The sequence below is a fragment of the Herbaspirillum sp. C7C2 genome (genome assembly GCF_022627865.1).
Taxonomy (GTDB): Bacteria; Pseudomonadota; Gammaproteobacteria; order Burkholderiales; family Burkholderiaceae_D; genus Herbaspirillum; species Herbaspirillum frisingense.
The window spans coordinates 57672-115211 of sequence record NZ_JABXGI010000013.1 but is presented as its reverse complement, the minus strand read 5'-3'; the positions used below and the strand labels follow the sequence as shown (position 1 = coordinate 115211).

The 57540-nt window shown below is 63.4% G+C and carries 52 protein-coding genes (2 of these 52 running past the window's edge); 10 read left to right on the top strand and 42 right to left on the bottom strand.

Translation table 11 applies throughout. The annotated features are described in order from the left end of the window. Nucleotides 1-1410, top strand: partial view of an L-aspartate oxidase gene (gene nadB / locus HWE04_RS16785; RefSeq protein WP_241813125.1) — the 3' portion only. 195 nt of this gene lie to the left of the window's left edge; 1410 of the gene's 1605 nt are visible here — the last part of the coding sequence; the start codon falls outside the window, past its left edge; its stop codon occupies nucleotides 1408-1410. Nucleotides 1411-1527: 117 nt separating this feature from the next. Here the strand turns inward: nadB and nadC are convergent, their stop codons facing one another. Genes nadC through HWE04_RS16770 form a run of 3 tightly spaced genes read right to left on the bottom strand, consistent with a single transcriptional unit; the run spans nucleotide 1528 to nucleotide 5206 of the window. Continuing rightward, nucleotides 1528-2442 carry a carboxylating nicotinate-nucleotide diphosphorylase gene (gene nadC, locus HWE04_RS16780; RefSeq protein ID WP_241813123.1) on the bottom strand — a complete coding sequence of 305 codons (915 nt, stop codon included), beginning with the start codon at nucleotides 2440-2442 and terminating at the stop codon, nucleotides 1528-1530. Next, nucleotides 2439-3578 (bottom strand): quinolinate synthase NadA, encoded by a 1140-nt coding sequence (nadA, locus tag HWE04_RS16775; RefSeq protein WP_241813121.1) that lies wholly within the window; start codon nucleotides 3576-3578, stop codon nucleotides 2439-2441. Before nadA ends, nadC begins: the two co-directional genes overlap by 4 nt. Nucleotides 3579-3607: 29 nt before the next feature. After that, entirely contained in the window at nucleotides 3608-5206 is a 1599-nt protein-coding gene (locus HWE04_RS16770; protein WP_006712651.1) for an ABC-F family ATPase, read from the bottom strand. A gap of 243 nt (nucleotides 5207-5449) precedes the next feature. On the opposite strand from HWE04_RS16770, the gene HWE04_RS16765 reads away from it, so the two are divergent. Continuing rightward, nucleotides 5450-6022: a DUF1439 domain-containing protein gene (locus HWE04_RS16765; RefSeq protein WP_241813119.1), complete on the top strand. Its 573-nt coding sequence runs from the start codon at nucleotides 5450-5452 to the stop codon at nucleotides 6020-6022. Between the two features lie 39 nt (nucleotides 6023-6061). Here the strand turns inward: HWE04_RS16765 and ldcA are convergent, their stop codons facing one another. The 10 genes from ldcA to HWE04_RS16715 form a co-directional block, all read right to left on the bottom strand. Further along, nucleotides 6062-7069 carry a muramoyltetrapeptide carboxypeptidase gene (gene ldcA / locus HWE04_RS16760; RefSeq protein WP_241813118.1) on the bottom strand — a complete coding sequence of 336 codons (1008 nt, stop codon included), beginning with the start codon at nucleotides 7067-7069 and terminating at the stop codon, nucleotides 6062-6064. Further along, nucleotides 7066-7644 (bottom strand): tRNA adenosine(34) deaminase TadA, encoded by a 579-nt coding sequence (tadA, locus tag HWE04_RS16755; protein WP_342222439.1) that lies wholly within the window; start codon nucleotides 7642-7644, stop codon nucleotides 7066-7068. Before tadA ends, ldcA begins: the two co-directional genes overlap by 4 nt. Next, nucleotides 7644-8090 carry a 6-carboxytetrahydropterin synthase QueD gene (gene queD, locus HWE04_RS16750; RefSeq protein ID WP_006712655.1) on the bottom strand — a complete coding sequence of 149 codons (447 nt, stop codon included), beginning with the start codon at nucleotides 8088-8090 and terminating at the stop codon, nucleotides 7644-7646. Before queD ends, tadA begins: the two co-directional genes overlap by 1 nt. Nucleotides 8091-8196: 106 nt before the next feature. Continuing rightward, nucleotides 8197-8832, bottom strand: a complete 636-nt coding sequence (queE, locus tag HWE04_RS16745; protein WP_182994932.1) for a 7-carboxy-7-deazaguanine synthase — start codon at nucleotides 8830-8832, stop codon at nucleotides 8197-8199. 149 nt (nucleotides 8833-8981) lie between these two features. Beyond that, nucleotides 8982-10943, bottom strand: a complete 1962-nt coding sequence (locus HWE04_RS16740; RefSeq protein WP_241813116.1) for a MacB family efflux pump subunit — start codon at nucleotides 10941-10943, stop codon at nucleotides 8982-8984. Beyond that, on the bottom strand, nucleotides 10943-12079 hold the full coding sequence (locus HWE04_RS16735) for an efflux RND transporter periplasmic adaptor subunit (protein WP_241813115.1): 1137 nt from the start codon (nucleotides 12077-12079) through the stop codon (nucleotides 10943-10945). The genes HWE04_RS16740 and HWE04_RS16735 overlap by 1 nt, the downstream gene beginning before the upstream one ends. A gap of 104 nt (nucleotides 12080-12183) precedes the next feature. Next, nucleotides 12184-14631, bottom strand: coding sequence for a TonB-dependent siderophore receptor (locus tag HWE04_RS16730; RefSeq protein WP_241813114.1), 2448 nt, complete (start codon nucleotides 14629-14631; stop codon nucleotides 12184-12186). 69 nt (nucleotides 14632-14700) lie between these two features. Beyond that, nucleotides 14701-15738, bottom strand: coding sequence for a FecR domain-containing protein (locus tag HWE04_RS16725; RefSeq protein WP_241813113.1), 1038 nt, complete (start codon nucleotides 15736-15738; stop codon nucleotides 14701-14703). Further along, on the bottom strand, nucleotides 15732-16232 hold the full coding sequence (locus tag HWE04_RS16720; RefSeq protein WP_411910001.1) for a sigma-70 family RNA polymerase sigma factor: 501 nt from the start codon (nucleotides 16230-16232) through the stop codon (nucleotides 15732-15734). The genes HWE04_RS16725 and HWE04_RS16720 overlap by 7 nt, the downstream gene beginning before the upstream one ends. Nucleotides 16233-16349: 117 nt before the next feature. After that, the gene (locus tag HWE04_RS16715; protein WP_241813112.1) at nucleotides 16350-17264 is read right to left on the bottom strand and encodes a DUF72 domain-containing protein; all 915 of its coding nucleotides are present in this window, start codon (nucleotides 17262-17264) and stop codon (nucleotides 16350-16352) included. Nucleotides 17265-17435: 171 nt separating this feature from the next. On the opposite strand from HWE04_RS16715, the gene HWE04_RS16710 reads away from it, so the two are divergent. Then, complete coding sequence (locus tag HWE04_RS16710) at nucleotides 17436-17801, top strand: cupin domain-containing protein (RefSeq protein ID WP_006465555.1); 366 nt, start codon at nucleotides 17436-17438, stop codon at nucleotides 17799-17801. Nucleotides 17802-17957: 156 nt separating this feature from the next. On the opposite strand, the gene guaA is transcribed toward HWE04_RS16710, so the two are convergent. The 4 genes from guaA to HWE04_RS16690 form a co-directional block, all read right to left on the bottom strand. Next, nucleotides 17958-19550 carry a glutamine-hydrolyzing GMP synthase gene (gene guaA, locus HWE04_RS16705; RefSeq protein ID WP_006465558.1) on the bottom strand — a complete coding sequence of 531 codons (1593 nt, stop codon included), beginning with the start codon at nucleotides 19548-19550 and terminating at the stop codon, nucleotides 17958-17960. 113 nt (nucleotides 19551-19663) lie between these two features. Further along, entirely contained in the window at nucleotides 19664-21133 is a 1470-nt protein-coding gene (guaB, locus tag HWE04_RS16700; RefSeq protein WP_006465559.1) for an IMP dehydrogenase, read from the bottom strand. Between the two features lie 138 nt (nucleotides 21134-21271). Further along, entirely contained in the window at nucleotides 21272-21577 is a 306-nt protein-coding gene (locus HWE04_RS16695; protein ID WP_241813111.1) for an RnfH family protein, read from the bottom strand. After that, entirely contained in the window at nucleotides 21570-22001 is a 432-nt protein-coding gene (locus tag HWE04_RS16690; protein ID WP_006465561.1) for a type II toxin-antitoxin system RatA family toxin, read from the bottom strand. The genes HWE04_RS16695 and HWE04_RS16690 overlap by 8 nt, the downstream gene beginning before the upstream one ends. Before the next feature lie 67 nt (nucleotides 22002-22068). On the opposite strand from HWE04_RS16690, the gene smpB reads away from it, so the two are divergent. Beyond that, nucleotides 22069-22518, top strand: a complete 450-nt coding sequence (smpB, locus tag HWE04_RS16685; protein WP_006465562.1) for an SsrA-binding protein SmpB — start codon at nucleotides 22069-22071, stop codon at nucleotides 22516-22518. Between the two features lie 63 nt (nucleotides 22519-22581). Here the strand turns inward: smpB and HWE04_RS16680 are convergent, their stop codons facing one another. Next, the gene (locus HWE04_RS16680) at nucleotides 22582-24165 is read right to left on the bottom strand and encodes a tetratricopeptide repeat protein (RefSeq protein WP_241813109.1); all 1584 of its coding nucleotides are present in this window, start codon (nucleotides 24163-24165) and stop codon (nucleotides 22582-22584) included. 45 nt (nucleotides 24166-24210) lie between these two features. After that, the gene (locus tag HWE04_RS16675; protein ID WP_241813107.1) at nucleotides 24211-24960 is read right to left on the bottom strand and encodes a hypothetical protein; all 750 of its coding nucleotides are present in this window, start codon (nucleotides 24958-24960) and stop codon (nucleotides 24211-24213) included. Between the two features lie 371 nt (nucleotides 24961-25331). Between HWE04_RS16675 and HWE04_RS16670 the strand changes: the two genes are divergently transcribed. Further along, complete coding sequence (locus tag HWE04_RS16670) at nucleotides 25332-26021, top strand: response regulator transcription factor (RefSeq protein WP_039877189.1); 690 nt, start codon at nucleotides 25332-25334, stop codon at nucleotides 26019-26021. Between the two features lies 1 nt (nucleotide 26022). Beyond that, the gene (locus tag HWE04_RS16665; RefSeq protein ID WP_241813105.1) at nucleotides 26023-27456 is read left to right on the top strand and encodes an ATP-binding protein; all 1434 of its coding nucleotides are present in this window, start codon (nucleotides 26023-26025) and stop codon (nucleotides 27454-27456) included. 38 nt (nucleotides 27457-27494) lie between these two features. Here the strand turns inward: HWE04_RS16665 and HWE04_RS16660 are convergent, their stop codons facing one another. The 4 genes from HWE04_RS16660 to ppsA form a co-directional block, all read right to left on the bottom strand. Further along, nucleotides 27495-28772 (bottom strand): serine hydrolase domain-containing protein, encoded by a 1278-nt coding sequence (locus HWE04_RS16660; protein WP_241813104.1) that lies wholly within the window; start codon nucleotides 28770-28772, stop codon nucleotides 27495-27497. 9 nt (nucleotides 28773-28781) lie between these two features. Continuing rightward, complete coding sequence (locus tag HWE04_RS16655; RefSeq protein WP_241813102.1) at nucleotides 28782-29693, bottom strand: SPFH domain-containing protein; 912 nt, start codon at nucleotides 29691-29693, stop codon at nucleotides 28782-28784. Nucleotides 29694-29724: 31 nt separating this feature from the next. Next, a complete protein-coding gene (locus HWE04_RS16650) occupies nucleotides 29725-30159 on the bottom strand; it encodes an NfeD family protein (RefSeq protein WP_241813101.1) in 435 nt (144 codons plus the stop codon). A gap of 146 nt (nucleotides 30160-30305) precedes the next feature. Continuing rightward, nucleotides 30306-32660 (bottom strand): phosphoenolpyruvate synthase, encoded by a 2355-nt coding sequence (gene ppsA, locus HWE04_RS16645; RefSeq protein ID WP_241813100.1) that lies wholly within the window; start codon nucleotides 32658-32660, stop codon nucleotides 30306-30308. 372 nt (nucleotides 32661-33032) lie between these two features. On the opposite strand from ppsA, the gene ppsR reads away from it, so the two are divergent. Beyond that, nucleotides 33033-33887 (top strand): posphoenolpyruvate synthetase regulatory kinase/phosphorylase PpsR, encoded by an 855-nt coding sequence (gene ppsR / locus HWE04_RS16640; protein WP_006462525.1) that lies wholly within the window; start codon nucleotides 33033-33035, stop codon nucleotides 33885-33887. Here the strand turns inward: ppsR and HWE04_RS16635 are convergent. The 17 genes from HWE04_RS16635 to rpsB form a co-directional block, all read right to left on the bottom strand. Next, on the bottom strand, nucleotides 33868-34398 hold the full coding sequence (locus HWE04_RS16635) for a DUF6314 family protein (protein WP_241813099.1): 531 nt from the start codon (nucleotides 34396-34398) through the stop codon (nucleotides 33868-33870). The genes ppsR and HWE04_RS16635 overlap by 20 nt on opposite strands. Nucleotides 34399-34407: 9 nt before the next feature. Further along, on the bottom strand, nucleotides 34408-35199 hold the full coding sequence (locus tag HWE04_RS16630; protein WP_006462527.1) for a TrmH family RNA methyltransferase: 792 nt from the start codon (nucleotides 35197-35199) through the stop codon (nucleotides 34408-34410). A 9-nt stretch (nucleotides 35200-35208) separates the two neighbouring features. Next, complete coding sequence (gene rnhB, locus HWE04_RS16625) at nucleotides 35209-35856, bottom strand: ribonuclease HII (RefSeq protein WP_241813098.1); 648 nt, start codon at nucleotides 35854-35856, stop codon at nucleotides 35209-35211. Nucleotides 35857-35902: 46 nt separating this feature from the next. Continuing rightward, on the bottom strand, nucleotides 35903-37078 hold the full coding sequence (gene lpxB, locus HWE04_RS16620) for a lipid-A-disaccharide synthase (protein WP_241813097.1): 1176 nt from the start codon (nucleotides 37076-37078) through the stop codon (nucleotides 35903-35905). Then, on the bottom strand, nucleotides 37062-37850 hold the full coding sequence (lpxA, locus tag HWE04_RS16615; protein ID WP_241813096.1) for an acyl-ACP--UDP-N-acetylglucosamine O-acyltransferase: 789 nt from the start codon (nucleotides 37848-37850) through the stop codon (nucleotides 37062-37064). The genes lpxB and lpxA overlap by 17 nt, the downstream gene beginning before the upstream one ends. Before the next feature lie 131 nt (nucleotides 37851-37981). After that, nucleotides 37982-38446, bottom strand: a complete 465-nt coding sequence (fabZ, locus tag HWE04_RS16610; RefSeq protein ID WP_006462531.1) for a 3-hydroxyacyl-ACP dehydratase FabZ — start codon at nucleotides 38444-38446, stop codon at nucleotides 37982-37984. Beyond that, nucleotides 38439-39527 (bottom strand): UDP-3-O-(3-hydroxymyristoyl)glucosamine N-acyltransferase, encoded by a 1089-nt coding sequence (lpxD, locus tag HWE04_RS16605; protein WP_234296545.1) that lies wholly within the window; start codon nucleotides 39525-39527, stop codon nucleotides 38439-38441. The genes fabZ and lpxD overlap by 8 nt, the downstream gene beginning before the upstream one ends. Nucleotides 39528-39655: 128 nt before the next feature. After that, a complete protein-coding gene (locus HWE04_RS16600; RefSeq protein ID WP_233207591.1) occupies nucleotides 39656-40165 on the bottom strand; it encodes an OmpH family outer membrane protein in 510 nt (169 codons plus the stop codon). A 45-nt stretch (nucleotides 40166-40210) separates the two neighbouring features. Beyond that, on the bottom strand, nucleotides 40211-42592 hold the full coding sequence (gene bamA, locus HWE04_RS16595; protein ID WP_006462534.1) for an outer membrane protein assembly factor BamA: 2382 nt from the start codon (nucleotides 42590-42592) through the stop codon (nucleotides 40211-40213). A 188-nt stretch (nucleotides 42593-42780) separates the two neighbouring features. Continuing rightward, complete coding sequence (gene rseP / locus HWE04_RS16590; protein WP_241813094.1) at nucleotides 42781-44154, bottom strand: RIP metalloprotease RseP; 1374 nt, start codon at nucleotides 44152-44154, stop codon at nucleotides 42781-42783. After that, complete coding sequence (ispC, locus tag HWE04_RS16585) at nucleotides 44151-45323, bottom strand: 1-deoxy-D-xylulose-5-phosphate reductoisomerase (protein WP_241813093.1); 1173 nt, start codon at nucleotides 45321-45323, stop codon at nucleotides 44151-44153. Before ispC ends, rseP begins: the two co-directional genes overlap by 4 nt. A 26-nt stretch (nucleotides 45324-45349) precedes the next feature. After that, nucleotides 45350-46177, bottom strand: coding sequence for a phosphatidate cytidylyltransferase (locus tag HWE04_RS16580; RefSeq protein WP_241813092.1), 828 nt, complete (start codon nucleotides 46175-46177; stop codon nucleotides 45350-45352). Beyond that, the gene (gene uppS, locus HWE04_RS16575; RefSeq protein ID WP_077237119.1) at nucleotides 46177-46935 is read right to left on the bottom strand and encodes a polyprenyl diphosphate synthase; all 759 of its coding nucleotides are present in this window, start codon (nucleotides 46933-46935) and stop codon (nucleotides 46177-46179) included. Before uppS ends, HWE04_RS16580 begins: the two co-directional genes overlap by 1 nt. A gap of 200 nt (nucleotides 46936-47135) precedes the next feature. After that, nucleotides 47136-47696, bottom strand: a complete 561-nt coding sequence (frr, locus tag HWE04_RS16570) for a ribosome recycling factor (RefSeq protein ID WP_006462539.1) — start codon at nucleotides 47694-47696, stop codon at nucleotides 47136-47138. A 116-nt stretch (nucleotides 47697-47812) separates the two neighbouring features. Continuing rightward, entirely contained in the window at nucleotides 47813-48529 is a 717-nt protein-coding gene (gene pyrH / locus HWE04_RS16565; protein ID WP_006462540.1) for a UMP kinase, read from the bottom strand. Between the two features lie 315 nt (nucleotides 48530-48844). After that, a complete protein-coding gene (gene tsf / locus HWE04_RS16560) occupies nucleotides 48845-49732 on the bottom strand; it encodes a translation elongation factor Ts (RefSeq protein WP_241813091.1) in 888 nt (295 codons plus the stop codon). A gap of 137 nt (nucleotides 49733-49869) precedes the next feature. Further along, nucleotides 49870-50610, bottom strand: coding sequence for a 30S ribosomal protein S2 (gene rpsB / locus HWE04_RS16555; protein ID WP_006462542.1), 741 nt, complete (start codon nucleotides 50608-50610; stop codon nucleotides 49870-49872). Between the two features lie 338 nt (nucleotides 50611-50948). On the opposite strand from rpsB, the gene map reads away from it, so the two are divergent. The 3 genes from map (at nucleotide 50949) to HWE04_RS16540 (ending at nucleotide 55336) form a co-directional block, all read left to right on the top strand. Then, complete coding sequence (map, locus tag HWE04_RS16550; protein WP_006462543.1) at nucleotides 50949-51773, top strand: type I methionyl aminopeptidase; 825 nt, start codon at nucleotides 50949-50951, stop codon at nucleotides 51771-51773. A gap of 154 nt (nucleotides 51774-51927) precedes the next feature. After that, complete coding sequence (locus tag HWE04_RS16545; RefSeq protein ID WP_241813089.1) at nucleotides 51928-54480, top strand: [protein-PII] uridylyltransferase; 2553 nt, start codon at nucleotides 51928-51930, stop codon at nucleotides 54478-54480. Nucleotides 54481-54589: 109 nt separating this feature from the next. Then, on the top strand, nucleotides 54590-55336 hold the full coding sequence (locus HWE04_RS16540) for a pseudouridine synthase (RefSeq protein WP_039874775.1): 747 nt from the start codon (nucleotides 54590-54592) through the stop codon (nucleotides 55334-55336). An 84-nt stretch (nucleotides 55337-55420) separates the two neighbouring features. On the opposite strand, the gene HWE04_RS16535 is transcribed toward HWE04_RS16540, so the two are convergent. Further along, nucleotides 55421-55906 (bottom strand): cyanophycin metabolism-associated DUF1854 family protein, encoded by a 486-nt coding sequence (locus HWE04_RS16535; RefSeq protein ID WP_006462546.1) that lies wholly within the window; start codon nucleotides 55904-55906, stop codon nucleotides 55421-55423. Between the two features lie 4 nt (nucleotides 55907-55910). Next, nucleotides 55911-57540, bottom strand: partial view of a cyanophycin metabolism-associated ABC transporter gene (locus HWE04_RS16530; RefSeq protein WP_241813088.1) — the 3' portion only. 647 nt of this gene lie beyond the right edge of the window; only the last 1630 of its 2277 coding nucleotides appear in the window; its start codon lies beyond the right edge, outside the window; its stop codon occupies nucleotides 55911-55913.

Here is a 57540-nt window from a genome sequence, read left to right as displayed (position 1 = left end):
GTGGCCGGCGCCGGCCTGTGTGACGAAGGCGCCACCCGCGCCATCGTCGAACAGGGGCGCCAGGCCATCGAATGGCTGATCGCCCAGGGCGTACCCTTCACCCGCGACGACAGCGCCGAGCTGGGCTACCACCTGACCCGCGAGGGCGGCCACAGCCAGCGCCGCATCATCCACGCCGCCGATGCCACCGGGCATGCGGTGCAGGTGACGCTGGAACAGCGCGTGCGCGCCCACCCCAACATCACCCTGCTGGAACACCACTGCGCCATCGACCTGATCCACGCCGGCAAGCGCGATCGCGAGGCCGAGCCGCGTTGCCTGGGCGTGCATGTGCAGGACAGCCAGAGCGGCCGGGTGCTTGCCATCGCCGCCGGCCGCACCGTGCTGGCCACCGGCGGTGCGGGCAAGGTCTATCTGTACACCTCCAACCCGGATTCAGCCACCGGCGACGGCATTGCCATGGCCTGGCGCGCCGGCTGCCGGGTGGCCAACATGGAATTCATCCAGTTCCATCCGACCTGCCTGTATCACCCCTATGCCAAGTCCTTCCTCATCAGCGAGGCGCTGCGCGGCGAAGGCGCCCTGCTCAAGCTGCCGGCCTCGGCCGGTGCGGCCGCCGGCCAGCGTTTCATGCCCGAGCACGATGCCCGGGCCGAGCTGGCGCCACGCGACATCGTGGCCCGCGCCATCGACTTCGAGATGAAGAAGCGCGGCCTGGACCATGTGGACCTGGACATCAGCCACCAGAGCCCGGCCTTCATCGCCGAGCACTTCCCGACCATCCAGGCGCGCTGCCTGGAGTTCGGCATCGACATCACGCGCCAGCCCATCCCGGTGGTGCCGGCCGCCCACTACACCTGCGGCGGCGTGGTGACCGACATGGCCGGTCGCACCGACCTGCCCGGGCTGTACGCCGTGGGCGAGACCGCCTATACGGGCTTGCACGGCGCCAACCGGCTGGCCAGCAATTCGCTGCTGGAGTGCGTGGTGCTGGGGCGCGCCGCCGCTGCCGACATCGAGCGCGAACTGGCCGCTGGCACCTGGCGCGTGGCCGACCTGCCGGCCTGGGATGAAAGCCGTGTCACCGATGCCGACGAAGAGGTGGTGATCGCCCACAACTGGGACGAACTGCGTCGCTTCATGTGGAACTACGTGAGCATCGTGCGCACCGACAAGCGCCTGGAGCGCGCCCAGCATCGCATCCGCCTGCTCAAGGAAGAGATCGACGAGTATTACGCCAACTTCCGCGTCTCGCGCGATCTGCTGGAACTGCGCAACCTGGTGGACGTGGCGCAGTTGATCGTCTCCAGCGCACTGATGCGCAAGGAAAGCCGGGGCCTGCACTTCAGCCAGGACTATCCGCGCACGCTGCCCCGGGCCACGCCGACCATCCTGCCCGGGCGGCAATGATGCGCCAGCTCCCTGCCCCGCACCGGCTTGCCGGCGTGACAAAGAGCTAGAGCGATAAAGCGACAAGGCCCGCCGGGTTTCCCCGGCGGGCCTTGTCGTTCCAGCGTACGGACAGCGTCAGCCGACCACGCGCAGGGAAAAGTCGGTGGCCTGGATATCCTTGGTCAGGCTGCCGATGGAAATGCGGTCCACACCGGTTTCGGCAATGGCACGTACGGTCTGCATGTTGATGCCGCCGGAAGCCTCCAGCAAGGCGCGTCCGGCATTGATGACCACGGCCTCGCGCATCAGCTCCAGCGAGAAATTGTCCAGCAGGATGGATTGCGCGCCGGCCTGCAGCGCTTCTTCCAGCTCCTGCAGGTTCTCCACCTCGACCTGGATGGTGACACCGGCATTGAGCTTGATGGCAGCGGCCACAGCGGCCGTGATACCACCGGCAGCAGCAATATGGTTTTCCTTGATCAGGATGCCGTCGTACAGCGCCAGGCGCTGGTTGGCGCCGCCACCGACGCGCACTGCGTACTTCTGCGCCAGGCGCAGGCCCGGCAGGGTCTTGCGGGTATCCAGGATGGACGCAGGCGTACCCTGCACCACCTCCACGTAACGCCGGGTAGCGCTGGCGACGCCCGAAAGCAGTTGCAGGAAGTTCAGCGCACCACGCTCGGCGGTCAGCAAGGCACGGGCCGGGCCTTCGATGGTGCAGACCTCGCTGTCGGCCGTCATCATCTCCCCTTCGGCGTAGCGCCAGCTGACCTGCAGACGCGGGTCGAGGCGGGTCATGACGGCTTCGAACCAGGGCGCACCGCACAGTACGGCGGCTTCGCGCACGATCACGCGGGCCTTGACGAACTCGCTCTCCGGCACCAGCAGGCCGGTGTAGTCGCAGTCACCGACGTCTTCGGCGATGGCCTGGTTGACGTTGGCATCGAAGGCCGCATGCAGTGCCGGATCGAAGGGTGCGAAGGGATTGCGCAGATTGCTGGCGGCGACGGTGGAGGCCGCGGACGCGGATTTGAGGGCGTGGAGAGTCATGCGGGGCCGATTCCTGCAAACAGTTGCTGTTCATCTTCAAGGCGCGCCGACGGGCGGACCTTGGCCTTGCGCTGGGCGGCGAAGTCCAGCATGCGATCGATGCAGACCACGGCCTGCTGGCCTACGGCGGGATCGACATGGATTTCGTTGGCGCCGGTTTCCAGCACGTGCAGCAGATTCTGCAAGCCGTTCATGGCCATCCACGGGCAATGGGCGCAACTCTTGCAGGTAGCGCTGTTGCCGGCCGTGGGGGCGTCGATGAAACGCTTGCCGGGGGCGGCGGCGCGCATCTTGTGCAGGATGCCGTTATCGGTGGCGACGATGAAGGCCGGGGCGTCAGACGCTTGCACGGCGGCGATCAGTTGCGAGGTCGAACCGATCACGTCGGCCTGGGCCACCACGGCCTCGGGCGATTCGGGGTGCACCAGCACCAGCGCATCGGGATGTTCGGCGCGCATCAGTTCCAGCTCCACGCCCTTGAATTCGTCATGCACCAGGCAGGAACCCTGCCACAGCAGCATGTCGGCGCCGGTCTGCTTCTGGATGTAGCTGCCCAGGTGCTTGTCGGGTGCCCACAGGATCTTCTTGCCCTGCGCGTGCAGGTGCTGGACGATTTCCAGGCCGATGCCGGAGGTCACCATCCAGTCGGCCCTGGCCTTCACAGCTGCGCTGGTGTTGGCATAGACCACCACGGTACGGTCCGGGTGCTGGTCGCAGAAAGCGGCGAATTCGTCGGCCGGGCAACCCAGGTCCAGCGAACAGGTCGCCTCCAGGTCGGGCATGAGGATGCGCTTTTCCGGGCTCAGGATCTTGGCGGTCTCGCCCATGAAGCGCACGCCGGCCACCACCAGGGTCTGGGCGGCGTGATCACGGCCGAAACGCGCCATTTCCAGCGAATCGGAGACGCAGCCGCCGGTTTCCTCGGCCAGGTCCTGCAGGTCTCCATCGACGTAGTAGTGCGCCACCAGCACCGCCTGCTTTTCCTTGAGCAGTTGGCGGATGCGCGCTTTCAGGTGCGCGCGTTCCTCGGGGCTGGGCGTGGCCGGTACCTTGGCCCACGCATTGGCGGTACAACTGCCGCCGGTCTCCATTTGCGGTCGCTCGAACTCGACGACCTTGGTTGCTGTTGCTTGCATGGCGGTCAACAATGCTTTGCGATGAGGGGTTATTCGATGCCCTGGCTGGCCAGGTAGTCTTCGTAGTTGCCACGGAAATCGATCACCTGGCCGTCCTTCACTTCGAGGATGCGGGTGGCCAGCGACGACACGAACTCGCGGTCATGCGAGACGAAGATCAGCGTGCCGGCGTACTTTTCCAGCGCGATGTTGAGCGACTCGATGGACTCCATGTCCATGTGGTTGGTCGGTTCGTCCATCAGCAGCACGTTGTGGCGGCCCAGCATCAGCTTGCCGTACATCATGCGGCCCTTTTCACCACCGGAGAGCACCTTCACGGACTTCTTGACGTCGTCGCCGGAGAACAGCAGACGACCCAGGATGCCGCGCACGGCCTGGTCGTCGTCGCCTTCCTGAGTCCACTTGCCCATCCAGTCGGTAAGGGTCTCGCCGGCAGCGAATTCCTCGGTCGGATCCTGCGGCATGTAGCCCACGTTGGCGTTCTCGGCCCACTTCACCTGGCCGGAATCGGGGTGCAGGCCGGTGACGTCACCACCGATGCTGCGCAACAGCGTGGTCTTACCGGCACCGTTGGCGCCGATGATGGCGATCTTCTCGCCGGCTTCGACCATGATGCTGAAGTTCTTGAAGATGTCGCGGTCGTAGGTCTTGGTGATGCCCTGGGTTTCCACGGCCAGGCGGTGCAGCTTCTTCTCGCCTTCGAAACGCACGAAGGGGTTCACGCGGGAAGACGGCTTGATGTCCTCGACCTTGATCTTGTCGATCTGCTTGGCACGCGAAGTCGCCTGGCGGGCCTTGGACTTGTTGGCCGAGAAGCGGCGCACGAAGTCCTGCAGTTCGGCGACCTTTTCCTTGGCCTTGGCGTTCACAGCCAGTTGCTGGGCACGTGCCTGGGAGGATGCCAGCATGTACTCGTCATAGTTGCCGGGGTAGATCTTCAGGGTGCCATAGTCCATGTCGGCCATGTGGGTGCAGACCTGGTTCAGGAAGTGGCGATCGTGGGAAATGATGATCATGGTGGAATTGCGCTCGTTGAGCACGTCTTCCAGCCAGCGGATGGTGTTGATGTCCAGGTTGTTGGTCGGTTCGTCCAGCAGCAGGATATCGGGGTTGGAGAACAGGGCCTGCGCCAGCAGCACGCGCAGCTTCCAGCCGGGGGCGACGTTGCTCATGGGACCGTTGTGCTGTTCGATGGGCACGCCCACGCCCAGCAGCAGTTCGCCGGCACGCGCTTCGGCGGTATAGCCGTCGAATTCGGCAAAGCGGGCTTCCAGGTCGGCCGCCTTCATGTAGTCGTCGTCGGTGGCATCCGGGTTGGCATAGATGGCGTCGCGCTCGGACATGGCATCCCACATCTCGACGTGGCCCATCATGACCACGTCCAGCACGCGCATCTCTTCGTAGGCGAACTGGTCCTGGCGCAATTTACCCAGGCGTTCGTTGACGTCCAGGCTGACGTTGCCGCCCGAGGGTTCCAGATCGCCACCCAGGATCTTCATGAAGGTGGACTTGCCGCAGCCATTGGCGCCGATCAGGCCATAGCGATTGCCATCGCCGAACTTGACGGAAATATTCTCGAACAACGGCTTGGCGCCGAACTGCATGGTGATGTTTGCGGTGGATAGCACTGCGAAAACCTTTTCAAAAATGTAACTTGCGTGCGCCAGTCCAGGCTACAGCCGCGGCACGCGAAACGGCGGATTTTACCACTGCGCGCCCGCCAAGGCTTGCCTGCGGCCGCTGGCGAGTGCGCGAAACTTGTCAAACAGCCATTCTCAAACCCGCTTTGACTGTCTGCGACTTACAATTGCGCGGGATTTTTAGCCACTGGATGAGGCTCTACCCACTTTGTCACTCTGGAAACTGCAAGCATGAAGCAAGCCACCCAGGCCCTTGCGGCCACCCTGATGCTCTCCACCCTGGCCATGGGCCACGCCTTGGCCGCCGAGACCGGCTATAACATCTGGACCAACGAATACACCGTGTCCCGCCAGCAACTGCAAAGTGCCATCGCGCCGCAATTCCCGCGCAAGCTGCGCTACATGGACATCTTCGACGTCACCCTGAGCAATCCGCGCCTGGGCATGTTGCCGGGCGAAAACCGCATGAACACCGTGGTCGATGCGCAGATTGCCAACCCGCTGCTGCTGCAGCGCCCGGTCAATGCGGTACTGACGCTGAGCAGCGCCTTCAAGTACGACCCGGCCACCCGCTCGCTGCGCCTGGACGCCCCCAAGGTGGACAAGGTCGACAGCACCGACCTGCCGCCGCAGTACGCGCAGCAGCTGACCGCGCTGGGTAACGCCGCTGCCGACCAGTTCCTGCGCGACTACGCGCTCTATACCTTCACGCCAGAACAGTTGCAGATGAATGGCAAACGCTTCGAACCCGGCAAGATCACCGTCGAAAAGGATGCGGTGAAGGTCGAGGTCAAGGAGCAATAAGCACCCTGCCCCGCCTGCGCGGGATGCCCGCCTCGGGCCTCAGGCCCGGCGCAGAGGCAAGAACGGGTAATCCGACAGGGTCAGCGTGAAGCCTTGCGCGCCCTGTGCATCCAGCACCGCGTGGGCACCCAACGGCAGCGTGACCAGGTCGCGCACATGACCGAAGGGCAGCCCGGTGACGATGGGGGTGGCAATGCGCTGGCGCAGGAAGGCCAGCATCGCCGTGAAATCGTAACCGTTGTCGATCTCCGCCAGCCGGTAACCGGAAAAGTCGCCCAGCACGATGGCCTGCTGTCGCGCCAGCACACCAGCCTGCTCCAGTTGCAGGATCATGCGTTCGACGCGGAAGGGATGTTCATTCACATCTTCTAGAAACAGAATGCCGCCGTCCATCCTGGGGAAGCGCGGATGGCCCACCATGTGCGCCACCATGGCCAGGTTGCCACCCCATAGCCTGCCCTCGCAGCGCACTTCCGGGCTGAGCGGATCAGTACGACGGTCGCCAATGGCGGGACGCTCGGCATCGCTCTCCCCCTGGTAGTCGCGCACCACCACCTGCGGCGAAGTCAGGGTGCGCCAGAAGGTCGCCAACGCCTGCCAGTTGGGGGCCTGGGCGCCGAAGTCGCCATTGAGCATCGGTCCCTGGAAGCCGGCGTGGTCGCACTGGTCCAGCAGGACACACTGCAGCGCCGTGAAATCGCTGTAACCCACCAGCAGCTTGCCGCTGGCGGCCAGGGCGGGAATATCCAGCGCCGGCAGGATGCGGCTCATGCCGTAGGAACCGCGCAGCCCCAGGATCACGTCAATCTCCGGATCGGCGGCGGCCTCCATCAACTGCGCGGCGCGCTGTTCGTCGCTGGCACCAAAGCGCTGGAAGCGCTGCGCATGGTCGTAGAAGTTGCGCACCCGGCAGCCCAGCGACTCCAGCAGGGCCACGCCACGCTGCACGCCCTCCGGGTCCAGCCCGGCATGGCCGCAGGGGGCGACGATGGCCACGCCGGTGCCAGCCGGCACCAGTCCGTCGAGAAGTTCGCGCCCTGCTGTCATGCTGCTCCACCTTGTTGTTCACCCTCAGCGGGCGTCGACTGCAGGCGTTGTTGCTTCACCTGTTCGCGCCGCATGGCGAAGAATTCTTTCAATAACTGCCCGCATTCCTCAGCCATCACGCCACCCAGCAGTTCGGTGTGATGGTTCAGTTTTTCCTGCTCGAACAGGTTCACCACCGAACCGCAGGCCCCGGTCTTGGGATCGGCCGCGCCATACACCACCCGCGCCAGGCGCGCATGCATCATGGCGCCAGAGCACATGACACAGGGCTCCAGCGTCACGTACAGCTCGCAGCCGGGCAGCCGGTAGTTGCCCAGCTTTTCGGCGGCGCGGCGCAGGGCCATGATCTCGGCATGCGCCGTCGGATCATGCTTGCCGATGGGCTGGTTGAAGCCGGTCGCGATGACCACCCCATCCTTGACCACCACCGCGCCCACCGGCACCTCGCCCAGCGCCCAGGCGTTGTTGGCCTGGTCGAGCGCGGCGCGCATGTGGCGCAGGTCGGCTTCGGTTGCCGCCAATGGCGTCGGTGCTGTCGATGGCGTAGTCGCCTCGAACGGAAGCGAAGCGTCCATCAGTCGGCCGTGATCTCGGCCCAGCAATTGGGCGTTTCATGCAGCACCAGCTTTTGCAGATGCAGGCCGGTGCCATAACGGTCCTTGTAGGCCGCCTTGAGGATGGCGAAGGCTTCACGGGCCAGGTTTTCCACGGTGGGAATGCTGCCGATGACCACCGTCTTGTGGCCCGGCAGGCTGGCCAGGAAGTCGCGCACCGGCGCGTCCTTGTCATAGACCAGGAAGGCATGGTCCCAGACGTCCACCAGATGCTCCTTGGCCAGGGACTTGATGTCGGAAAAGTCCATGATCATGCCATTGTCGGAATTGCCCTCGATATCGATGACCGCGCCCGTCAGGGTGATTTCCAGCGTATAGCGGTGGCCGTGCAGGTTGCGGCACTGGCTCTTGTGGTCCGGAATACGGTGGCCGGCGTCGAATTCGAGTTTGCGGGTAATGGTCAGCATGAATGTTTCTTCAAGGAAGCCCGCTGCAGCTTGGGCGCGGCGGGCCGGGATGAGGTCATTGTAATCACGCGGCGCAGGGCCGCATGAAGAAAAAAGCAAAAATCGCTCAGGGAATGTTGAGCAGCTTGTGGGTCTGGATGCTCAGCTTCCACTTGGGATTGTGCTTGACCATGTCGATGGCCATGCGGGTATTGGCGGCCGCCTGCGGGCCATCCATGGGCTGCAGCAGGAAGTGCTGGAAATCCAGCTTTTCATACTCCGCCAGCGGCTGGCCGGCCTGCGGCACCACCACCTTCAGCTCGCTGCCGCGCAGCACCTTCAGCTCGGCCCCCATCTTGGGGCTGACGCAGATCCAGTCCACCCCGTCCGGCACGGCAATGGTGCCGTTGGTCTCGATGGCGATTTCGAAGCCCACCGCATGCATCGCCCCGATCAGGGCGGCATCCAGCTGCAGCAGGGGTTCACCACCGGTAAAGACCACGTACTTGCTGGGCGCATAGCTGGCCGGCCAGAGGCTGTCGATCATCGCCGCCAGTTCGCCAGCGCTCTTGAACTTGCCGCCGTTCTCGCCATCGGTGCCGACGAAGTCGGTGTCGCAGAACTGGCAGATGGCGCGGCTGCGGTCTTCCTCGCGCCCGGTCCACAGGTTGCAGCCGGAAAAACGGCAAAAGACAGCCGGACGACCGGCGTGCGCGCCCTCGCCTTGCAAGGTATAGAAGATTTCTTTGATGCTGTAGGTCACGATATCGGAGCGGGCGGGCCGCAGAAACTGGGCAGGCTGGCCGGGGCCGGCTGCCATGCTGACGCCTGGTTGGAGCGACATTTTTAACGGAGGCCCTCATTATAGCCGCTCCCCACCGGCCCGCATGCGTTTGCCGCCCCGCAAGCAGCTCAGGCCGTGCTCAGCGCCACCACCGGGTCCAGCCTCGCCGCCCGCCGCGCCGGCATGTAGCCGAACAGCAGCCCGGTCAGCACGGCGCAGCCGAAGGCCGCCAGCATGGCGGTCAGCGAAAAGATCAGCGGCACCCCGGCCGCCATCAGTGCCAGCCCCACCGCCACGCCCAGACCCACCCCGGCGGCACCACCCACCAGCGTCACCAGTACCGCCTCGGTGAGGAACTGGCGCAGGATGTCGCGCTGCCGGGCACCGGTGGCCAGGCGGATGCCGATTTCACGGGTGCGCTCGCGCACCGTCATCAGCATCACGTTCATCACGCCGATGCCGCCCACCAGCAGCGACACCGCCGCCACCAGCGACAGCATCATGGTCATGGTGTCGCGCGTGCTGGCTTCGGCGGCGATGGAGGCGGCGGCATTGCCGATGCTGAAGTCGCGGATGCCATGCCGCTCCAGCAGCAGGGCTTCCAGTTGCTGCTGGGTGTCCTGGATGCGACCGACGTCGGCCACTGCCATGACCGTATAGGTCGGCTCACGCTGGCCGAAGACCTTGGCCCCGGCCGTGGAAAAGGGCATGAGCAGCAGGTTGTCTTCGTCGCGGTCCCCGCTGAGGGCGCCCTTCTCGCTCATCACGCCGATCACCTGGAACGGCGAATTGCCGATCAACACCATCTGCCCCACCGGGTCCGGTACCTCCGGCATCAGCTCGCGCGCCAGCCGGTGGCCCAGCACCGCCACCGAGGCCAGTTCGCGTTCGTCCTCGGCGGTGAAGAAGGCGCCCCGTGCCAGCGGCCAGGTCTGGACCTCGGGCAGGCCGGCGCCGGTGCCGCGGACATAGGTCTGGATATCCTGATTGCCATGGCGCACCACCTTGTTGCCCGTCACGTTAGGCAGGACATGGGTGATGTTGGGCAGGTCGGCCACCGCCTCCAGGTCTTGCAGGGTGATGCTGCGCCCCGGGATGCGCGAACTCTCGCCGATGGCGGCCATGTACATCAGGTTGGAGCCGAAGCGTCCCAGTTGCGCCACCACCTGCTGGCGCGTGCCCAGGCCGATGGCCATCATCACGATCACCGAGGCCACGCCGATGACGATGCCCAGCAAGGTCAGCGCGGTGCGAAAGCGGTTGACCCACATCACCCGCCAGGCAGCCCGCGCCGCCTCGCGCAATTCGTCCCGCCAGCGGCGCACCGGTGGCTGGCTGGCGGCAGCCTCGCGGAGATCGGGCATGGCCTGTGCAGGTGCATCCGGGGCCGCGCCGCTGTCGCCGATGATGCTGCCATCACGGACCTCGATGACGCGTCTGGCCTGGGCGGCCACCTCACGATCATGGGTGATGAGGATGATGGTATGGCCGGCATCGGCCAGTTCATGGAACAACTGCATCACCTCGGCGCCGCTCTGGCTGTCCAGCGCCCCGGTGGGTTCATCGGCCAGGATGATGCGGCCGCCATTCATCAGGGCGCGGGCGATCGACACCCGCTGCTGCTGGCCGCCGGAGAGCTGATGCGGCCGGTTGTCCAGGCGCTGCGCCAGCCCCAGCCGCGCCAGCAGTGCCGCCGCCCGTTGCCGTCGCTGCGGTTCGGGCAGGCCGGCGTAGATGGCTGGCAGCTCCACGTTTTCGCAGGCGGATTCGGTGGGAATGAGGTGATAGCCCTGGAAGACGAAGCCGAAGGCCTCGCGCCGCAGCCAGGCCAGACGGTCGGCATCGAAGGCGGCGACATCGCTGCCATTGAACAGATACTGGCCAGCGCTGGGACGGTCCAGGCAACCGAGGATGTTCATCAGCGTCGATTTGCCCGAGCCGGATGCACCCACGATGGCGACGAATTCACCCTGGCGTATCTGCAGGTCCACCCCGCGCAGCACCTGTACCGCAGGGCTGCCATCCTGGCCGCCATAGTCCTTGCGCAGGCCGCGCAGTTCAATCAGGGCAGCGGCGGTCGCGGCCGCCATCACAGCTGGAACCTCGGCAGACCGCGCCGGCCCGGTTTCTCTGCAATGACGATCTGTTCACCTTCCTGCACACCCTGCTGCACTTCCATGCTGATCCGGTTGCGCACGCCCGCGCGCAGTTCGCGCTCCTCGATACGCCCATCGGGCAGTTGTATCCGTGCCAGCAGGCGTTCCCCGTCCTTGCGCACGGCGGCCAACGGTACCACCAGCACGTCGCGTGCCGCCGCCACGACGAAGTGGACCTGTGCCGTCATCTGCGGCATCAGGGCGCCATCGCGATTGTCGACGTCGAACAGGGCCATGTAGACCACCACCTTGTTGCTGGAGGGCGCCAGTGCGCTGTCCAGGCTCTTGCCCTCGCCGCTGGGCGCTGGCAGCACCTGGCGCACCTGCGCCTGCCAGCGTCGCTGGTCGCCGCCGAGGGTCGAGAAATAGACCGGCATGCCGGCCCGTACCTTGCGCACTTCGGCTTCGGACACCTCGGTCCACACCGTCATCACGGACAAGTCCGCAATGCGCAGGATGGCCGGGGTCTGGTAGGTGGCGTTGAGGGTCTGGCCTTCGCGGGCCTCGACGTTGACCACCGTGCCATCCATGGGCGCATAGATGCGGGTATAGCCCAGCCGCACTTCGTCGGCCTGCACCGTGGCGGCGTTCTGCGTGATCTGGGCCTGGATGTGGGCCACGCGGGCGGCGGCCTGGGCCAGCGCGGCTTCGGCGATATCGACGTCCTCGGTACGGGTGGCGCCACCGGCGTCCAGCGCCCGCTGCCGCTGCGCCTGGCGCAGTGTCAAGGCATGCTGGGCCTGCTGCTCGGCCAGTTGCGCACGCAGCCCGCTGAGGGCAGCCCGCCCGGCATCGACCGTCGCCTTTTGCACGCTGGGATCGATCTCGACCAGCAACTGGCCCTTCTTCACCGTATCGCCGGGCTGCACATGCAGGTGCTGGATCTGCCCGGATACCTGCGCGCCGACATCGACGAACCGCCGTGGCTGCAGCTTGCCGACCGCCACCACACTGGCTTCCACATCGCCTCGCGTCACCGCGACCGTATCGTATTCCGGCCCCGCCTGCCCCCACGACCAGGCCAACACGCCCAGCACCGCTGCCAGTGATGCCAGTGCGGCCAGCGTCATGCCCGCGCCCCATCCACGTCTTGACTTGCCCCTGCTCACCCGATCTCCTTGCTTGCCGCAAAAAAGCCGGACCGGCCAATGGCGCGATCCGGCAAGCCTTGCTCTCAGAACTCCACGCGCGCGTTCAGGCTCAGGGTGCGCGGTGCACCGGCGAAGATGTAGCTGTCGCCGTTGTAGACCCAGTAGCGGCGGTCGGCCAGGTTCTGTACCTGGGCATTGAAGGTGACGTCCTTGCCGCTCAGGCGGGTGCGATAGACGGCGCCGACGTCCATGACGGTGTAGGCGCTCAACTCACGCTGGGGGGCGCCCGTGTCGAGCTTGGAGCGGCCGACATGGCGCAGGCCGCCGTTCACGCTGAGGCCAGCCACGCCCGCGATGCGGTACCGCACACCGGCGGTAGCCTGCATGCGCGGCGCACCCACGACCTGCTTGCCGGCCAGGTCGGCGGAATCGCTCTGGTACTTGGCGTCCAGCCACATGAGGCCACCCTCCAGGTTCAGCGCCGGGGTGAGCGCATAGCGGCCGGACAGGTCCAGGCCCTGGTAGCGGGTCTCGCCATCCTGGACCAGCGTATTGGCCGCGTTGACATACTCCGCCGCCCGCTGCATGCGGAACACCGCCGCCGTGGCGCTCCAGTTGGCCTGCTCGACCTTCACGCCAGCCTCGATCTGCTTGCTCTTCAGGGGCGGCATGACCTCGCCGGCATTGGCCGTGGTCTCGCCAGCCGTGCCACCGCGCTCCAGCGCTTCGACATAGCTGACATAGGTGGTCAGGCCGGCCAGGGGCTTGAACATCAGCGCCACCGTGGGCGTGACCGGGGAGCGCTGGTAGGTCGTCGTCTGCACGCCGACCCGGTTGTAACCCCGCTGGTCGAAGCGGGTGTAGCGCAGCCCGCCGATGAGCGACCACTGCTCGCCCAGGCTCAGGGTATCGCTGGCGAAGAGTGCGTTCTGCACGATCTCCGAACCCCTGTATTGGGAATGGCCGGCGTTGCTGATGCCGCCCACGCTGAGCAGCGAATCGCGGTAGATGTTGCCGCTACCCACGGCCGTGCTGGTCGAGGCGCGGTCGGAGAGCACCTCGTATTGCTGACGGCTGGCGCCGAAGACCAGTTGGTGACCGATCGCACCGGTCTTGAGCTTGCCCTCCAGCATGGCCTGCAGCTGCTGATACTGGAAGCTGTAGAGTCCGCCATAGACCTGCGTGCTGCTATTGCCGAGCGCATCATTGATGCTGATGTCGCCGTAGACGTAATCCACGTCTTCACGGGCGTAGCGATAGTTGAAGCTGGATTTCCAGTCCTGGTTGAGCTGCCATTCCAGGCCGGTGCTCACCACGATGTTTTCATTACTGAAATAGGCGCCTTCGGGTTGCTGGCGGGTGCGCGGATCGATGGCGGTCGGCAGGTCCAGGCCGCTGGCCAGGCTCATGCCCCAGAAGGCATTGCCGTTGGACTTGCGACGGGCATAGACAGTATCGAAACTGAGCTTGAGGTCCTGGGTCAGCCTGAGGTCGGTGGCCAGCGAGGCCACGGTACGATCCAGCGAGCCGCCCTTGAAGTAGGTGCCGCCCTGCTCCTGCACCAGGTTGATCCGGTAGCCCAGGCGCTGGTCGTCGCCGGCGCGACCGCCCATGTCGATGTGCTTGGAGAACAGCGAACCGGTCTTGTAGCCGACATCGACGGCAAACAGATTCTCGTCGGTGGGCCGCTTGAGCACGTAATTCATGATCCCGCCCGGCGAGCCGAAGCCATACATGAAGCCCGACAGCCCCTTGAGCAGCTCCACGCGCTCGAACACTTCCATGGGCAACAGGTCGTTGCCCCAGCCCGGCAGGGCCAGGCCATCCATCTTGAAACCGTTGGTGTCATCGATGCCCAGGCCGCGCACCAGCAGCGAGGACCCGCGCCCGTATTCGCCGCTGGCCGAGGTCACCGACGGATCGTAGCGAAAGGCCTGCTCCACGGTAGTGACCTGGCGCTCCTGCATGTCGTCCTTGTCCACCACGGTGATGGAAAACGGCGTCTCCAGCAGCGAGCGCGATCCCAGCGCGCCACTGCTGGCCGGACGCTGCAGGCCGGCCCCCGGATCGGCGGCGCTGGTGGCCACCACGGTCAGGGCCGGCAGGCTGGAGGACTGCGCCGGCAACTTGCGTACGTGGATGCTGCCATCCTCGCGTTGATCCGCCACCAGGCCACTTCCGGACAGCAACTGTTCCAGCGCGCGGCTCACCGGCAGATTGCCTTCCACGGCGGGCGCCTGCCTGCCGCGCAGCAATGCCGGATCGACCACCAGCAGGCGACGCGCACTGGCGGCCAGGCGGTTGAGGGACTGGTCCAGCGGACCGGCAGGAATGGACAACGGCAGACTCTGCTCGGCCGCCACCGGTGTGGCCGCACTGGCCGGCATGACCAGCGCGACACCGGCCAGCAGCAGACTACCGGCCATCAGGACATGGGCGGTGGTGGACAGTGCCCTGAGCGGACGGGTTGCACCGGTTGTGCCGCGGGCGCGATGGGTGGTGGCGGTAGAACGAAGCGACTGATGGCGCATTATTGTTATCCTCGTTAGCGATGAAAAGTGAAGGTCTTCATCTGCTTTACGAACGAGAATCCAAAAGTGCTATGGCTGGCCGGATTTTTTCTGCGCGGCAGCGACCACCCGGGTCCAGTAGCGCGTGTGACGCTGGATGCGGATCGGGAAGGCATGCTCCAGCGCCGCCAGCACGCGGTCGGTATCTTCCAGCGGGAAGACGCCATTGACCGGAATCTGCGCCACCGCATCATCGACCTGCAACAGGCCCGGCCGATAACGCCCCAGCTCGGCCAGCAGATCTCCCAGGGGCTGCTCGCGGGCGATCAGCATGCCCTGGGTCCAGGCCTGCGCATTCGGGTCGAGCGCAGCGACCGCGCCCACGATGACATCGTCGAAAACCGCCTGTTGCCCCTGCCCGACCAGCGCGCTCCCCACGGCGTTGCGTGCCGGGGTGATGCGGACCGCACCTGCCATCACCTCGACCCGACTGCGGCCGGCCTGGCGCCATCCGGGCGACGCTTCCTGACGCACTACGAAGCGTGTCCCCAAAGCCTGCACCCGCCCCTGGGCCGTATCCACATAAAAGGGCTGCTCCGCCCAGGCTGCCAGGTGGGCGGTCTCGACCATGATGGCACCGCGTCGCAGCACCAGCCGCCGCAGCCCATCGGCAAAGCGGATATCGACAGCGCTATCGCTGTCGAGCACCAGTCTGCTGCCATCGGGCAGTACCAACTCGCGCCGTTCGCCGACGGCGCTGCGCTGGTCGGCAGTCAGCGCCAGATAGGCGTGACGACGGTCATAGCACAGTGCGCCCGCACCGGCGACCAGCAGCAAGGCCAGCACCTGCCGCCGGCTCGTCCGGACAGGGCCTCGGGCGCCACGGCTGCGCAAGGCCTGGCTGGCCGCCTGCGACGGCATGCCCTGCAGCATGCCCTGAAAGCGGCTCACCGCTTCCCACTGCCGGGCATGGGCCGGGTTGGCCCCCAGCCAGGTGGCGAAGGCCTGTCGTTGCGCGGGGGTGACTTCACCGGAGGCCAGGATCACGAACCATTGCAAGGCCTGGTCCAGAGCGTCTCCGGTGACACCATCCGCGGCGTCCGGGCGCGGAGTCGCGGCGCTCAGCATGCGCAGACCGGTTCGCCGCACTGCTGCATGGCGAGGAAGCAGGCCCGGGTGGCCGTGAGCATATGCTTGCGAACAGTGGCAACGGCGATGCCCAAGGACGCGGCGATAGCGCTATATGTCATGCCGTCGAATTGCGACATGAAGAAGGTTTCCCGCACCTTCGGCGGCAGACCTTCCAGCGCGGCATCGATGGCGGCCAGGGTCTGCAGCACGATGAGGGTGTCTTCATGGGATGGCGCATGGGCTTCGGGCAAGGCTGCCAGGGCCTCCAGATAGGCCGCCTCCAGCTTGCGACGCCGATGCAGGTCGATCATCAGGTGCTTGGCAATCTGGACCAGATAGGGGCGCGCCTGCTCCGGGTTCGGCATGCTGCGCCCCGTGGCCACCCGGATATAGGTGTCCTGCACCAGATCGGCCGCGTCGCCACGGTTACCCAGCTTGCGCTGCAGCCATTGCAGCAGCCAGCCATGATGGCCGCTGTACATCCTTTGCAATGCATCGCTTTCCTGCCTGTCGAGTAACCGGGCTTCCATGAGCATGATTCTTAATAATGAGAATCATTATTATATGGAAGCAGCTACGATTTGTCAGTTTTCAGTCCACGAAACTGATCACTTGCGCCATTCCAGGGGTTCGCCGGGCTCGGGCAGGTCCAGCTTCAGCCCCAGGCGTTCAATCAGGCGCCGGGCGTCGAACGGCGCCTTGACCTTTATATCGTTATCGAAATAGCAATAAATATCACGACTGGCGCGCTGCCGTGGCGCACCGGAAACAATGCGCGGCCCCTGCGCCGGCTGACCGCCCCCGGCCCAGGCCCGGATGCGTTCGGCCCAGGCGTCGATGGCCTCATCGCTGTAACCGCTCTGGTAGAGGCGCTTGTCACCGTGCAGGCGCAGATACATGAAATCAGCCGTCACATCTTCCTGGTAGGGCCATTTCTTGGGCGCATCGGCCACCACCAGCGCCACCTTGTACTTGCGCAGCAGCTTGATGAAGGACTCGTCGACGAAGCTGTCATGGCGGATTTCCATGGCATGGCGCAGCTTGCGCTTCCTGTCGATCTCCAGCTGCACCCTGCCCTCCATGCGCGGCTCATGTCCACGGGCCAGTTTCTGTGCGGCTTCGGTATCGTGTGGCAGCAGGCTCAGGAAGTGCTCCAGGGCCTCCGGCTCATAACTGAAACTGGGCGGGAACTGCCACAGGAAGGGGCCCAGTTTTTCCTTCAGGTTGAATACACCGGAGGCGAAGACATTGGCCAGGGCGCCATCGATATCCTTCAGCCGACGGGTATGGGTGATGAAGCGATTGCCCTTGTGGCTGAAGACGAAGCCGGGTGGCGTGGACTCATACCAGCGCTGATAGCTTTCCGGCCGCTGCAGGGCATAGAAGGAACCGTTGAGCTCGATGCTGGGCAGCATGCGCGAGGCATAACCCAATTCGTCATCCTGGCGCAGTCCCTTGGGGTAGAAACCGCCGCGCCAGGGCGCGTAACGCCAGCCGGAGATACCGATCCAGATCTTGCCCATGCCTGCCTCCTTGATCCTGTTCATGCACGGTGTGACCGGGGTAGGCGGACTTGGTGCCGGCCAACGCGGCAGTAGCATGCTGCTGGTACACTGCTGCCCTTTGATCGACCGCCCGCCTTATCCCCTTTTTCCTCCTTTTTCGTCCTCTTCCTTAAATTGCAGGCCCTTTCCATGACCGCCATCACCCAATTCCGCCTCGGCTCCCCCGCTCCCGAACATGACCACCCCATCGAAGAGCGCCGCCTGGAAGGCAATCCCCTGCGCACCACCTGGAACCACTTCACCAGCGCCAGCGGCGAAATCAACGCCGGCATCTGGGCCTGCGAAAAAGGCAGCTGGCGCATTGCCTTTGCACCGACCAAAGATGAATATTTCTACGTGCTGGAAGGTCGCTGCCGCGTCATTGATGAGCAAGGACTGGCTGCCGAAGCCGGCCCGGGGGATGCCATGGTGATCCCGGCGGGTTTCAAGGGCGTGTTCGAGGTGGTGGAGCCGATGCGCAAGCACTATGTGATCGTCGAGCGCGGCGGCGCCTGAGGCCGGCGAAACTCCACTTTACCCAGTACTGAAGGGCAGAAAAGCCGCTACCGGCCTTTGAAACCTCGCTGGATGCAGGAACGCAAAAAGCCCGCAGTAATGCGGGCTTCATGGCGATTTGATGCTTTCAAGCGTCTGACATTGCCAGACCCCACATCACTCCCACTCAATGGTCGCTGGCGGCTTCCCCGAAATGTCATACACCACCCGGTTCAGGCCGCGGACTTCATTGATGATGCGGTTGGACACGCGTCCCAGCAGTTCATGCGGCAGGTGCGCCCAGTGGGCGGTCATGAAGTCCTGGGTCTGCACGGCGCGCAGGGCCACGACGTATTCGTAGGTACGGCCGTCACCCATCACGCCTACCGACTTCACCGGCAGGAACACGGCAAAGGCCTGGCTGGTCTTGTCGTACCAGCTCTGGCCGTCGTCATCCTTCGTATTGCGCAGTTCCTCGATGAAGATTGCATCAGCGCGGCGCAGCAGGTCGGCGTATTCCTTCTTGACTTCACCCAGGATACGCACGCCTAGGCCCGGGCCGGGGAACGGGTGGCGGTAGACCATTTCCGGCGGCAGGCCGAGGGCCACGCCCAGTTCGCGGACTTCATCCTTGAACAGTTCGCGCAGGGGTTCCAGCAGCTTCAGGTTCAGGGTTTCCGGCAGGCCGCCAACGTTGTGGTGGCTCTTGATGGTGTGGGCGGTCTTCTTGCCCTTGCCGGCGCTTTCGATCACGTCCGGGTAGATGGTGCCCTGGGCCAGCCACTTGGCGCTGGTCAGCTTGGCCGATTCGGCCTGGAACACTTCGACGAACTCGCGGCCGATGATCTTGCGCTTGGCTTCGGGATCGGTGACGCCAGCCAGATGGCCCATGAACTGGGCGGTAGCGTCCACATGGATCACCTTCACGCCCAGGTTCTTGCCGAACATCTCCATGACCATCTTGCCTTCGTCCAGGCGCAGCAGGCCGTGGTCGACGAAGACACAGGTCAGCTGGTCGCCGATGGCGCGGTGGATCAGGGCCGCAGCCACGCTGCTGTCCACGCCACCGGAGAGGCCCAGGATGACTTCATCGCTGCCGACCTGCTGGCGGATCATCTCGACGGCTTCGGAGATGTAGTCCGGCATGTTCCAGTCCGACTGGCAGCCGCAGATCTCGTGCACGAAGCGCGCCAGCATGGCCTTGCCCTGCACGGTGTGGGTGACTTCGGGGTGGAACTGCACGCCGTAGAAGCGACGTTCTTCGTCGGCCATGCCGGCGATGGGGCAGTTGCCGGTGGAGGCCATGAGCTTGAAGCCGGCCGGCATGTCGTTGACCTTGTCGCCGTGGCTCATCCAGACCTTCAACATGCCGTGGCCCTGGGCATTGGTGAAGTCGCTGATGTTCTCCAGCAGCTTGGTGTGGCCGTGGGCGCGCACTTCGGCGTAGCCGAATTCACGCAGGTGACCGTTTTCGACCTTGCCGCCCAGTTGCTCGGCCATGGCCTGCATGCCGTAGCAGATGCCCAGGACCGGCACGCCCAGTTCGAATACCGATTGCGGTACGCGCGGGGTGTCGCCTTCGGTGACGCTGTTGGGGCCACCGGAGAGAATGACGCCGGCCGCGCCGTAGTTGCGCACGAATTCGTCGGTCACATCATGCGGGAATACCTCGGAAAACACACCGGCTTCGCGCACGCGGCGAGCGATGAGCTGGGTCACCTGGGAACCGAAGTCGAGGATCAGGATTTTCGAATGCGAATGCGTGGACATGGGCAATGAGGTCTGGCTACGTTAGCTACGTTGAAAATGGACTGCTGAAAAATTCAACAGCCCGACAGCCTGGCGCAATGCCGGTGGACTGTCGGGCTGTGGCCGCATCGAAATTACTCGGCGCGGTAGTTCGGGGCTTCCTTGGTGATCTGCACGTCGTGGACGTGCGATTCGCGCATGCCGGCCGAGGTGATTTCGACGAATTCGGCGCGTTCGCGGAAGTCGTCGATGGAACCGCAACCGCAGTAACCCATGGAGGAGCGCACGCCGCCCACCAGCTGATACAGGATGGCGACCACCGAGCCCTTGTAGGCGACGCGACCTTCGATGCCTTCCGGTACGAACTTGTCGGCGGTGTTGTCGCCATCCTGGAAGTAACGGTCGGCCGAACCGTCGGCCATGGCGCCCAGCGAACCCATGCCACGGTAGGACTTGTAGCTGCGGCCCTGGTACAGGATCACTTCACCGGGGGCTTCTTCGGTGCCGGCGAACATGCTGCCCATCATCACGGCGGACGCCCCGGCGGCCAGCGCCTTGGCGACGTCGCCGGAGAAGCGGATGCCGCCGTCGGCGATCACCGGTACGCCGGTCCCCTTCAGGGCGTCGGCGACGTTGGCGATGGCGGAGATCTGAGGTACGCCCACGCCAGCGACGATACGGGTGGTGCAGATGGAGCCAGGGCCGATGCCGACCTTGACGGCGTCGGCACCATGTTCGACCAGTGCCTTGGCAGCGGCGGCGGTGGCGATGTTGCCGCCGATGACTTCCACGTGCGGGTAGCGGGTCTTGACCCACTTGACGCGGTTCAACACGCCAGCGGAGTGGCCGTGGGCGGTGTCGACCACGATCACGTCCACGCCGGCAGCGACCAGCAGTTCGATGCGCTCGTCATTGTCCGGACCCACGCCGACGGCGGCACCCACGCGCAGCTTGCCGTGTTCGTCCTTGCAGGCGAAGGGGTGTTCGGTGGATTTTTCGATGTCCTTGACGGTGATCAGGCCGCGCAGCTCGAAGGCATCGTTGACGACCATCACGCGCTCCAGGCGGTGCTTGTTCATCAGGCGCTTGGCTTCTTCGGGATCAGCGCTGGAACCGTTTTCCTTGACGTAGACCAGCTTGTCGCGCGGGGTCATCTTGGCGCGGACTTCGGCGTCCAGCTCTCGCTCGAAACGCAGGTCGCGGTTGGTGATGATGCCCACCAGTGCCTTGCCTTCAACCACCGGGAAACCGGAAATGCCGTGCTGCTTGGACAGCGCGATCACGTCGCGGATCTTCATGGTGGGGGGGATGGTGATCGGGTCGCGGACCACGCCGGACTCGAAACGCTTGACCTTGGAAACCTCGCGCGCCTGTTCCTTGGGAGTCAGGTTCTTGTGGATGATGCCGATCCCGCCTTCTTGCGCCATGGCAATGGCCAGGCGTGCTTCGGTGACGGTATCCATCGCAGCCGACACCAGCGGGATGTTCAGCGAGATGTTGCGCGTCAGGCGCGTGGTCAGGGAAGTATCTTTGGGGAGGATGTCCGAGAAGGCCGGAACGAGCAGCACATCATCGAACGTGAGTGCTTTTTGGAGAAGACGCATAGTGTTTCCTATAGGCGCAAAAGCGAATTATACAGAAAACTTGACCGCGCGTCTTGCTCTGCTTGCGTTTCTGCCTCCGGGCGTCGTAAAAATGCCGGATATCCTGCACGTTATAGGTAGCCCGGCAAGCCGCGCAGGCTATTCGCCCTGCCCGCGCTCCTGGTGCGCGGCCCGGCGCCGGCGGGATTGCTTGGGGTCGGCGATCAGGGGACGGTAGATTTCGATGCGGTCATGTTCGCGCAGCGGGGTATCCAGCGGCCTGACCTTGCCGAAGATGCCGACCTTGCAGGTGGACAGGTCGATGGCCGGCTGTTCGCGCAGCAGGCCGCTGTCGAGGATGGCCTGCTGGATGGTGCAGCCCGGGGCCACCTCAAGATCCCTGAGAATCTGCAGTCCGGGCGCGGCGTAGCAGAGCTGGACTTGCAAAGGGGCTGCTTCAGCCATATATCTGTTCGGCCCGCTTGCAGAAGGAATCGACGAAGCTGTTGGCGATCATGCTGAAGACCGGGCCGATCACGCCCTCCAGGATGCGGCTGGAAAATTCATATTCCATGTCGAACTCGATCTTGCAGGCATCCTCGCGCAGCGGCTTGAAGCTCCAGCGACCTTCGAAATGCTTGAACGGGCCTTCCACCAGGCGCATGGTCATGCTGGTGGGGCGCACATTGGTATTGTGGGTGCTGAAGGACTGTTTCAGGCCGTGGTAGTTGATCTTGAGCTTGGCCGTGAGACTATCGTCACTGCGTTCAGACACCTCGACACCGCCACACCAGGGCAGGAATTCAGGGTAATCCTCAACCTTGTCGACCAGGTTGAACATCTGCTCCGCGCTATAGTTGATCAGGACGGTTTTGTGAACGACTGCCATCGAGGGTGATCCGTTTGATAAAATCGCAAAGGCACAATTTTAACCGACGAGACGAATTTTTATTTAGATGAGCATTATTGATAACAAAAAGGCCTTTTTCGATTACTTCATCGAAGAGCGATTCGAAGCAGGTCTCGTCTTGCAAGGTTGGGAAGTCAAATCGATCCGCGCCGGCCGCGTGCAATTGAAGGAAGCCTACGTGATCGTGCGCAATGGCGAGGTCTATCTGTTCGGCTGCCACATCAGTGCGCTGACCAGCACCTCCACCCACGTGCATCCGGAAACGACCCGTACCCGCAAGCTGCTGCTCAATGCGGCGGAGATCAGCAAACTGATCGGCAAGGTGGAGCGCTCCGGCTATACGCTGGTGCCACTGAACCTGCATTACAGCAAGGGCCGGGTCAAATGCGACATCGGCCTGGCCAAGGGCAAGAAGCAGCACGACAAGCGCGAGACCGAAAAGCAGCGTGACAGCCAGCGTGAAATCCAGGCGGCCATGAAGCAGAATCGTCGCTGATCCCGCTCTACCCTCTTCCATTGCGACCACGGCTGCCCAGGGCAGCCGTTTTCATGTCCGCCGTTACGACCAGACGGCGAACTTCTCGCGGCAGGCGGCCACCATCCCGGCCACCACCGGCGCCCATTGCCCGCGCTCCTGCTGGCGGAACAGCCGGACCGAGGGATACCAGGGACTGGAGTCCCCCTCGACGCCCCAGCGCCACTCGCCTTCCAGTCGTTGCGGCAAAAAGCATGGCAGGCCCAGGGCACCGGCCAGGTGTATGACGGCAGTATCGACACTGATCACCAGGTCCAGCGCGCAGGCCAGCGCTGCGGTATCGGCCCAATCCGCCAAGGGCAAGCTGTGCAGCCGGCCCGCCACTTGCTGATGCAGGGCCTGGTCGGCCAGGGGAATTTCCACCTGCAGGCTGATGAAGTCGGCCGGCAGGTCCAAGAGCGGCAGCAAGGCGGCCAGTGGCACGTCGCGGCTGGGATGCGTGGTGGCGTACTGCCGCCCGGCCCAGGCCAGGCCAATACGCGGACGACGCGGCCCAGCGCCGTCCAGCAACGCCAGTTGCTGCTGCCACTGCGCTATGCGCCCAGGATCGGCAAAAAGATAAGGCGGCTGCGGTCCCTGGCGAGGATCAGGCAACGCAAGCAACAACGGCAGGCTCAGCAGCGAGGCGTGGCAATCATGGGGCGGCGCTTCATGTGCGTGGGACACGCAGTCCACCCCGGGCAAGGAGGGGGCGAGCACCGCCAATAACGCTGCGGGGGCGCAGAGCGTCACCTGCGCTGCACGCTGTGCGACCAGTGGGATGTAGCGGGAAAATTGCAGGCAATCGCCCTGCCCCTGTTCGGCCCACAATAGCACTCGCTTTCCCTGTACATCCTGGCCTGGCTGCCAGCGCGGGCTCGGGCTGCTGACGCCATGCCGGGCCAGTTCGGCAATCGCGAAACGGGCTTCATGGGCTGGCCATCCCCGTGCATAGTCATTCCGCGTCAGCAGCATGTGGGCGCGACCCACCTGGGCCTGCGGGAAATCGGCATGCCAGCGTAGAGCCTCTTCATAGGCGGCTTGCGCTTCATCGATGCGGCCCATGCGGCGCAAGATGTCGGCGCGATTGAAGGCAATCAGGGCGCGGGTGGCGTCGTCGCTGCCGGGGGCTTCCGAGTAGCAATGCAGCGCCTCTTCGTGGCGGTTCAACAGAAGCAGGATATCGGCGTGCAAGGCCTGGTGTTCCAGGGTGGCCAGCGGTAGCGCAGGAGCAAGGGCGGCCAATGCCTGTTGTGGCTGCGCCAGCTTGTAGTAGAGGCGCGCCAGCGTGGCGGCGCGCTCAGTGTCGGGCGTCTCTTCCGGCCCTTGGGCGCCTGCCAGCGTATCGGCCCATTGCGCCATCACTGCGCGATGGGCGACGCGCGCGTCGTGGTAGTCCGGCACCAGATCCAGGCAGGCTTCGTAGGCAGCGATCGCGCCGGCCAGCTCACCCATTTCCACCAGCAGATCGGCACGCTGCATGTGCAATGGCAGGAAGCCGGGGTCCAGCGCCAGTCCCTGCTCCAGCACGGCCACGGCAGCAGCAGGTTGCTGGGCGCCACGCAGGGCGATGGCCTCACACATCAGGCCCATGATGCTTGCCAGTTTGGCGGGGTCGGGAGAAATCATGGCCGGCAGCTTATCACGCCGCCGGCTCGTGACGCCGCCGCCGGATCACGCCGTGGTATCGATCAGGTTGCCTGTGGTCTTGCCTGCCGCCAGCTTGCTCTGCAGGTTTTGCAGGAAGCTGGAAAGCGACGTGGTGGTCGACGATGCGCCCAGGGAACTGAGCAGGTTGCTGAAGGCACTTTCCAGTGAAGAGCTCGCGCCATCACCGCTATCGCTGCTGCCAGAGGAAAGACTGGAGATCAGGCTATTGAGGTCTGCCTCCAGCCCACCGCCGGGCGGTGGCGGACGACCCGCTGGCGAGTAGGAGCGCGCCGTGGTGTCGGTGGCCGTGGTGCTGGCACTGCTAGTGCTGCTGGAGCCACTGGTGCTGTCGACCTCGCTGGTGGCCGACACGCTGCTGGAGGAACTGCCGTCAGAAGACGACGAAAGTGCCGGCGGCGCTCCCGGTGGGGGATTGTCCTGGCCTTTCAGGGCGGCCATGAGTTCCTGCAGGAAGGCATCGAGCTTGGAATCGACATTCGAAGCCGAAATGCTGCTGCTTGAAGAGGTCGTGCTGGCCGAGGTGGAAGCGCTGGTTGTCGTGGCGCTGCTGGCGGTCGCATCAAGCGCCACGCCCAGCGAGGCGAGAATATCCTTGAGCGCGCCGATCAGCCCTCCCCCCTTGTCGCCACGCGGCGGTGGTGGCGGTGGCACATCCATGCGCTGCGCGGCGCTGGTGGAAAAACCGCTGGTGCCGCTGAGCGCGGACAGATCGGACAGGCTGAAACTGCTGGAACCGACGCTGCTGATGGCCATGACACTCCCCTTTTATTGTGTGCGACGCCCCTTGCGTCGCTCCCTTGTCAGGGCCAACAGTATCGGTCATCAAGACCTGTTAAGTTGAACCGGAAAGCGTAAAGCGGAGTAAAGTTCTGTCAACACGCGCAGCGCGCGCCATTGCCGCAAGTCAAGCCTGGCGCGGCCTATCAGCGGGTGATGAAAAAATCGGTCAAGGAGGGATGGGCGCAATACCCTGTCGAGCAGGTTCACCAGCACGCGGTAAATGAATGTAAAGATGCAATTGTAAAGACGGCTGGAAACACTCCTGCAAAACCTTTTACGGCATATTACGGGCTGCCGACGCCCTGCGGCCTGGAGGCAGGGCAATTCGAGAATGGAATGCAGCGATGTCTAAAGTACTTTTGATCGACGATGACGTGGAGCTCGTCGATATGCTCAAGGAATACCTGGAGCAGGAAAAATTCGAAGTCAACGTCGCCTACGATGGCGAAGCCGGCGCCGCCGAGGCGCTCACCGGCCAGTACGCCATCGCGGTGCTGGATGTGATGATGCCTCGCCTGAACGGCGTCGATACCCTGCGCCGTATCCGCGCCAAGAGCAGCATGCCGGTGGTGATGCTGACCGCCAAGGGCGATGATACCGACCGCATCATCGGCCTGGAACTGGGCGCCGACGACTACGTGCCCAAGCCTTGCACACCACGCGAAATTGCCGCCCGCATCCGCGCCATCCTGCGCCGCGCTTCTGCCGAGAGCAGCGAACAGACGCCCTATTCGCCGCTGGCCGTGGGCGCGCTGTCGATGTGGCCGGAACAGCGTCGCGCCACCTGGAACAGCCGGCCGCTGGAATTGACCAGCAGCGAATTCAACCTGCTGGAAGTGCTGGCCCGCAATGCCGGCAAGCCCGTCAGCAAGCAGACCTTGTCGGAGCAGGGCCTGGGCCGCCCGCTGGCGCGCTTCGATCGCAACATCGACGTCCACCTCTCCAGCATCCGCCAGAAGATCGCCGCCCTGGGCAGCGACAAGAGCTGCATCCAGACCGTCTATCGCCTCGGCTACCAGTTCATCAAGGAATAAAGTGGGCCGGCTTTTCTGGAAGTTCTTCTTCTTTATCGCGATCGCCCAGATTACCGCCACCTTCGGCGTGGGCGTGCTGTTCTGGATAGAAAACCTGGAACGCAGCAACCGCAACTCGGAAATCGACCTCAGTCCGCCGGCCTCGTTCATGATCCGCTCGGCGGCGGCCACGCTGCAGTTCGGCGGGCCGGAAGCGCTGCGCAGCCTGATCAACGAAGGACGTCCGCATCGCCTGCAGCTGTATGCGGTGGATGAAGAGAACAAGGACCTGATGGGTCGAGAAGTACCGCCCAAGCTGGTGGAAGAGGCGCGTCACCTGTTGACGACCGAACGAGAGCGACGCTCGGTGGAACTGGTCAAGGCCACCAACGGCCATAGCTACCTGATGTTCATCCCGGCGCCCAACGATGAGTTTGCGCCACCGCCCGGCTCCGGACCCGGCGGCATGCCCGGTCGCGAACCCCGCTACATGAAGGAACGCGGACCCAAGCCGCTGTTCTTCCCGACCATGCCGCTGGCCGTGGCACTGATGGCCAGCCTGATATTCGCCCTGCTGCTGGCCTGGTATTTCTCGCATCCGATTCGCCACCTCAAGAACGCCTTCAACCAGGCCGCCAATGGCAACCTGGATCTGGAACTGGAGCCGGTGATGAGCGCGCGCAATGACGAACTGGCCGACCTCGGTCGCGATTTCGACGCCATGACCGCCAAGCTGCGCACCCTGATGGAAAGCCAGCGTCGCCTGCTGCATGACGTCTCGCACGAATTGCGCTCGCCGATTGCGCGCCTGCAGATGGCCATCGGTCTGGCGCGGGTGCAGGACCGTGACAAGCTGGAACTGACCCTGGAACGCATCGAACGCGAGAGCGTGCGCATGGACAAGCTGGTAGGTGAACTGTTGACGCTGTCGAGACTGGAAGCCAATGTCCCCGGTTCGATGGAAGAAGCCATCGCCATCCAGCCCATGCTGGGGGACATGATCAATGACGCCAATTTCGAGGCCGAGACCCTGGGCAAGCAGGTGGAAAGCCAGATCGCCTGCCGGGTGCAGGTGCAGGGCAATCCGGAGTTGCTCTATCGCGCCATCGAGAACGTGCTGCGCAATGCCATCAAGCACACCGCGCCAGCGACCACGGTGCAGGTCGTGGCCGAGATCGACGAGGTCGGCAAGCTGCTGCACCTGTCCATTCTCGACCGTGGGCCGGGTGTACCGGAGGAAGAGATGAACAGCATCTTCGAGCTGTTCTTCCGCAGCAGCCGCACCAAGAGCAACAGCGCCGGGCACGGCCTGGGGCTGTCGATTGCGCGACGTATCGTGGAAGCCCATCAAGGCAGCATCCGCGCCGCGAATCGGCCGGATGGCGGCTTGCGGGTGGACATCACCCTGCCCTTCATGGCCGATGAACCGGCACGGGGAGAGACTGTGGAGGCCTGATGGCTGGCTACCGGCTGGCTGCGATCCGTCCGCAGCCGTCAGTGTGCTAGGGCCTGTGGTTCGGGATCGACGATGGTCGTCATCAATCCGCGTTGCACCGCGACCTGGAAGGCCTGCAGTTCCTGCACGCCCTGTTCGGCCGGATAGGGAATCGGCAAGCGGTTCATCAGCACCGCCCACGACCAGCCATCGGCTCGCGACTGCAGATAGGCGTAGCTGCCGGTGGTCAGCGCACCGCTGTGGGAGAGGATTTCCATGCCGTTGGTACGGGTCACCACCCAGCCCAGGCCATAGTTGTTTTCTGCCAGCCTGGGATCGCGCTGCTTCATCAGGGCCAGCGTTTCGGGCTTGAGCAATGCGGGGCTGCCGCGCCCCTGGACCGCATCGACCAGGCGCACCAGGTCGGCCGCCGTGGTCACCCAGCCGGCAGTGGCGTCCATGCTCCTGAAATGATAGGCGCAATAGGATTCCGGACACGTCGCCGCGCTGCCATCGCGGTCGGCCACGGCGGGCCAGCGCGGGTCATCGTAATAGCCGGCCTCGCCTGCAGCGCGCTCGTTGCGGCGATCCCCGGCGATCACCGCATCATCGATCCCGGCCGGGCCGAACACCAATGCCTGCACCGCCTGCTCATAGGGCTGCCCGGTCTTGTGCTCGATGATGCGACCCAGCACGTTATAGGCGAAATTACTGTAGAAAAATTCAGTGCCCGGTGCAGCATCCAGCAGACGCTGCTTGAGCACATAGGCAATCACGTCGCGTGCCGAGGCCGGCGCCGGGACCTGGCGTGCGCGGGCGATATTGACCAGGTCGTATTGCGGGTCGTAGTCGCTGCCACCCCAGCCGCTGGTGTGTTGCAGCAGCTGGCGCAAGGTGATCCTGAGCACGCGCTGGTCCAGCGGCTGGGCGAAATCCGGATAGGCCGCATCGGGCAACAGACCTTGCGGGCCGAAGACCGGGTGATCCAGCACCTGCGGCAACTCGTTCTGGAACAGCCTCAGCACCGCCACCGCCGTCACCGCCTTGGAAATGCTGCCGATGCGAAAACGCGTCTGGGGCGTGACCGGCGTATTGCTTTCGGTGAGCGCCATGCCATAGCCACGTTGGTACACCAGCCGGCCCTGATAAGCGATGGCGATGCTGGCCCCGGGAACCGGATAACGGGCAAGGATCTGCTCCATGCGGGCATCCACGCGGGCGGCCAGCGCATCATCCTGTTGCTGGGCGTGGGTGACGGAGGCGGTCGACAACAAGGCGGCCGTCAGCACGAAGCGGGCTGGCCGTGGCAAGGCGATACGAAAAGACGCGAAGTTCATGGGCGATTTCTATTTCTGTTGCTTCACCACTTGCAGTGCCGATGCGATCAGGCCGCCCATATCGGACAGATTGGCCGGCACGATGATGGAATTGTTGGTCTTGGCCAGCTTGCCGAAGGCATCGACATACTGTTCCGCCACCTTCAGGTTGACGGCGTCCGAACCACCCGGTTGCTGGATTGCCGAAGCCGTCTTGCGGATCGCCTCGGCACTGGCTTCGGCGATGGCAAGGATGGCCGCAGCCTGACCTTCGGCGCGATTGATCGATGCCTGCTTCTCGCCTTCGGAACGGGCGATGGCGGCTTCACGCTCACCGGTGGCGATATTGATCTGTTCCTGCTTGCGCCCTTCGGAGGCGGCGATCAGTGCGCGCTTTTCGCGTTCGGCAGTGATCTGGGCCTGCATGGCGTGCAGGATTTCCTTGGGCGGGGTCAGGTCCTTGATTTCATAGCGCAGCACCTTCACGCCCCAGTTCTCGGCCGATTCGTCGATGGCACTGACGATGGCGGTGTTGATGTGATCGCGTTCCTCGAAGGTCTTGTCCAGTTCCATCTTGCCGATCACCGAGCGCAGCGTGGTCTGCGCCAGCTGGGTGATGGCGGCAATGTAGTTGGACGAACCATAGGAGGCCCGCATCGGATCGGTGATCTGGAAGTACAGGATGCCATCGACCTGCAGCTGCGTATTGTCACGGGTAATGCAGACCTGCGGCGGCACGTCCAGCGGGATTTCCTTGAGGATGTGCTTGTAGGCCACGCGATCGATGAAAGGCACCACGATGTTGAGGCCCGGCGCCAGCGTGGCGTGGTACTTGCCCAGGCGCTCCACCACCCAGGCGTGCTGTTGCGGGACCACCTTGACCGTCTGCACGACGAAGACGATGGCGAGGAAGAAAATGACCAGAGTGACGCTACCCAGCATAGAACTCTCCTTGGAACTTGAGGGGGATGGATCAGCGCGGTGCCACCAGCAGGCGGCTGCCGCGTATTTCGCGGATGACGTAGGGGCCGGGCAAGGCATGGTGCCCGGGCAGCAGTTCGACATCCCACTGCGCACCGCGGTAGGGGACGCGGGCGATGTATTGGCTGCCCTGTGCCTGCCAGGCTGGCACCTCGACGCTCTGGCCGATATCGAGCAGCAGGTTGGGATCGTCGTTGGCATTGCCCTGGCGCAGGCGGCCGTAGCGGCTGCGGCGCAGCGCGAGCACCGCCGCCACGCCCACGATGGCCGCTACCAGCAGTTGCCACTCCAGTGGTATGCCACCCCATGCAACGACGCCGCCGGCGGCCAGACCCAGCGCAATCATCAGCAGATAGAAGGTCCCGGTGAATAGTTCTGCGGCCAGCAGCCCACCTGCCAGCGCCCACCAGATCGCCCAGTCGCTCATCAGCCCACCTCGTCAGTTAATAGCAAACGCGCCAAGTCTACCGCAGCTTGAGAACACAAAAACAAAGGCGCGGACATTTCTGTCCGCGCCTTTCACTTCTTTCAACGATCGACGTCAGTTGTTGGTCACTGACGCTTACCGCATCATCACTTCTTGGCCAGCTGCTGCCAGGTATCGATGACGGTATCCGGGTTCAGCGAGATCGACTCGATGCCCTGGTCCATCAGCCATTCGGCGAAGTCCGGATGGTCCGAAGGGCCCTGGCCGCAGATGCCGACGTACTTGCCCTTCTCGCGGCAGGTGGCGATGACCTTGGTCAGCAGGGCCTGCACCGCCGGGTCGCGCTCGTCGAAGTCGGCTGCCAGCAGCTCCATGCCGGAATCGCGGTCCAGGCCCAGGGTCAGCTGGGTCAGGTCGTTGGAACCGATGGAGAAGCCGTCGAAGTGTTCCAGGAACTGCTCGGCCAGGATGGCGTTGGACGGCACTTCGCACATCATGATGACGCGCAGGCCGTTCTCGCCGCGCTTCAGACCGTACTTGCCCAGCAGGCCGATGACCTTTTCAGCCTGACCCAGGGTACGCACGAAGGGCACCATCACCTCGACGTTGGTCAGGCCCATGTCTTCGCGTACGCGCTTCATGGCCTGGCATTCCATCTGGAAGGCTTCGGCGAAGTCATGCGCCAGATAACGGGCCGCACCACGGAAGCCCAGCATCGGGTTTTCTTCGTCCGGCTCGTAGCGCGAACCACCGATCAGCTTCTTGTACTCATTGGACTTGAAGTCCGACAGGCGCACGATTACCGGCTTGGGCCAGAAGGCCGCGGCGATGGTGGCGATGCCTTCGGCCAGCTTGTCCACATAGAAAGCCTTGGGCGAAGCATGACCACGGGCGACGGACTCCACAGCCTTCTTCAGGTCAGCGTCGATGTTCGGGTATTCCAGGATGGCCTTGGGGTGTACGCCGATGTTGTTGTTGATGATGAATTCCAGACGCGCCAGGCCGACACCGCCATTGGGGATCGACTGGAAGTCGAAGGCCAGTTGCGGGTTACCCACGTTCATCATCACCTTCAGCGGGATCGGCGGCAGTTCGCCACGGGCCACTTCGGTCACTTCGGTTTCCAGCAGGCCGTCGTAGATCTTGCCTTCGTCGCCTTCAGCGCAGGACACGGTCACCAGGGTGCCATCCTTCAACACGTCGGTCGCGTCACCGCAACCGACCACCGCCGGCACGCCCAGTTCACGGGCGATGATGGCGGCGTGGCAGGTACGACCGCCACCGTTGGTGACGATGGCCGAGGCACGCTTCATCACCGGTTCCCAGTTGGGATCGGTCATGTCGGCCACCAGCACGTCGCCGGGCTGTACGCGTTCCATTTCCGCCGGATCGGTGATCACGCGCACCGGACCGGCGCCGATCTTCTGGCCGATGGCACGGCCGGTGGCCAGCACGGTACCGGAGCTCTTCAGCTTGAAGCGCTGCTGGGCGTCGGTGGCCTTTTGCTGCGACTTCACGGTTTCCGGGCGAGCCTGCAGGATGTAGAGCTTGCCGTCACGGCCGTCCTTGCCCCACTCGATGTCCATCGGGCGCTGGTAGTGCTTTTCGATGATGGTGGCGTACTTTGCCAGTTCCACCACTTCGGCGTCGGTCAGGGAATAGCGGTTGCGCAGTTCCACCGGCACATCCACGGTCTTGACCGAGCGGCCGGCCTTGGCTTCGCCGGTGAATTCCATCTTGATCAGCTTGGAACCCAGGTTGCGGCGGATCACGGGCTGCTTGCCCAGTTCCAGCATGGGCTTGTGGACGTAATACTCGTCCGGGTTGACGGCGCCCTGCACCACGGTTTCGCCCAGGCCATAGCTGGAGGTGATGAAGACCACATCCTTGAAGCCCGATTCGGTGTCGATGGTGAACATCACGCCGGCCGCGCCGACGTCGGAGCGCACCATGCGTTGCACGCCGGCCGACAGCGCCACTTCCGCGTGGGTGAAGCCCTTGTGGACGCGATACGAGATGGCGCGGTCGTTGTAGAGCGAGGCGAAGACGTGCTTCATCGCTTCCAGAACGTTGTCGATGCCGACCACGTTCAGGAAGGTCTCCTGCTGACCGGCAAAGGAGGCGTCAGGCAAGTCTTCGGCGGTCGCGGAGGAACGCACGGCAAACGACATCTCGGCGGTCGAATCGGCTACCAGCTTGTCGTAGAAGGCACGGATTTCCTGGTCCAGGCGCGGCTGGAATGGCGTGTCGATGATCCATTGACGGATCTCGGCGCCGGCTTGCGCCAGCGAGCGCACGTCATCGATATCCAGACCTTCGAGGCGCTTGGCGATACGGGCGGCCAGCGTCGGACCGCCATCGGCGCTGTGTTCCAGGAAATCGCGGAAAGCTTGCGCAGTCGTGGCGAAACCGCCCGGCACGCGTACACCGGCGCCGGCCAGCTGGGAAATCATTTCTCCCAGCGATGCGTTTTTGCCACCGACGGACTCGACGTCCGTCATGCGAAGAGTTTCAAAGGAGGCTACGTATACCGCCCCCTGGGTGTTTACTGCGTTGGACATGACTACCCCTAGCTTGATGATAAGAAATCTTCGCGGGCGCGGCATGGGTCGGTTTATTTTTGTTATTCTGCGACGGTTGCGGCAGCAGGTGCGGTGTCGAGGAAGAGCCCAGGGACATGAGCAGACGCGCGCAGGCACCGAGGACGTTTGCCAATGCAAACATCATCAGGAACTCGGTCGAATTGCGCAGGCGAATGACAGTCATCAGAATGGGCTTCTCGAAATATTGCTAGGCATTGTACCGCGTGAAATCATTTTTGTTCGTAGCACCAAACTTTTTTTCAATTTTCCAAAAGACAAGATAATCAGACCATGCTCGACCCCATGCCGATCCCGCATCCTTCGCCCGTCCTGGCCGCCAACCGCACCGTTTTCTTTGTTTCCGACGGCACCGGGATCACCGCAGAAACCTTCGGGCATTCGGTGCTGAGCCAGTTCGAGTTGCGTTTCAAGCAGATCCGCCTGCCCTTCATCGACACCCTGGACAAGGCCCACGACGCCACCCGCAAGATCAACGAGGCCTATCAGGTCGACGGCAAGCTGCCGATCGTCTTTTCCACCCTGGTCAAGTCGGAGCTGTCCTCGGTGATCCGCCGCGCCAAGGCCATGCACATGGATCTGTTCCAGACGTTCGTGGAGCCGCTGGAGCAGGAGCTGGAGATGAAATCCACGCACACCATCGGCCGCAGCCACAACACCACCGATTCCGAGGAATACCGCAATCGCATCGAGGCCATCAATTTCTCGCTGGCGCATGATGACGGGCAGTCCAACAAGAATCTCTCGGAAGCCGACGTGATCCTGGTGGGCGTCTCGCGCTCAGGCAAGACCCCGACCAGCCTGTATCTGGCCATGCAGTTCGGCATCAAGTGCGCCAACTACCCCTTGATCCCGGAAGACTTCGAGCGCGAAAAGCTGCCCAGCGGCCTGGTGATGCACAAGAAGAAGATCTTTGGCCTGACCATCGCTCCTGAACGCCTCTCGGAAGTGCGCAATGAGCGCCGCCCGGGCAGCAAGTACGCCGCGCTGGAAAATTGCCGCTATGAAATCAATGAGGCCGAGAAGATGATGCGGCGCGAGGGCATCCGCTGGATGTCATCCACCACCAAGTCCATCGAGGAAATCGCTGCCACCATCCTGCAGGAAATCAAGCTGGAGACGCGCTGAACTCGGGCCCGACCTCAGGCCCGCAGCGACGGGCCACGGTCAGCACGCGGGTGCGCTTTTTGGGGCCGCTGATGAAGGTTTCCATGGTGAAGGAATCTTCAGTATCGAGGGTGTAGGCGGCGTTGTAGCAATCCGGGCCGCAGAGGTGGTCGGCGGCCGGACCCAACATATTTCCACGCAGCAAATAAGACTGATAAGGCTGGCCGACGCGCTCGCCGTCGGCGAACAGCACCGCGACCCGGTCGGCGCCGAAACGGTAATCGAAGAGACGGGAAAACAGGATGGGGCGCCCCAGTGCCCCTGCCAGCATGCGCAGCTGGCCACGTTCGCGGTAGAGCAACTGGCCCGGCACTTCGCCCGAAATGAAATCGAAGGTGCCGACGGCCGTAGCCTGCGGCGTCTCGCTGCCTTCCCAGATGGTGCGATCGAACTGCCATTGCCCAAGGAAGTAGGCCGCCAGGGCGGCCAAGTCCGGGGGAGGAAACGCCGTCGTGACCGCCGTCGTCGCCATGATGCCCTCTCAGCGCCCCAGCGTGCGCTGACGCAGTTGTTCGAACAGGCAAACGGCCGCCGCAGCGGCCACGTTGAGCGACTCCATCTGCCCCAGATGCGGGATCACCACTTCTTGCGTTGCAGCCTCCTGCAAGGCTGGCGAGACGCCCTGCCCTTCATGCCCCAGCAACCAGGCCACTGGACCAGAGAGGTCGCAATCGTAGATGGTCTGCGCGGCGTGCGAGCTGGTGGCCAGCAACGGAATGCGACTGGCTGCGCACAAGGCGACCAGGTCCACATTCTCGAAGATATCCAGCACGAAATGTGCGCCCATGCCGGCGCGCAAGACCTTGGGCGACCAGGCTGCCGCGGTGCCGGGGGAACAGAACACCTGCTTCACCCCGGCCGCGGCGGCGCTGCGCAAGATGGAACCCAGGTTGCCGGGGTCTTGCAGACCATCCAGCAATACTGCCGAATCCCGCAGCGATTGGGGCGCGACCGCCTGTGGGGTCATCACCAGCAGGAACAGCCCGACACCGTTTTCGACGGTGCTGATGGCGTCATACAGCTTGTCGGCCAGCACCAGACACTGGGCACCCAGCGCTTCACTCCGGGCGAGGATGGGTGCGACCTCGGGATGGTACTGGGCGCCCTCTGCGACTACGCAAAGCTGTGGCGCGCCGCGATACTGCAGCCATGCCTGGGCCAGGTGCACGCCGTCCAACAGGCTCTGGCCGGCGCGGCGGCGCGCCTGGCTGCTGGAGGCCAGCTGCTTCAGATCCTTGAAGAGCGGATTGTCTTTCGAAGTAATCAATTTCATGTGCCCTCCCTACGCCACCATGACGGCCGGGCTTGATACTACCTGGCCCGACAGCAGGGCCTTGACCGGAGCGTAGGAGCGGCGGTGCACCGGCGACACGCCATGCAGGCGCAGCATCTCCAGATGCAAGGGGGTCGGATAACCCTTGTGACGGTCAAAGCCGTAATGCGGATAGGCGTCGTGCAAGACCATCAGTGCGGCATCGCGCGCGGTCTTGGCCAGGATGGAGGCGGCCGAAATCGAGGGCACCTTGTCGTCGCCCTTGACGATGGCTTCGGAGCGGATGCTCATCACCGGGCAGCGATTGCCGTCGATCAGCGCCAGCGTGGGCAAGGTGGAGAGTGCTTCCACCGCGCGTCGCATGGCCAGTATGCTGGCCTGCAGGATGTTGAGTTCGTCGATTTCCTGCTCGGTGCAGGAGGCGATGGACCAGGCCAGCGCGCATTCCTTGATCTCCAGCGCCAACCCATCGCGGGCGGCTTCGCTGAGTTTCTTGGAGTCGCGCAGGCCCTTGACCGGGCGCGCCGGATCCAGGATCACGGCAGCGGCGAACACCGGACCGGCCAGCGGCCCGCGGCCCGCCTCGTCAACGCCGCAGATGATCTCTCCGGTGTGGTCGTCGAACAATGCCATTGTCTGCGGCGCCAGCTTGGGCATGGGAATTTCCTTCTTCAAACTTGATAACGGACCGTCGCTGCCAAGGTCAGCGGCGTCGGCTGCCGATGACCTCGCACACGGCATTGGCACTCTCGCGGCTGGTATCGCGCAGCAGCGCATGGTGCATGTCGGCAAAGCGCCGCAGCAGGCGCTGCTGGTGCGCGTGGTCTTCCAGCTGATGCCACATGGCGTCGGCCAGCGCGGTCGGGGTCGCCTGATGCTGCAGCAGTTCCGGCACCAGGAAGTCCCGGGCCAGGATATTGGGCAGACCGACCCAGGGCTGGTAGGCCATGTGACGCATGATCTGGTAAGAGGCCCAGTTGACCTTGTAGGAGATCACCATCGGCTTCTTGTACAGCGCCACTTCCAGCGAGGCCGTACCGGAGGCCACCAGCACCGCATCCGAGGCTTCCATGGCGCTGTGCGACTGGCCACGGATGACCTGGATGTCCAGGTCTTCATAGCCACCCTGGCGAATCTGTTCCTGGAAGAATGCCATCTGGTGATCGCCGGCCATCGGGGTGACGAACTGCAATTGTGCGTCACGCTGCCTGAGCAGGCGCGCCGCCGCCAGGAAGCCTTCACCATTCTGCTTGAGCTCGCTCATGCGGCTGCCCGGCAGGATGGCCACCACCCGGCCGGGACCGGTCAGACCCAGGCGCTGGCGGGCGCCGGCGGTATCCGGTTGCAGCGGAATCACCTCGGCCAGCGGATGGCCGACATAGGTCACCGGCACGCCGGCCTTGCGGTAGATGCTTTCCTCGAAGGGGAAGATGACCAGCATGTGCGATACCGCACGCTGGATCTTCTTGATGCGCCAGCCCCGCCAGGCCCAGATCTGCGGCCCGATGAAATGGATGGTCGGGATACCGGCCTTCTTGAGCTGTTCTTCCAGGCCCAGGTTGAATCCCGGGTAATCGACGCCGACGAAGGCGTCCGGCCGGTCGGCCAGCAGCTTGTCGCGCAGCGCTTCCTGGATGCCCTTGATCTCGCGATAACGCGGAATCACCTCGAACAGGCCGCGCACGGTCAGCTTGTCCATCGGCCAGTGGCTGGTGAAACCTTGCGCGGCCATGTGCTCACCGCCGATGCCATGCAGACGCGCCTGCGGCAGGCGTTCACGCACGCCGGCCAGCAGGCGGCTGCCGAGCAGGTCGCCTGAACTCTCCCCGGCGACCAGCGCAATCGACTGGCGCCGCGTGATGTCAGCGGATGATGCCACGGGCCGAAGCCTCGATGAACTCGCGCAACATGCGGATGTACTGGGCAGCATCGGAGGACTTGGCCTCCATCTGTGCCAGTTCCTGCTTGGCCTGCTCCAGCGGCAGGTTGGCACGATAGATCAACTTGTAGGCGCGCTTGATCTCCATGATCTGCTCGCTGCTGAAGCCACGACGCTTGAGGCCTTCGCTATTGATGCCGGCGGGGACGGCGCGGTTGCCGGCAGCCGTCACGAAGGGCGGGACGTCCTGGCTGACTGCGGCAGTGAAGGCCGTCATGGCATGCGCGCCGATGTGGCAGAACTGGTGCACGGTGGTGAAACCGCCCAGGAAGACGTAATCGCCCAGGTGCACGTGCCCAGCCAGCGTGGCATTGTTGGCCAGGATGATGTTGTTGCCCAGCTGGCAATCATGGGCCAGGTGGACGTAGGCCATGATCCAGTTGTCGTTGCCGATGCGGGTGGCACCAGCATCCTGGACGGTGCCACGGTTGAAGGTGACGAATTCGCGGATGGTGTTGCGGTCACCGATCTCGACGGTGGTAGGCTCGCCGGCATACTTCTTGTCCTGCGGCGCCGCGCCGATGGAGGCGAACTGGAAAATCTCGTTGTCCCGACCGATGCTGGTGTGGCCTTCGATGACCACGTGCGGACCGATGCGGGTGCCGGCACCGATGCGCACATCAGGGCCGATGACGGCATAGGCGCCGATCTCGACCGACTCGTCGATCTGTGCTCCGGGGGCAATCACTGCGCTTGGATGGATCTTGGACATATCCTGTGCTTCGCTTGGGTTCGCTGGATGTACACATTGCAGATGCGCAACATGCACAATGAATCAGGCCCGGCGCGACCTTGCCGATCGCCGCCGGGCCTGCCTTGCAGCCTGTCGTCAGGCCGGCCGGGTCAGGCGCTCTGGCTGGCGTCGGCGGCGCTGCGCATGGTGCACATGAGGTCGCCTTCGACTGCCACCTGACCATCGACGGTGGCCACTGCGCGGTACTTCCAGATGCCGCGCGCGCGACGGGTGATCTCGACTTCCATCTTCAACTGGTCGCCCGGCTCCACCGGACGCTTGAAGCGTGCATTGTCGATGCCCACGAAATAGACCACGGTGTTTTCGTCCGGCTTGCGGCCTTCGGTCAGGAAGGACAGCAGTGCAGCCGTCTGGGCCAGTGCCTCGATCATCAGCACGCCCGGCATCACCGGCTTGTGCGGGAAGTGGCCGTTGAAGAATTCTTCATTCACGGTCACGTTCTTGATCGCGGTGATGGTCTTGCCGCTCTCCCAGTTCAGCACGCGATCGACCAGCAGCAGCGGGTAACGGTGCGGCAGGTACTGTTTGATTTGATTGATGTCGAGGCTATTCATTCTCTTCTTGATTCTCTGAAAGCGGGGCTTGGCCCGCTTGTTCTTGTGTCAACGTTTTGAGCGATTTTTCCAACGCCCGGATTTTCTCACGCATCGTGCCCAGATTGCGCACTAATGCCGCCGATTTTTCCCAGTCGCGGTGTTCGGTGATGGGATAGAAGCCGGTGTACTGGCCTGGCTCCAGGATGGAACGCAGGGCCAGGGTGCCGGCCGAGACGTGGACCTTGTCCACGATGGTGATGTGGCCATGGATCATGGCTGCGCCACCGATGGAGCAATACTTGCCGATGCGGGCGCTGCCGGCGATGCCTGCACAGGCAGCAATGGCGGTGTGCGCGCCGATGTGGCAGTTGTGGGCGATCTGGATCTGGTTGTCGAGCTTGACGCCCTCCTCGATCACGGTGTCGGCCAGCGCACCACGGTCGATGGTGGTATTGGCGCCGATTTCGACGTCGTCGCCGATCATCACGCGGCCCACCTGGGGAATCTTGATCCACTGGCCCGCTTCATTGGCGAAACCAAAGCCATCCGCGCCAATCACGGCGCCGGAATGGACGATGCCACGGGCGCCGATTTCGCAGCCGTAGTGCAAGGTGGCACGGGCGTGGAAATGGGTATCCTCGCCAACGCTGGCGTGCTGCCCGATGAAACTGCCGGCATCGATGCGGGCACGCGGGCCGATGACGGCACCGGCTTCGATCACCACCAGCGGACCGATCACCGCATCCGCTGCCACGCTGGCAGCGGGGTCGACCACGGCGCTGGGGTGGATGCCGGCCGGAGGCAGCACCTCGGCCAGGGCCTGGAACATCTGCGCAGCACGGGCGAAATAGGCGTAGGGATTACGGGTGACGATGCGGGCACCGGCATAAGCCTGTACCTGGGCGTCGTCGGCCTCGGACAGGATCAGCGCCGCGGCCTGGGTCTGGTCGGCTTGTGCGCGGAATTTGGGATTGGAGAGGAAGGTGATGTGGCTGGAACCTGCGGCATCCAAGGGCGCGATGCCCTGGACTGCGATGTTCGCATCACCCTTCAACTGCCCGCCCAAGCGCTCGACCAATTGCTCCAGTCGAATACTCATCTTGGCTTTCCGAATGACAGGCGTTGCCTGGAATGACGATAAAACGAAAGCCGCCTGCATGGCGGCCCCTGAAGCGACATGCGGGCGCCGGGGCGATGCTGCCCCGCGCCCGCACGGCGGTGATGCAATTACTTGGCCAGTTCCTTGAGCACCTTGTCGGTGATGTCGATACGCTTGCTGGCGTAGACGGCTTCCTGGAACACGATGTCATACTTCTCGGCATCGGCGATCTGGCGGATCACCTTGTTGGTACGCTCCAGCACAACCGCCAGTTCTTCGTTGCGGCGCTGGTTCAGGTCTTCGCGGAACTCGCGTTGCTTGCGCTGGAATTCCTTGTCCAGATCGGACAGGTCGCGCTGGCGCTTGGCGCGGTCGGAATCGGACAGCACGGCGGCGTCCTTGTCCAGCTTGTCGGACTGGGCCTTCAGACGGGCCGCCATGTCTTGCAGCTCACGGTCGCGCTTGGCGAATTCGGCTTCCAGCTTGGCTTGGGCAGCCTTGGCCGGAGCGGCTTCGCGGAAGATGCGCTCGGTGCTGACGAAGGCGATTTTCGAGCTCTCCTGCGCATGGGCAGGGGCAAAGCTCAACAGGCAGGCAGCCATCACGATGGTCTGCAGGGACAGGAACGATTTGGTCATGAACTTCAAGATTACTCTCCGTATTACGAATCAATGATGACCGCTTTAGAAGCCGGTACCCAGTTGGAACTGGAAGGTTTGAGACTTGTCACCCGTCTTCAGGTTCAATGGCTTACCGAAGCTGAGCTTCAGAGGGCCAATCGGTGACACCCAGCTGATACCCACGCCGGCCGAATAACGCAGGTCGTTCAGCTTGATGTTCTGGCCGTCAGCGAAGACGTTGCCGCCGTCAAAGAAGGTGAACCAGCGCAGCGTACGGTCCTGGCCCGAACCCGGGAACGGGAACTGCAACTCGGCGTTGCCGTACAGACGCGAGGCGCCACCCATGGAGTCGCCGTACTGGTCCTTCAGCGAACCCAGCGAAGACGCTTCGTAGCCGCGCACGGTGCCGATACCGCCGGCATAGTAGTTCTTGAACACCGGATAAGGCTTGCTGCCGATGCCGCGGCCGTAGTCGACTTCGCCATTCAGGGCCAGGGTCACGGCCTTGCTGAAGAAAGGCTGGAAGTACTGGTGCTGATAGCTGGCACGGTAGTACTTCAGGGTACCAAGGTACGAAACTTCCAGGTTGGCGCGCTGATAGCGGCCGGAAGTCGGAACCAGTGCCGAGTCGCGGCCGTCACGCTGCCACGCCACCGTCAGCGGGATGCTGGTGGTACGGGCGCTGCCGATACCGCACGTTGCCCCCGAGGAGACGTCGGTCACATCGCAACCCGCAGCGCCGGCGCCGCCGAAGTCGCGCACATACTGGCGGTACAGCGAGGGGCTGGTGCTGTCGGTGCTGACGTTGGTGTTTTCCACGCCGATACCGAAGAAGACGCGATCCAGTTCCGAGAACGGCACGCCGAACTTGATGCTGCCACCCAGCGTCTTGACGCGATAGTCACCGGTCGTATAGACCGAGGGACGGATCGTGCGCAGGTAGATTTCATAGGTGCGGCTGATGCCGTCATCGGTGAAATACGGATTGGTGGTCGACAGCGAGATCGTGCGATAGCGCGAGCTGGTATTGATGTCGATACCCACGGTATTACCGCTACCGAAGGCGTTTTCCTGCGAGATCGAGCCGGTCAGGCTGAGCTTGTCGGACTGCGAGAAGCCGGCGCCGACCATGATGTTGCCGGTCGGCTTTTCCTCGACCTTCATGTTGAGGTCCACCTGGTCGCTGGTACCCGGCACTTCGGGCGTATCGACGGTGACTTCCTTGAAGTAGCCCAGACGGTCCACGCGGTCGCGCGAGAGCTTGATCTTTTCGCCGTCGTACCAGGAATCCTCGAACTGGCGGAATTCGCGGCGGATCACCTCGTCGCGGGTCTTGGTGTTGCCGGCGATGTTGACGTGACGCACGTAGACGCGCTTGCCCGGGTCGACCATGATGGTGAAGGCGACTTCCTTCTTCTCGCGATCGACATTGGGGTTGGCGTTGACGTTGGCGAAGGCATAGCCGAAGTTGCCCAGGCGCTCGCCGATCTTCTTGGTGCTGTCGGTGAGCTTGGCGCCGGAATAGACGTCGCCCGGTTTCAACTGCACCAGCTTGGACAGTTCCGGCTCCATGCCGAACATCTCACCTTCAAGCTTGACGCCGGAGACGGTGTACTTCTCGCCTTCCTTGATGTTGACGGTGATGTAGATGTCTTTCTTGTCGGGCGTGATCGACACCTGGGTCGATTCGACCTGCATTTCCAGATAGCCGCGATCCAGGTAGTACGAGCGCAGGGTCTCGATGTCGCCCTGCAGCTTTTCCTTGGAATACTGGTCGGCCTTGGTGTACCAGGTGAACCAGCCCGGGGTGGTCAGCTTGATCTGGTCACGCAAGGTGCTGTCGGAGAACACCTTGTTGCCGACGAAATTGATCTGCTTGATGCGGGAAACTTCACCTTCGTCCACCGAGAAGGTAATCGCCACGCGATTACGCTCGACCGGGGTGACGGTGGTGGACACCTTGGCGCCGTACAGGCCGCGCGACAGGTACTGGCGCTTTAATTCCTGCTCGGCACGATCGACCTGGGAGCGGTCGAAGATGCGCGACTCGGCCACGCCGATTTCCTTGAGCGCCTTGGTCAGCTGTTCCTTGTCGAACTCCTTGATGCCGGAGAAATCGACGCTGGCGATGGCCGGACGTTCGACCACCTGCACCACCAGCACGTCGCCTTCGGCCTCGATGCGGACATCGCGGAAGAAGCCGGTGGCATACAGCGCCTTGATGGCGGCAGTGGCCTTTTCATCGTTGAACGTGTCGCCCACGCGCACCGGCAGGTAGCTGAAGACCGTGCCGGCCTCGGTACGCTGGATGCCTTCGACGCGGATATCCTTGACCACGAAGGGCGTGACCGCCATGGCCTGGCTGGAGCACAGGGCAAAGGCGGCTGCGGCGATCAGGCGACGGGAGAAGGTCGGGATGGGATGTTGCGCAGGGTGTAATTTCATCTATCGTTCATCAACAGTTTTTCGCCGTGACACTGCCTGACAAGATGCTGGTAAGGAATTGAAAACGGATCCCAGATCCATTGCCAATTGCTTAACAACTGCCATCGGGCTTGGCCGGCAAATGTAAAAAATCCGGTCTTTCGCGCCGCCCCGCCGCTGGTATCGCCGGGGCCGGCATCAGGCCGGATTCATCCTTGGAACATCAGCCGCACGATATCGTTGAATGCGGCAACGAGCATCAGCGCCATCAGTAAACCCAGGCCGGCACGCTGTGCGATTTCCCCAAACCGTTCGGAAACGGGCCGTCCTGTCAAAATCTCCAGCGCATAATACAGCAAATGACCGCCATCTAGAACCGGGATCGGCAAGAGATTCATCACGCCGAGGCTGATGCTGATGAAGGCCAGGAAGCTCAGATAGCTGACCAGACCCACGCGCGCGGTCTGCCCGGCGTAGTCGGCGATGGTGATGGGGCCGGTGATGTTCTTCAGCGAAACCTGGCCGACGATCATCTTGCCGATCATCTTGACGGTCATCGCACTGGTATCCCAGGTACGCTGTGCGCCCTTGGCCAAGGCGGTCAGCGGGCCATCACTGACGGTGGCCATCTCCGGTGCCAGCGGTACTTCCACCTTGATGCGACCGATGCGCTTGCCGCTGTCGCCCTCTTCCATCGCTTCCGGGGTCACGCGTACCTCGAAGCGGTTGCCGCCGCGCACGCCCTCCAGCAGCAGCGGCTTGCCGGCCGATTCACGGACCTTTTCGACAAAGGCCAGGCCATCCTGGACCGGGACGGCGTCAATGGCAGTGATGCGGTCACCGCTCTGCAGCCCGGCCGCCTTGGCCGGGCCGTCCATGATCTTGCCCAGCACGGCCGGCGGACGCGCCAGGGCCAGGCCCAGCTTGCCCAGGAAATCACCTTCCAGCTCATTGCTGTCGATCCCGGCCAGACGCAGTGTCACGCTATTGAGCAGCTTGCCGCTGCCATTCGGATTGGGACGCTCCACATCCACACGGGCATCGGCCTTCTCCAGCACCAGCTGCATCAGCTTCCAGCGCACCTCCGACCAGACCTGCACCGGTGCGCCATTGATGGCGGTGATGCGGTCACCGGCGCGCAAGCCGGCCTGGTAGGCCGCACTTTGCTCGGCCGCGGCGCGCAGCACCGGCACCGGCTCGGGTACGCCATGCATGTAGAGCCCGGCGAACAGGACGATGGCCAGCAGGAAATTGGCAATCGGCCCCGCCGCCACGATGGCGATGCGGCGCCATACCGACTGCCGGGTGAATTCGCGTTTGAGATCGGCTTCGGGAATGTCTTCCAGTGGTTGCTCGCGGGCATCGAGCATCTTGACGTAACCGCCCAGCGGCAGGATCGACAGCGCCCACTCGGTCTGATCACGCCCGAAACGTCGCGACCAGATCACCCGCCCCATACCCACCGAGAAACGCAGTACCTTGACCCCACACCAGCGGGCGACCAGGTAATGGCCCAGTTCGTGCACCACCACCAGGCTGCCCAGGGCGACGAAGAAAGCGATCAGGGTATGCAGCAGTGTCATCGTGAAATCAGAGCCTCGGCGTGGGTGCGTGCCTGCCGGTCCTGCTCCAGCAAGGCGGCGATATCGTCGGCTTGGCGGTTGGGGATGGCGGACATGACCTCTTGGATCAGGGGAGCGATCTTCCCGAAGCCGATGCGGCGGTCTAGGAAGGCCTGCACGGCAACTTCGTTGGCGGCATTGAGGATGGCCGCCAGTGTGCCACCGGCTCGCAGGGCATCATACGCCAGTTTCAGGCAGGGAAAGCGCCGATAATCGGGTGCCGAGAAGGACAGCTGCGCGATCTGCGCCAGGTCCAGCGGGGCCACGCCGGAGGCGATCCGCTCCGGATAGGCCAGCGCATTGGCGATCGGCGTACGCATGTCGGGGTTTCCCAACTGCGCCAGTACCGAGCCGTCGGCATAGGACACCATGGAATGGATCACGCTTTGAGGGTGGATCACCACCTCGATCTTGTCGGCCGGCGCACCAAAGAGCCAGTGCGCCTCGATCACTTCCAGGCCCTTGTTCATCATGGTGGCCGAATCCACCGAGATCTTGCGCCCCATCACCCACTTGGGATGCGCCACCGCTTCTTCCACGGTCACCTGGTCCAGCGTGCTGACATCGCGGTTCAGGAAGGGTCCGCCGGAGGCGGTCAGCAGGATCTTCTCGACGCCGTGCGCCGGCATCGAGCGGGAATAGTCCGCCGGCAGGCATTGGAAAATGGCGTTGTGCTCGCTATCGATGGGCAGCAGGCTGGCACCATGGGCAGCCACCGTGTCCATCAGCAACTGGCCGGAGATGACCAGGGCTTCCTTGTTGGCCAGCAATATCTTCTTGCCGGCACGAGCGGCGGCCAGCGTCGATGCCAGGCCGGCAGCGCCCACGATGGCGGCCATGACCATGTCGCAACCATCGGCGGCGGCGATATCGCACAGGGCCTGCGGCCCAAAGGCCACTTCGGTCTTCAGATCAGCTGCTCGCAAGAGCTTCTGCAACTCGGCGGCCGCCTCGGCCGAACCGACCACGGCTACTTGCGGGCGAAAACGCTGACATTGCTCGGCCAGTTCGGCCACGCGCGCATGCGCGCTCAGGGCATGGACGCGATAACGGTCCGGATGACGGGCGACCACATCCAGCGTGGACACGCCGATGGAGCCGGTGGAACCGAGAATGCTGATGGACTGCATGGAATTTCCAGAAGGAAAGCGGCGGCTCAGGCAGCCGCCAGCCAGAGGTCGACCAGCGCCGCCAGGGGCAGCACCGGGATGAGCGCATCAATGCGGTCGAGGACGCCGCCATGGCCAGGAAGCAGATTGCTGCTGTCCTTCATGCCGGCGCGCCGCTTGAGCTGCGACTCGAAGAGATCGCCCACCACGCTGGCCACCACCATCAGGCTCAAGGCCCCGACAAAACCGGCCCAGCCCCAGCGGTTGAAGAGGTGATACTGGAAGGTCTCGCCCGCGCTCATGGACATGGCCACGGCGGCCGAAATCACCAGCACCGCCAGCCAGCCACCGATGGCACCTTCCCAGGACTTGCCCGGAGAAATGGTGGGCGCCAGCTTGTGGCGACCGAAACCCTTGCCGGCGAAATAGGCGCCGATGTCAGCCACCCACACCACCGCCATCACCGACAGCAGATACAGCGGCGAACGCTGGAACAGATCCACGATGGCCACGAAGCAGCCGAGGATGGACAGCATATAGGTCGCATTGAGCAGGCGATTGCCGAAGGCCTCGACCCTGGGCAGGCCCAGCCCCAGGGCTGGCACGAACCGCAATGCCCACAACAGCACGCACAGCACGTAGAGCGGACGCACGCTGGGCAGGCCGCTGAAGAACAGGATCACGCAGAAGACCAGCGTCCACACGACTGCCCACAAGGTCGGACGCGGGCTCTTGAAGAGGCGGAAACATTCCCAGGCGCCGGCGGCGAAAAACACCAGCGCGGCCATGGCAAAGGCCGGGAAATAGCCGAAATACAGGATCGGCAACAGGATTGCCAGCAAAATCAACGCCGTGATGACACGCGTCTTGAGCATCAGGAAGCCTTTTTCTGGTCCAGCACCTGGGCGCTGGTGCGCCCGAAGCGGCGCTCGCGTTGTTGATAGGACCCGATCGCCACGTCCAGCGCCTTGGCATCGAAGTCGGGCCAGAAGGTCTCGGTGAAATACAGTTCGCTGTAGGCCAGTTGCCACAGCAGGAAATTGGAAATGCGCTGTTCGCCGCCGGTGCGGATGAACAGGTCCGGCTCCGGGGCATAGGCCATGGCCAGATAGGGTGCCAGTTCTTCTTCGGTGTAATCGGATACGCCTGGCTTGTCCTTGACCATGCGCGAGACCGCCTGCATGACATCCCAGCGGCCACCGTAATTGGCGCAGACAGTCAGGGTCAGACGGCTGTTGCCGGCCGTCTGGGCCTCAGCCTTGGCGGCCATCTCCTGCAGCTTGGGATCGAATCGGCTCATGTCGCCGACGATCTTGAGGCGGATGCCGTTGTTGGCCATCTTGCCCACTTCGCGCTCCAGCACGGTCATGAACAGACGCATCAATACCGACACTTCATCGGCCGGACGACGCCAGTTTTCGGAACTGAAGGCAAACAGGGTCAGGAATTCGATGCCGCGTTCGGCACTGGCCTCGACGATGGAACGTACTGCGTCCACCCCCTTGGCATGCCCCGCCACGCGCGGCAGGAAACGCTTGGTCGCCCAACGACCGTTGCCGTCCATGATGATGGCAACATGGCGCGGAACCGCGGAAGAATCCGGAACCGCAAGAGTTGAGCTTTGATGCTTCATGAAAATAATTTAGTGCATTTCGGTGCATGGGGAGCGGTGCAGCGCCTCATGGTAACGGCAGCCGGGCGCTTTGACAAACCAGCCGCCCACGCCCTGCGCCACCCGAATTGCTCCCCGCTGCGCGCCCGCACATTTGCTGTCTTTGACTTCTCGTGCAGCGCGACCGTCTGCACGGTCGCGCGTGGGGCCTGCCGGACGACCTACACGGTCATCACTTCCTTTTCCTTGTCGCCCACCAGCTTGTCGATCTCGGCGACGAACTTGTCGGTCAGCTTCTGGATTTCGTCCTGGCCGCGGCGCTCGTCATCTTCCGAGGCGACCTTGTCCTTGACCAGCTTCTTCAGACCTTCGTTGCCTTCGCGACGGATGTTGCGCACCGCGATCTTGGCATCTTCGGCTTCGCTCTTGACCAGCTTGACCATTTCCTTGCGGCGCTCTTCGGTCAGCGGCGGCATCGGCACGCGGATCAGTTCGCCGTGGGTGGCCGGGTTCAGGCCCAGGTCGGCTTCACGGATGGCCTTCTCGACGGCAGCGACCATCTTCTTCTCGTACGGCTGCACACCGATGGTGCGGGCGTCGATCAGGGTCAGGTTGGCGACCTGCGACAGGCCGGTCGGCGAACCGTAGTAATCGACCATCACCTGGTCCAGCAGGCCGGTATGGGCGCGGCCGGTACGGACCTTGGCCAGGTTGGCCTTCAGGGTCTCGATGGACTTACCCATCTTCTGTTCAGTATTTTTCTTGACGTCAGCGACACTCATGCTGCTCTCCTAACTTGGTGCAATAACTTGGCTTTTCTTGATGGCAAATGCCTGAAAGAGGGGCATTGTAAACGGGAATGACCGGCCTGCGGCCGGTTTCTGTTCCGCAATACGGCTCAGACGTGGACCAGGGTACCCTCGTCGTCACCCATGACCACGCTCTTGAGCGCGCCCGGCTTGACGATGGAAAACACCTTGATCGGCAGCTTCTGGTCACGGCACAGCGCGAAGGCGGTCGCGTCCATCACCTGCAGATGCTTGGCGATGGCTTCGTCGAAGGAAATCGACTGATAGCGGGTCGCGGCCGGGTCCTTCTTGGGGTCGGCGGTGTAGACACCGTCCACCTTGGTGGCCTTGAGCACGATCTGGGCGCCGATTTCCGAGCCACGCAGGGCGGCGGCGGTATCGGTAGTGAAGAAGGGGTTGCCGGTACCGGCAGCGAAGACCACGATCTTGCCCTCTTCCAGGTATTGCAGCGCCTTCGGGCGCACATAGGGCTCGACCACCTGTTCGATGCCAATGGCGGACATCACGCGGGCTGTCAGGCCAGCCTGACGCATCGCGTCGGCCAGGGCCAGCGAGTTCATGACGGTGGCCAGCATGCCCATGTAGTCGGCGGTCGCACGATCCATGCCCTGGGCGCCCGGCGCCACGCCGCGGAAGATGTTGCCGCCACCGATCACGATGGCCAGTTCCACGCCCAGTTTGCTGATTTCTGCTACATCCGCGACCATGCGTTCGATGGTCGCGCGATTGATACCGTAGGCGTCGTCGCCCATCAGTGCTTCGCCGGAGAGTTTGAGGAGTACGCGCTTATAAGCAGGTGTTGTCATTGCAGGGCTCCGTGTTCTTTCCGATGTTGAATTGCTTGTTGACGCGTCGGCACTCGCTGTCACCCGACGAAACGGCGCGATTTCGTCATCTGGATGTAGCCCGAACGCATGAGGGGGTTACTGCTGCGCCCTACTCTATTGCCACTACGACTGCCATTGCTTCCATGCTGTTGCCATTGCCACTTGCAGCCTGTCCACTGCACCTGCCATCGGATCACCCGGCAGCCGACCCAGAGGATAGATGCAGCCTTCTCCGAAAGTTCCCGGGGACCGGCTTAAAAAAACGGGCCTCTCGGCCCGTTTTTCTTGCAACGCTTACTGAGCTTGTTTCGCTGCAGCCACTTGCGCAGCCACTTCGGCGGCGAAGTCGTCTTGCTTCTTCTCGATGCCTTCACCCACCACGTACATGGCGAACGACTTGACGGTCGCATTGGCGGCCTTGAGCATCTGCTCGACGCTTTGCTTGTCGTTCTTCACGAAAGCCTGGTTGAACAGGGAAACTTCCTTCAGGTACTTCTGCACCGAACCGTCCACCATCTTGGCGACGATCTCGGCCGGCTTGCCGGATTCGGCAGCCTTCAGGGCGGCGACCGAGCGTTCCTTCTCGATCAGGTCGGCCGGCACTTGCTCGGCCGACAGGGCGACCGGCTTCATGGCGGCGATGTGCATGGCCACGTCCTTGCCCACTTGCTCGTCGGCACCGTCGAACTCGACGATCACGCCGATACGGGTACCGTGCAGGTAGGAAGCCAGCTTGCCGCTGGTTTCGAAACGCTGGAAGCGACGGAACGACATGTTCTCGCCGATGCGGCCGATCAGTTCGGTGCGCACTTCTTCCAGGGTCTTGCCGTCGGCCAGCTTGCAGGCGCCCAGGGCAGCCACGTCAGCCGGGTTCTGCTCGACCACCAGCTTGGCAGCGGCTTCGACCAGACCGATGAACTCGTCGTTCTTGGTCACGAAGTCGGTTTCGCAGTTCACCTCGACCAGCGCGCCGACGTTGCCGGCGATGTAGGTCGAGATCACGCCTTCTGCGGTGATGCGGGAAGAGGCCTTGGAAGCCTTGCTGCCCAGCTTGACGCGCAGAATCTCTTCCGCCTTGGCCATGTCGCCACCGGCTTCGGTCAGCGCCTTCTTGCATTCCATCATCGGCGCGTCGGTCTTCGCGCGCAGATCGCCCACCATTGCTGCGGTAATTGCCGCCATACTATTCTCCTGACTTGGAGGCATCCCGCGTCCTGCGGCATGCCTGAAACTCGAAAATTGAATCAAAAAAAAGGGGCCACTGCGTCACTACCCGCTGTCACCCCTTTTTGTACTACCGTACTACCGGAAGAGCAGAATCAAGCCTGCTCGACCTCGACGAATTCATCGCCCTTGACTGCTTCGACCACGTCGTTGACGGCGTTGGCACGGCCTTCCAGCACGGCGTCAGCCATGCCGCGAGCGTACAGTGCGATTGCCTTGGCGGAGTCGTCGTTACCCGGGATCACGTAGGTGACGCCTTCGGGCGAGTGGTTGGTATCGACCACGCCGATGACCGGGATGCCCAGCTTGGCGGCTTCGGTGATGGCGCCCTTGTGGTAGCCGACGTCGATGACGAAGATGGCGTCAGGAATGCCACCCATGTCCTTGATGCCGCCGATGGCCTTCTGCAGCTTTTCCTGTTCACGGCTGAACAGCAGGGCTTCCTTCTTGGACAGCTTCTCGACGGAACCGTCTTCGACTGCTGCTTCCATGTCCTTCAGACGCTTGATCGAGGTCTTGATGGTCTTGAAGTTGGTCAGCATGCCGCCCAGCCAGCGCTGATCGACGTAAGGCACGCCAGCACGTTGTGCTTCAGCGGCCAGGATTTCACGCGCTTGGCGCTTGGTGCCGACGAACAGGATAGTGCCGCGGTTGGACGACAGTTGACGCACGTACTTCTGCGCCTCCTGGTACATGCCCAGGGTCTTTTCCAGGTTGACGATGTGAATCTTGTTGCGGTGGCCGAAGATGAAGGGGGCCATCTTGGGGTTCCAGAAGCGGGTTTGGTGACCGAAGTGGACACCGGCTTCCAGCATTTCGCGCATGGTAACGGACATGAATTTCTCCAGGGTTAGGTCTGGAATCCGCTCGGTCATCCGGCTCATGCAGCCAGACACCCTTTTAGCGAACGGATTCGCGTTTCAAAAAGATTTACAACACATATTGCCAAAAAGATATGAAGATTCATTCCGCACACCGATTCCGGCAACCGACCCGAGGTTTCAGATCAGCCCGGCATTCTACTCGACCCCGCCCTTTTGTTCAAGTAGCACGTCAATTCGCCGCAAATCACCCCGAATTGCCATCCAGCCCGCCACCATGGCCGGCAAAACAGAAAACACCCTCGTCGTCTATAATCCCGACTTGACGATTTTCTAGCGAATTGCGATTCATCATGGGCAATATCACCATCAAGACCGCCGAAGACATCGAAGGCATGCGCGTGGCCGGCCGCCTGGCCGCCGAGGTGCTGGACTACATCACCCCCTTCGTGAAGCCCGGCGTGACCACCGGCGAGATCGACCGCCTCTGCCACGAGTACATGACCAATGTACAAGGCAGCATCCCGGCCCCGCTCAATTACTGCCCTCCCGGCTACACCCCCTACCCCAAAGCCATCTGCACCTCGCTCAATGACGTGATCTGCCACGGCATCCCCGGCGACAAGGTGATGAAGAACGGCGACGTGCTCAACATCGACGTCACCATCATCAAGGACGGCTACCACGGCGACACCAGCCGCATGTTCTTCCTGGGCGAGCCCTCCATCCTGGCGCGCCGCCTCACCGAGATCACCTACGAATGCATGTGGCTGGGCATCTCCAAGATCAAGCCGGGCGCCCACCTGGGCGACATCGGCCACGTCATCCAGCAGCATGCCGAAAAGGCCGGCTATAGCGTGGTGCGCGAGTTCTGCGGCCACGGCATCGGCAAGGTCTTCCACGAAGAGCCGCAGGTGCTGCACTATGGCCGCCCCGGCACCCTGGAAAAGCTGGAAGCCGGCATGATCTTCACCGTCGAACCCATGATCAACGCCGGCCGCCGCGAAATCCGCGAGATGGGCGACGGCTGGACCATCAAAACCAAGGACCGTAGCCTGTCGGCGCAGTGGGAACACACCGTCCTGGTCACCGAGACCGGTTTCGAGGTGCTGACCGTCTCGCCCGGCATGCCGGCGCCGCCGGCCTTCATCCAGAACCAGGTCGCTGCCGCGGCCTGAGCGAACGATGGCGGGGCAAGCAACGGTGACGCCACCTGCCCCGCCCGCAGTTTCCGGCATGAAACCTGCTAAGGGCTCGGGGCCGCATGGGGATGCGGCCCCGTCCGTTGTTGGCGCTCCCCCCGCGCCCTGCCTCCTTTGATCGAATCCACCGATGCCCACTCTCGCCATCACGCTCAAGAAACAGCTCAAGGCCGCGCGCCAGCAAGCCATCGATGTGTTCCAGTCCAATCACAAGACCGAGCAACTGCTGGCGCAATTGCGCCGCAATGTCGATGAAGCGCTGACCAAGGCCTGGGAAGAACTGGGCATGTCCGGCAATGCCGCGCTGGTGGCCGTGGGCGGCTATGGCCGTGGCGAACTGTTCCCGCATTCGGACGTGGATGTACTGATCCTGCTGGACCAGGCACCGGACGCCGCCAAGAAGGAAAAGCTGGAATCGCTGGTGCAACTGTTCTGGGACATCGGCCTGGAAATCGGCCACAGCATCCGCACCATCGACGAATGCCTGGACGAATCGGCGGCCGACATCACGGTCCAGACCAGCCTGCTGGAAGCCCGTCTGGTCACCGGCAACCGGGCCCTCTTCAAGCGCCTGCAGGAGCGCTACCACGCCGCGCTCGACCCGCTGGCCTTCTTCCAGGCCAAGACCCTGGAAATGCGCCAGCGCCACGTGAAATATGAAGATACCCCCTACAGCCTGGAACCCAACTGCAAGGAAAGCCCCGGCGGGCTGCGCGACCTGCAGGTGATCCTGTGGGTGGCCAAGGCGGCCGGCCTGGGCAATTCCTGGGGCGAACTGGCCGAGCACGGCATGCTGACCTCTACCGAGGCACGGCAATTGCGCCAGAAGGAACGCGCCTTCAAGGACATCCGCATCCGTCTGCACATCCTCACCGACCGCCGCGAAGACCGGCTGGTGTTCGACATCCAGACGCAACTGGCCGAAACCTTCGGCTTCAAGACCACCGATACCCGCCGCGCCAGCGAATACCTGATGCAGCGCTACTACTGGGCCGCCAAGGCGGTGACCCAGTTGAACACCATCCTGCTGCAGAACATCGAAGCCCACCTGTTCCCGCAGCAGGCGGTGCCACGCCAGATCAACGAGCGCTTCAATGAGGTCAACGGCTTCCTCGACATCGCCCACGACAAGGTCTTCGAAGACACTCCCTCGGCCATGCTGGAGGTGTTCCTGGTGCTTTCCGAGCATCCCGAGCTCAAGGACATGTCGGCCCGCACCATGCGCGCGCTGTGGCATGCGCGCTTCAAGATCGACAATGCCTTCCGCAACGATCCGCACAACCATCGGCTGTTCATGCAGATCATCCAGAGCAAGCGCGGCATCACCCATGCCCTGCGCGGAATGAACGCAACCAGCGTGCTGGGTCGCTACCTGCCCAATTTCCGCCAGATCGTCGGACAGATGCAGCACGACCTGTTCCACGTCTACACGGTGGATCAGCACATCCTGATGGTAGTGCGCAACGTACGCCGCTTCACCATGAGCGAGCATGCCCACGAATACCCCTTCTGCAGCCAGCTGATGGCCAACTTCGGCCAGCCCTGGGTGCTGTACGTCGCCGCCCTGTTCCACGACATCGCCAAGGGGCGCGGCGGTGATCACTCCAAGCTGGGCATGGCCGATGCGCGGGCCTTCTGCCTGCAGCATGGCATCTCCGAAGAGAATACCGAGCTCATCGTGTTCCTGGTCGAACAGCACCTGGCCATGTCGCATGTGGCGCAGAAGCAGGACATGTCCGACCCCGACGTCATCACCGCCTTCGCCCAGCTGGTCAAGGACGAACGCCACCTGACCGCACTCTACCTGCTGACCGTGGCCGACATCCGCGGCACCAGCCCGAAGGTATGGAACGCCTGGAAGGGCAAGCTGCTGGAAGACCTCTACCGCATGACCCTGCGCGTGCTGGGCGGCGAAGCACCCTCGGCCGACCGCGAGCTCAAGAACACCCAGCAGGAAGCCATCAAGACGCTGCGCCTCTATGGTCTGCCGGCCGACGCCCACGAACAGCTCTGGAAGCAGCTGGATGTGGCCTACTTCCTGCGCCACGACGCCTCCGACATCGCCTGGCAGACGCGCTGTTTCTACGACAAGGTCGATACCGGGGTGCCGCTGGTGCGCTGCCGCCTGGCGCCCATCGGCGAAGGCGTGCAGGTGGCGGTCTACACGCCCGACCGCCCCGACCTGTTCGCGCGCATCTGCAGCTATTTCGATGAAAAAAGCTTCAGCATCTTCGATGCCAAGATCCACACCACCCGCAACAACTACGCACTGGATGCCTTCCTGATCAATGCCCCGGTGTTCGCCAAGAACTACCGCGACATCATCAACCTGATCGAACACGAACTGGGCGCCCTGCTGCAGTCGGACCAGCCGTTGCCGCCGCCATCCAAGGCCCGCCTGTCGCGGCTGTCGCGCACCTTCCCGGTCAATCCATCGGTGGACCTGCGCCCGGACGAACGCGGCCAGTACTACCTGCTGTCGGTCTCGGCCAATGACCGCGCCGGCCTGCTGTATTCGATCTCCAACGTCCTGGCCAAGTACCGGATCAACCTGCACACCGCCAAGGTGATGACCCTGGGCGAGCGGGTGGAAGACGTGTTCCTGATCGACGGCCCCGGGCTGTCCCAGCCGCGCAACCAGATCCTGCTGGAAACCGAACTCCTGCAGACCCTGCGCATCTGACCTCGCCGGTACCGGCAGGGCCGCCGCCAGTCTGGCGCGCCGGCCCTGCCGGCCTTACAATCTCACCCTCGCCGCTGGCCGGCTCCCCGTTTTTCGCAAGGCAATTCCCATGACTGAACCCGTACGACTTTCCAAACGCATGTCCGAACTCGGCCTGTGCTCGCGCCGCGAGGCCGACGAATGGATAGAAAAGGGCTGGGTGCGGGTCGATGGCGTGGTGGTATCGGTGCTGGGCAGCAAGGTGTTGCCGCACCAGAAGGTGACCGTGGAACGCCAGGCCAGCGCCGAACAGGCACAGCGCGTGACCATCCTGCTCAACAAGCCCATGGGCTATGTCAGCGGCCAGGCCGAGGACGGCTACAAGCCCGCCGTGGTGCTGGTCAACGAGCAATCCCGCTGGGTCGAAGACCAGACCGACATGCGCTACCATCCGCGCCAGCTGAAGAGCCTGGTACCGGCCGGGCGACTGGACATCGACTCGGTCGGCCTGCTGGTACTGACCCAGGATGGCCGCATCGCCAAGCAACTGATCGGCGAAGATTCGGCGGTCGACAAGGAATATCTGGTGCGGGTGCAATACACCCGCCCCGGCAAGCTTCCCGAATCCGATCTCAAGCGCCTGAACCACGGCCTGATCATGGACGGCAAGCCGCTGCGTCCGGCCAAGGTGGCCTGGCAGAACGAAGACCAGTTGCGCTTCACCCTGCGCGAAGGCAAGAAGCGCCAGATCCGCCGCATGTGCGACATGGTGGGACTGAAGGTGATCGGCCTGAAACGCGTGCGCATCGGCGGCGTCAAGCTGGGCGACCTGCCGGTGGGGCAATGGCGCTACCTGCGGCCTGACGAAAAGTTCTAGAAGTTCAGATCACTACCCGCAAACGAGAACGGCCCTGACTCAACATCAGGGCCGTTGCTTTTTCCAGCAAAACAGGGAAAAGGATCAGAGGAAACGATCCAGGATCTTGCGACTATGCTTGTCCAGCGCCTTCTGGTCGCGGATCAGGAACTGGATGCCATGGCTGTCGGCAATCAACAGCGCCGGTGCCGCCAGGCGACGGATATCCTCCTCCCCCTTGAGGGTGAAGGTCGTGGTGCCACGGGTGGTCTGTACGGTCCAGTCGCTGGGCGTGGCGAAGGTCGAGACACTGACGATACGCTCGATCTCGGGCATGAATTCGCGGCTGGCCAGCTCTTCCTCGATCAGCTTGCGCGCGTTTCCGGCGAGCTCATCCAGCGTATCGATCCAGGCCAGTTCATGGCCATCGCTGCTGACCAGCGACAGCCCGTGATCCGGCGCGGAGACGGGAAAGGCTCGCACCGGAATCACATTCTCATGGGCCACACCATCGACATCGGTGAGCACCAGGCGGCCGAAGCTGTTGCGTTGCAGTTGCCAGGACGGCTGGGCAATAGTGGTGGTCGTCATGGCTTCAATCGCCCTTCTCATCGTCGCTCACCGACACCTCGGCATCCCCGTCCGGGTTGCGCGCCTGTGCCTGATAGAGCTTGTAGTAATGCCCTTCGCGGGCCATCAGTTCTTCATGGTTGCCGACCTCGACCACCTGGCCGCGATCCAGCACCACCAGACGGTCGGCCTTGCGCAGCGTGGACAGGCGGTGGGCAATGGCGATCGTGGTCCGGCCCTGCACCAGGTTGTCCAGGGCTTTCTGGATTTCCTTTTCGGTGGTGGTATCGACCGAGGAAGTGGCCTCATCCAGGATCAGGATGCGCGGATCGATCAGCAGCGCCCGCGCAATCGAGATGCGCTGGCGCTCGCCGCCCGACAGCGCCTGCCCGCGTTCGCCGACCAGCGAGTCGTAACCCTGCGGCAGGCGCAGGATGAATTCGTGGGCATGGGCGGCACGGGCCGCAGCGATGATTTCCTCGCGGGTGGCCTCGGGCTTGCCGTAAGCGATGTTCTCGGCAATCGTGCCGAAGAACAGGAAAGGCTCCTGCAGCACCAGCCCGATGTTACGGCGGTATTCGGAAATCGGCAGCGAACGGATGTCCACGCCATCGATGCGGATCGCCCCTTCGGAGACATCGTAGAAGCGGCAGATCAGGTTCACCATGGTCGACTTGCCCGAACCGCTGTGTCCGACCAGGCCGATCATCTCGCCCGGAGCAATCGACAGGCTCATGTTGCGGATCACGGCGCGGTTGCCGTAGCGGAAGCCGATATTGCGCACTTCGATGGCACCCTGCACCTTCTCCAGGTGCACCGGGTTGGCCGGTTCCGGCACGCTGGAGACGTGATCCAGGATGTCGAAGATGCGCTTGGCGCCGGCGGCCGCCTTCTGGGTCACCGACACGATGCGGCTCATCGAATCCAGGCGCGTGTAGAAGCGGCTGATGTAGGCCAGGAAGGCCGTCAGCACACCCACCGTGATCTGGTTGCTGGAGACCTGCCAGATACCGAACACCCATACCACCAGCAGGCCCACTTCGGTCAGGAAGGTGACGGTCGGCGTAAACAGCGACCATATCTTGTTGACCCGGTCATTGACCATCAGGTTGTGGCGGTTGGCCTCACGAAAACGGGCCACTTCGCGCTTTTCCTGGGCGAAGGCCTTGACCACGCGGATGCCGGGGATGGTATCGGCCAGCACGTTGGTCACCTCAGACCAGATGCGGTCGATCTTCTCGAAGCCGTGGCGCAGGCGGTCGCGCACCACATGGATCATCCACGCGATGAAAGGCAGCGGCAACAAAGTCACCAGCGCCAGCCAGGGATTGATGGAGATCAGGATGGCCGCCGTCATGATGATCATCAGCACATCGATGGCGAAGTCCAGCAGGTGCAGCGAAAGGAAGACGCAGATGCGGTCGGTCTCGGAGCCGATGCGGGCCATCAGGTCACCGGTCCGCTTGCCGCCGAAATATTCCTGCGACAGCCGCAGCAGGTGCGCATAGGTGGTGGTGCGCAGGTCGGCCCCGATGCGCTCGGACACCAGCGCCAGGATATAGGTCCGTGCCCAGCCCAGGCCCCAGGCCAGCAGCGCCGCGCCCAGCAGGCCCGACAGATAGAGCGTGGCCAGATGGGTATCGATGGGCGTGCCG

Coding starts and splice junctions, on each gene's coding strand:
- nadC (WP_241813123.1), bottom strand. CDS start 2,442: ATGACTCTCCACGCCCTCAAATCCGCGTCCGCGGCCTCCACCGTCGCC.
- nadA (WP_241813121.1), bottom strand. CDS start 3,578: ATGCAAGCAACAGCAACCAAGGTCGTCGAGTTCGAGCGACCGCAAATG.
- HWE04_RS16765 (WP_241813119.1), top strand. CDS start 5,450: ATGAAGCAAGCCACCCAGGCCCTTGCGGCCACCCTGATGCTCTCCACC.
- ldcA (WP_241813118.1), bottom strand. CDS start 7,069: ATGACAGCAGGGCGCGAACTTCTCGACGGACTGGTGCCGGCTGGCACC.
- tadA (WP_342222439.1), bottom strand. CDS start 7,644: ATGGACGCTTCGCTTCCGTTCGAGGCGACTACGCCATCGACAGCACCG.
- queD (WP_006712655.1), bottom strand. CDS start 8,090: ATGCTGACCATTACCCGCAAACTCGAATTCGACGCCGGCCACCGTATT.
- HWE04_RS16740 (WP_241813116.1), bottom strand. CDS start 10,943: ATGGCGGCCGCGACCGCCGCTGCCCTGATTGAACTGCGCGGCCTGCGC.
- HWE04_RS16735 (WP_241813115.1), bottom strand. CDS start 12,079: ATGACGCTGGCCGCACTGGCATCACTGGCAGCGGTGCTGGGCGTGTTG.
- HWE04_RS16730 (WP_241813114.1), bottom strand. CDS start 14,631: ATGCGCCATCAGTCGCTTCGTTCTACCGCCACCACCCATCGCGCCCGC.
- HWE04_RS16725 (WP_241813113.1), bottom strand. CDS start 15,738: ATGCTGAGCGCCGCGACTCCGCGCCCGGACGCCGCGGATGGTGTCACC.
- HWE04_RS16715 (WP_241813112.1), bottom strand. CDS start 17,264: ATGGGCAAGATCTGGATCGGTATCTCCGGCTGGCGTTACGCGCCCTGG.
- HWE04_RS16710 (WP_006465555.1), top strand. CDS start 17,436: ATGACCGCCATCACCCAATTCCGCCTCGGCTCCCCCGCTCCCGAACAT.
- guaA (WP_006465558.1), bottom strand. CDS start 19,550: ATGTCCACGCATTCGCATTCGAAAATCCTGATCCTCGACTTCGGTTCC.
- guaB (WP_006465559.1), bottom strand. CDS start 21,133: ATGCGTCTTCTCCAAAAAGCACTCACGTTCGATGATGTGCTGCTCGTT.
- HWE04_RS16695 (WP_241813111.1), bottom strand. CDS start 21,577: ATGGCTGAAGCAGCCCCTTTGCAAGTCCAGCTCTGCTACGCCGCGCCC.
- HWE04_RS16690 (WP_006465561.1), bottom strand. CDS start 22,001: ATGGCAGTCGTTCACAAAACCGTCCTGATCAACTATAGCGCGGAGCAG.
- smpB (WP_006465562.1), top strand. CDS start 22,069: ATGAGCATTATTGATAACAAAAAGGCCTTTTTCGATTACTTCATCGAA.
- HWE04_RS16680 (WP_241813109.1), bottom strand. CDS start 24,165: ATGATTTCTCCCGACCCCGCCAAACTGGCAAGCATCATGGGCCTGATG.
- HWE04_RS16675 (WP_241813107.1), bottom strand. CDS start 24,960: ATGGCCATCAGCAGCGTCGGTTCCAGCAGTTTCAGCCTGTCCGATCTG.
- HWE04_RS16670 (WP_039877189.1), top strand. CDS start 25,332: ATGTCTAAAGTACTTTTGATCGACGATGACGTGGAGCTCGTCGATATG.
- HWE04_RS16660 (WP_241813104.1), bottom strand. CDS start 28,772: ATGAACTTCGCGTCTTTTCGTATCGCCTTGCCACGGCCAGCCCGCTTC.
- HWE04_RS16655 (WP_241813102.1), bottom strand. CDS start 29,693: ATGCTGGGTAGCGTCACTCTGGTCATTTTCTTCCTCGCCATCGTCTTC.
- HWE04_RS16650 (WP_241813101.1), bottom strand. CDS start 30,159: ATGAGCGACTGGGCGATCTGGTGGGCGCTGGCAGGTGGGCTGCTGGCC.
- ppsA (WP_241813100.1), bottom strand. CDS start 32,660: ATGACGGACGTCGAGTCCGTCGGTGGCAAAAACGCATCGCTGGGAGAA.
- ppsR (WP_006462525.1), top strand. CDS start 33,033: ATGCTCGACCCCATGCCGATCCCGCATCCTTCGCCCGTCCTGGCCGCC.
- HWE04_RS16635 (WP_241813099.1), bottom strand. CDS start 34,398: ATGGCGACGACGGCGGTCACGACGGCGTTTCCTCCCCCGGACTTGGCC.
- HWE04_RS16630 (WP_006462527.1), bottom strand. CDS start 35,199: ATGAAATTGATTACTTCGAAAGACAATCCGCTCTTCAAGGATCTGAAG.
- rnhB (WP_241813098.1), bottom strand. CDS start 35,856: ATGCCCAAGCTGGCGCCGCAGACAATGGCATTGTTCGACGACCACACC.
- lpxA (WP_241813096.1), bottom strand. CDS start 37,850: ATGTCCAAGATCCATCCAAGCGCAGTGATTGCCCCCGGAGCACAGATC.
- fabZ (WP_006462531.1), bottom strand. CDS start 38,446: ATGAATAGCCTCGACATCAATCAAATCAAACAGTACCTGCCGCACCGT.
- lpxD (WP_234296545.1), bottom strand. CDS start 39,527: ATGAGTATTCGACTGGAGCAATTGGTCGAGCGCTTGGGCGGGCAGTTG.
- HWE04_RS16600 (WP_233207591.1), bottom strand. CDS start 40,165: ATGACCAAATCGTTCCTGTCCCTGCAGACCATCGTGATGGCTGCCTGC.
- bamA (WP_006462534.1), bottom strand. CDS start 42,592: ATGAAATTACACCCTGCGCAACATCCCATCCCGACCTTCTCCCGTCGC.
- rseP (WP_241813094.1), bottom strand. CDS start 44,154: ATGACACTGCTGCATACCCTGATCGCTTTCTTCGTCGCCCTGGGCAGC.
- ispC (WP_241813093.1), bottom strand. CDS start 45,323: ATGCAGTCCATCAGCATTCTCGGTTCCACCGGCTCCATCGGCGTGTCC.
- HWE04_RS16580 (WP_241813092.1), bottom strand. CDS start 46,177: ATGCTCAAGACGCGTGTCATCACGGCGTTGATTTTGCTGGCAATCCTG.
- uppS (WP_077237119.1), bottom strand. CDS start 46,935: ATGAAGCATCAAAGCTCAACTCTTGCGGTTCCGGATTCTTCCGCGGTT.
- frr (WP_006462539.1), bottom strand. CDS start 47,696: ATGAGTGTCGCTGACGTCAAGAAAAATACTGAACAGAAGATGGGTAAG.
- pyrH (WP_006462540.1), bottom strand. CDS start 48,529: ATGACAACACCTGCTTATAAGCGCGTACTCCTCAAACTCTCCGGCGAA.
- tsf (WP_241813091.1), bottom strand. CDS start 49,732: ATGGCGGCAATTACCGCAGCAATGGTGGGCGATCTGCGCGCGAAGACC.
- rpsB (WP_006462542.1), bottom strand. CDS start 50,610: ATGTCCGTTACCATGCGCGAAATGCTGGAAGCCGGTGTCCACTTCGGT.
- map (WP_006462543.1), top strand. CDS start 50,949: ATGGGCAATATCACCATCAAGACCGCCGAAGACATCGAAGGCATGCGC.
- HWE04_RS16545 (WP_241813089.1), top strand. CDS start 51,928: ATGCCCACTCTCGCCATCACGCTCAAGAAACAGCTCAAGGCCGCGCGC.
- HWE04_RS16540 (WP_039874775.1), top strand. CDS start 54,590: ATGACTGAACCCGTACGACTTTCCAAACGCATGTCCGAACTCGGCCTG.
- HWE04_RS16535 (WP_006462546.1), bottom strand. CDS start 55,906: ATGACGACCACCACTATTGCCCAGCCGTCCTGGCAACTGCAACGCAAC.